Genomic DNA, 57,671 nt, shown 5'->3' on the forward strand with positions numbered 1-57,671 from the left:
GGGAAGTGGATTTGAACCACTGACCTTCGGGTTATGAGCCCGACGAGCTACCAGGCTGCTCTATCCCGCGTCGCTTTGTCTCTCTCTAGTGGTTTCCAAAAACAAAACCCTGAAACCTTAACGATTACAGGGTTCGTTTAAATTTGGTGGCGGGAAGTGGATTTGAACCACTGACCTTCGGGTTATGAGCCCGACGAGCTACCAGGCTGCTCTATCCCGCGTCGCTTTTTGTCTCTTTACTAATATAAACATATCTTTCTGAAAATTGCAACCCCTAAATCAAAAAAAATTTTAGATCGTGGGAGGGGTTGCTGAAATCGTCTCAGAGTATTAATCGCCCTAAAGCATCGAAACTTCGCCGACTACCTCCAAGCGCTTGAACTCACTAAGAGTGAGGTAAGTTTCCGAAAGAGTTTCGGCGATCGTCGGAGTAATCCACCCCAACTGCTTGAGCAAGTGAATCGCCACAGCAAATTGAGCGCGCTTTCCTCCATCCGTCACCTTAATTGCCAAGCCCATGCCTTCGCCAACCCGGCCAATGCACTGCACCCCTTCGGCCCCCGACTTGCTCACCAATTCCCCTTGAGTCAAGCGCATCAGTTCTGTGTCAAATTTGCCCTCACCGGCAACCATCATCGGGTGATGAGTCATAGCGCGGACAATCCGCTCCATCTCCACATTGTCGCCGGAAGCCAACTTAGCGTACAAAGACGCCATTTGCCCCAACTGCAACAGATAGGTAGGAGCGCCGCAGTCGTCACGAGCGCTGATAAACTCTTCGGCAGGCATTGCCAGCAAGTCAGCCACTTTGCCCAAAATAAGCTGCTGGACAGGATGTTTGCGGCGTAAATAAGTGTCCAGTGGCCAGTGCAGTTGCTGGCAGACAGCCAGCATTCCGGCGTGTTTGCCGGAACAGTTGTATTGCAGGGCGCTCTTTTTGCCTTCGGGAATGGGGCATTGAAGTTTAGAGGGGTCAATGTCGCAGCGCCACAGGACGTTAAATACCTGGCGCGATTGCTCGATCGTACCTTGATGGGAACTGCAAATAATCGCTAAATCTCGATCGGTCAATTCGTAGCGTTCTAAAGTGCCGCTTGCCGTCACAGCCAAAGCTTGAAAAGGTTTGAGAGAAGAACGGACAAATGTGGCCGTTTCCGAGTTACCGGCAACAGACAGAACGCGCCCGCGCTTGTCGCAGACAGCCGCCTGGGCGCGGTGCTTCGATTCCACAATACCTTCGCGCAGTAGTGTGACTTCCAATTCGGCAGCTTGGGTTCGTTTTCCCCTTGTCATATCAATTTTAGATTTTAGATTTTAGATTTTAGATTGGGGTTCAGGAAGTTATGAGTTGCGAGCTGCCAGTTAAGAGTTATAAAGTTAATCTTTCTGCGATCGTTTCTGACTCATGCACTCCGTGTGCGTTGTGGGCTCTGGGCGGCAATCTCAAAACTCAAAACTCCCTTGCATTCCCGATTACAAACAACTCCAAGTTAGTCCCCCGGCAACCAGCAATACTGTCAAACCATAAAATGTTTGCCGCAGACGCCTGAGAATTGGTTCTAGTTGGTAGTTGACAATCAACTGATCTTGAAGCAAAACTTCGGGAGTTTTAGGCCAAGATTGACAATCGTACCAACCAGACTCTTCGTAGACGACCGTGGGATTTGAAAGGCGCGATCGCACGTAGAACCAACCCAAGTAGAGTCGCAGCAAAGCTAATCCTAGAATAAAACTGGCACCTGCGGCACCGCTGAGGACAAACTGAGCTGGATACTTGACAGGAGCAAAGCTAGAAGCAGCTATCGGGGCCGATACCAAGCAACTCCAAGCCCAAACCCAAGCTAGTTTTGCCAGGTATCCGGGCCAATTGAGTGTTACCCAGCTAAAAAACCAGGATTCTTTAAGTTCTTGGTATTCATTGATCGGTCGCTGTTCTTGCGGAACGGGACAAATAGAAGCAGAAACGTCTTTCACATTAGCCATCCTCACGGCGTGGTGGAAAAGTCAATGCGTTCGGCGTGTCCCCAGAACGCTTCTAAATTGTAGAACTCCCGCTCTTGAGGCTTCAAAATGTGAATGATCGCGTCGCCGTAGTCCATGACTACCCAACTAGCGTCTGATAGGCCTTGTGTACGCAGTGGCAAGCGTTGCCACTCTTCTTCCACTTGGTCTGCTATCGCTTGGGATATGGCTCGTACCTGCACGTTGGAAAATCCGGTGATGATCGCAAAGTAGTCTGCCAAATAGCATACTTCTGCCACCCGGAGCAATACAATATCTACTGCTTTGCGGTCATCGGCTGCTTGGGCAACGGTCATGATCATGCCACGGGCTTCGTCTGAGGAGGTGCCGGCCGTTGCTGTAGACTGGGCCCTGGAATATTCGAGTTGAGTTAGATCTGACATTCAGTGTTTAATTTCCTAATTGATAGGGTAAGGGGAAAAGGGTGCGCTATTCGCTTTCGATTGTTGGCAGTTTGAGACGGGAAATAGGAGTTAGTTGAAGCCAAAAGTAAGGACAGGAGTGCTGATAAATTTTACTTTTAACTTGTGATTTGTTCGATCGACTTCTGGGTCGAATTTCCTGTTTCCGGCGATTCGCGGGCCATTTGCAGCGCCCAATTCCGCGTAAGTACGGTGCGGGGGTGGATGTAGCAGCGAGTTTCTAGCAAATATTTAAGAGAATAATCGCTAGTTTGCCACACGGCTGCATAAAGATTTTGCAAGCTTGCCTCGCGCAGTGCTTCTAGTTGGGCTGTGTTGCCGCGGCTCGGCTCTATGGTATCTGCTACAAATACGGTACAACTGAGCTGACTCATGTTTGGTCTGCCGAGGGTGTGATTGGCGATTGCTTCCAAAATTTCTCGATCGACCACTCCGAATTCGTCTCTAGCGACGATCGCGCTCGCGTCTGCGTGCAGCAAATGCGGGTGCGCTTCCAACACTGAGTCTAACTCTAAACCTTCCTTCTGGGCCATTTGTAGCAGCAGTTGAGGTTTGAAGTATTTTGCCAAATCGTGCAACAAACCGGCCGATCGGGCTTTTGCTTCGTCGAGGCCGTAATGGCGAGCCAAGTCACCTGCTACTTGTTCGACTCCGAGGATGTGTTTGATACGGGCAGCAGGAACGCGCTCACAGAGCCAAGCTAGGACGTTTTCGCGCGCGGGTGCAAGTGTCAAATATTAACTCCAAAATTGTATGAGCTACTATTTTAGCGTTTTCTTTTAATGGACTGCTGTGTGGCGTAACGGCGGTTTCGTGACATCTGCGGTGCTTCCGGGCGATCGGCTGTTTGGGAGTCCCTACTCGAACAATTAGTCTAATGTAGTTGGTATTTTTGGTAATTATCTCATTTTTTATATTTTTAGTCAGGGCCATCAAAGGTTATTTTATAGTTGCTAGACTTCAGGCTTGTATGGTAATTTTGATTGCCATTTTGTTAATAAGGGGATGTTCGCTAAAAATATTAATCGAAATAGCTGTTATTAGCAGTCAAAAATCTTTATGAAGTTATTGCTATTTAACTTTTAATTTGTGCATTAATGTCGGTCTGGATGGATTGATAAAAGTTCCGGTTCTGGTATCTTGAGGAATTAAATGAATCGATCCTCAGTATTTCTTTTTTTTGTTTATCTTAACGAGCGTTATTTCTGTACTGCTTGGAACATTTTTTGGCACTGTCACCACGATCGGTTTCAATCGCTTATATTATTTCGGCAAAGGCTCCAATATTTTCTCACCATGACTCGCTGCCACCGCCGCAAATAAAGCTTCATAATGATTCAAAGCTTCCTCAAATCCGTAATTCTCCACGGCATAATTTCTGCCCTGCTCGCCCAACGCATCCACCTTAGCAGGGTGCAAGTACAAATCCTCAACCGCCTCAGCCAAAGCCTGCGGATCTTCCGGCGCTACCACCACCCCGCCACCGCTCTGCTGCACTGCTTTCTGGGCCGTACCAGTTTCAGGAACCGACGCCAAAATTGCCCTGCCGCTGGCGAGAATTACTTGAATTTTTGAAGGCATATTGAAGTTAGTAACGCGGCGCTTTTGTACTACTAAACTAACATCAGCAGCAGCTAACAATTCGGGCAATTTTTCTCGCGGTTCAAATGGCAGCAACATTACATTATTAGCTTTGTAAGTTTCGCAATCTTGTTGCAAGCGCGCCAGTGCTGTTGATTCCCCCACAATTACAAAAGCAATTTCGGTTATGTGTTTCAAACGAGCCGCTGCTTGGACAACTGTTTGCAAGCCTTGAGTTAGGGCAATATTGCCAGCATAGAGAACGACAAATTTGCCCTTGAGTTTGTGAGTTTCTCGAAATGAGTTACTTTCCTTGGGTAAGGGCCGAATGAAATTGACATCAACCCAATTGGGAACGCAAACTATTTTTTCCGGGGGTACTCCCTGAGAGTGCAATTTTTTGACAAAACCGCTATCGATGACGCTGACTTGGCTGGCTGTGCTGTAGGCCAATTTTTCCAAAGCGTCAGCAATGCGAACTAGCAGTCCGTTTTTTTTGACCAAGCCGACGCGCACGGCTGCTTCTGAGACGATATCCTGAACGTTGAGGACGATCGGGCAAGCGCGAGTCCAGCCGTAAAAGGCGACTGGGACGCAAATCGGTAAAGGGGGCATTGTCGAGAAAATCACGTCGGGACGCCAGCCTCTGAAGGCTTGGACGGCGCTGGAGACGACAAAACTGCCGTCTAGCACAAGTCGGTCTAGGAGGCTGGGGTGGGGGCCGTTGACGCGTAGATAGCTGCGCTGAATTGTGACGCCGTTGTGTTCTTCGGTGAGGTAAAATTTGCCCTCATATTGCGGATAAATCCGGCGCTGGGGGTAGTTGGGCATTCCTGTGACGACTCGGACTTGGTGCCCGCGCTTGACTAGACCTTGCGCTAGTTCTGTCATCAGGGGGGCAATGCCGATGGGTTCTGGATAGTAGTTATAGGAATAAATTAGAATACGCATAATATTTATTTTGAAGCAAATTGTCCTGCAGCCGCGTGCATCGAGCCTACACCCGCAGAATTGCAGAGGATTTGGTTGGGTTCCGGGTAGGACAATAGGGGGCGAGGGGATCTTCCACTCCTGGGGAAAGAAGCCGCCCTGACCGGGCGGGTATCGCGCCCTCAGCTAATGTTTTTTCGCATTACCAGGCAGTTGCGGCGATCGTCGGTACGGATATACCGAAGGTCGTCTGTGAGCTTGTACATGAACACCAGTCCCCTTTCTCCTTCTCGATCCAAAGGATCGCGCTGCTCTTGCATGATCGAGTGCAGCTTTGCTTCTAAGTTGAAGGGTTGACCCCTGTCCCAAATCCTAATTTCTAAGTAATCGGCAAACACTTTTACCTCAATGTCTATGGGCGTCGCGGGGGGCAAGTTCTGGTGAGCGTGGCGGACAGCGTTTGTAAAGCCTTCGTTGATTATCAGCCGGCACTGCCACCAGAAATCCGCTGGCAGCAGGGGCAAAACGATATTCTCCAACCATTCCAAAACGGATGTTAAAGCATTCAGGTCTGTTTCAACCTGAAGGTGCTGCTCAGCCTTTGGTTGCTTGTCTTTCATCTTTCTTCCCCCTGGTCGGCCCCCACCACCGCTGTACTCAGCGCCGGAGGGAGAGAAAAAGGAGGGCAAGGTCTTGGCAACATATTAGTTAAGTCAAGCTTGAGTTGAAGAAGCCCGTTTTGCCTCAAGGTGAGCATTCCTTTCGCACCATTTACTCGCACAGCAAATGAGAGACTTCCGATACTGTAACCCGCCTCGGTAGGGCGTTTAAATAGGGAAAATTCCCGAGTCAGCTTGCGAGGCAGTGATTTAAGCTTCGACCGTGTTAGCAGTCGGTACTTTTCTAAACACAGGTCAGTTCTTCTCGTCCTCGACAATCATGCTGGGATCGTTCGAGTATGACCTCGAACTCGCCAATTGCTAATTATTAATGCTCTGATTGCAGAGCTGGCAACTAGCTGTGCATTTTCTGGGCGTGTGAATTTTAACACTTAATGCTAACGTAGGTATCGCTAGCGATCGTCTGCTTGACTAAGTATCGAGTTCGAGTTCCTGTCCCCCGTCGGCAACAGCACCTCAAAGTTTAGCGGTGGGTAATTGACCGCTCCTACATAGCCCCGCTATTTTTGTTAAACAGAACTGTTACGGTTTTAACAATTAGTTTCAAGTCATACATCAGGCTCCAGTTTTGTTGGTATTTTAAATCTAAACGGATGACATCTTCAAAATCGCGGACTTGAGAGCGACCGTTGACTTGCCATTCTCCGGTCATCCCGGGTTTGACATCCAAACGCTGCCACTGAGGCACTTCGTAGCGCTCAACTTCGTCTGGGGTAGGCGGTCTAGTGCCGACTAGACTCATTTCGCCTTTGAGCACGTTCCAAAACTGCGGCAGTTCGTCGAGGCTGGTTTTGCGTAAGATGCGCCCGACTTTGGTAATCCGCGGGTCGTTGTCATTTTTGAAAAATGCGCCAGAAGCCTGGTTTTTGATTTGGTCTTTCATGGCTTCGGCGTTGGTACACATCGATCGAAATTTCCAAATCCGAAATTGTCTGCCCATCCAGCCACAGCGGGTTTGACCGAAAAATATCGGGCCTGGATCGTTGATAGTGATAGCTGCTGCTATAGGTACGAGCAAAATTCCTGTAATCATCAAACCGACTATTGCCCCAACGATGTCTATCAGTCGCTTCACCCACGATTGCACTGAGGGGTGGGTCATCGGTAGCTGATTGTCCGAGGGGTTTGTCTCTCTGGGAGTTGAGGTTGCAGAGGGCTGCTCGATCGTCAGCACTTGATCTAGGCTGGTGAGAGCAAATACTGCCATCACCTGCGGCTTGAGGCTTCGGAGCACCAAGTCACTCTCTCGCTGTTTGGCAAATTTCAGATTGCTGACTAAAGCACCGATCCCGCTACTGTCGATGAATGTCGTCTGACTGAAGTCTAGGACAATCTTGCTGGGAACGGTGCTGCCCGAAAAAAGTTGCTGGCAGGTTGTCTTGAAGTTTACGGCTTCAAGTACGCTCAAGCGCACGGGTATGTGAACTGAGGGAATCTCGTCCGAGTACGTAACCCGAAAATCTGCCTCTGGGGTTTGACTGACCATGAAGTCCTGGTTTCAAATTTCAAGCTGATGTCTTTAGCCTATTCTGTCCTAGCAGCTCCACCTTTACCAAATATTATGGTTAACAAAAGGCTAGCTTTATACAAACTTTACAAAAACGCCTGCAAACTCGCCCGCCGAGAATGATATCAAAGGCAAAAATAGACTTAAGTCTACCAGTGCCAGTTTTGGCCGAAAGATTTTTGAACGCAGTCGCTGCCCAACTTTGACATCGGAATCAAGATTTTTGTGGATTCAGGCCGATTAATCTTGTCGTTAATCATTTTGGTGCCTGTCTTGCACGGGATAGCCATCGCAGTTAACAGTTAACAGCTAACACAGAAGTCAACAGTTAACGGTTAACTGGAAAACCCCCGTAACAAGCGTCGGGGGATGAGCTTAAGAATTGTAGACGTTTTCTGACTGGGAGGTTTCGCGGGTGATGGGTTTGACTTTGGCTTTGGCTTTGGCTGCGTTGCGTTTGAGGGCCTGGAGACGAGCTTCGTATTTAGCCCGCTGCTGTTTTTTGGAGGTTTGCTCGATTAAAGTTTTTAAGGCGCTGCCGAGGCTTTTGTAGGCGTTTGGGAGAGTGTAACCGAAGCGGGTGGCCAGGGCGAGGGCTTTTTCGTCGGCGTCTACTGCTTCTTTTAAACTTTTCTCTCCGTTGTTTTTTTGGAAAAGTCTCCAGCCGGAGACGCCACACAGGGATAGGGCCAGTAGCAGCAGCAAGCCGTCTTGCACCCAAAGTTCGCCGACGGCGCCGCCTAAACCAATGGCGAGGGCTGCCATTTCCCAACCGTCTCTGGGGATGGTGTCGTTTTGGATTCTGGCGACTTCGTGCCAAAATAGGAGGTTGCGCTGATCCATTGCTAGCTGTTCCCAGCGGATCAGGTCTATTTGGATTTCTACCTGGTCTTTGCCTATTTCTTCGCTGCGGATCAGGGTAGGATTAACTTCTATTGTTTTTTCTACTGTTACCCAACTTTGGAGTTCTGGGGGCAGTATGTTTTTCAAGCGCCGGATCTCACTCATCTCGGCTCTTGCTGTAGAGGTTGCATAGGATGTCATAGCTCCGGCCTATTGATTTTGCAAAGGTTAATATATGTCTATTTCTGGAGTATAGCAAACCTTGAATCCAAATATAGTCTAGCAACGGGGGTCGATCGACCAATACTTGCAATTTTACTTAATTTTACTCTCTGGGGGCGATCGCAACTGCCGACTCGATCATTTCCTTTGGACTATTTGAGCGAGGGACTGACACTCATCTAAGGGATACAGTACCAGTTATCCTACTGCTATTTCTGGCTTCTTCTTTGATCATCTTTCTCGGCCAAAATAGCGTTTTTGGTGAATAAGTTATCGCTGTTTTCTCGATTTTTATACCTTGGCTGTCTGCCAGGTTAATTAACCGCTTTCAATATTCGATAGTAACTTGACCATGATTTAAATATTACATCATAATTTCACCTAGAAATATCTTTCTAGTTCTGATATATTTTGGTTTGCGGGTTGAGACAGGAAGTCGAGGCGTTGCGGAGATCTGTTTAGCCGTGATATTTTAACTTTAATTCCGCGATTCCCGGCTAAGTATTTTCTGTGAGTTTATGCCAGAAAAGTTGTTGAAACTTCTAATCATTTTTCTATTTCTCGATAACTAAATCCTTTTAATCTGAGTTAAACAGCTTGCCCTTTATTCCATTTTATGAGATTTTATATGCGATCAAATCTTGCAACTCTTCTAGTTGTTCCTTTATCTTATATTTTTTTTACTGCGCTGATTAACGGTATGAACCAACTTTTTTCGGAAGTTACAAAACTCACCATACTTGGCTTATGGCAGTTACGAACTATTCAATTCATACCTGTCTTAAGCAACGCTAAATGATTAAAGTGACTTGAGAATACCGCTTTCCAACTGATAAATTGCTGCCATGATTCCACTTTCAGGATTTGTGAGCAGCGACTTTTTGACATCTTTCAAGTATTCTACAATGTGTTCCCGCAAAATCGGTCTTTCTACTTTGACTGTGTGATTATAATCCCACAAATCCCAAATGATAATCCCGATGCCGACAATTGGATCGATTAAACTTACTCCCAACTGACTAGCAACTGTACCGCCTGTTTTTGTGGCTACCTTGGCGGCGGCTTTGCTGGCAACTTTTGCCGTAACTTTACTACCAACTTTAGCTGCGACTCCCAAAATTAAGGGTTTAGCAACTAAGTAGCCGCTGCCGCCCACTAATACTTTTAATGATAAATTCGAGACATTTCCTTTATCGCTAATTGTGGTAGCAATATCGTTCAGATATTTGTCCCACTGTACTTGCGGTATATTATAATTGTTTTGAACAATTTTCACATTCTTGCTAACTTCTGATATATACAAGTTAGCAGTATCTTGAGTGATTAATTGAAAGCGCAGTTGAGCGTTTTTGGGAACCAGCACGCGGTTAGCAAATTCTCTTTGAAAGTCTTCGGTTAACTTTTCGGAAACAGCTTGAGAAGCTGCTGTCATATCAAATCTGTTGAGTACGGCAGATTTCACGAAATTAAAAGGTACGGTAAACTCCATCTTTTTTTGATTGAAGTAATCGAAGTACCAATCGAGGAAACTGTTGTCAACTCGTGCGATCACTTCAGTTTCCCATTTGTCCAATTCTTTGGAGGCGAAAGTTTCGGCTGTTATATGGGATTGTTGGATGGCGTTTTTAATTTCTTGGTTGACTTTGCTAAAATCGTGCGGTGGCGAGACTAAAACTGCTGTGGTTCCGGTATTTGTTAGTGACTGGGAAATTAGAAAGTTACCTAATAGGGGAATGATGACTACTAAAATTACGATCGTCCAAATCATCGGTGTCACTGTTTTGATAAACTGACCGATAACTCTGAGACGTTCTGTTTTCTCTGAATAGCTAATTTTTTCCTTGTCTTGGCTCATGGCGGTCGATCAATTGATGAGGGGCTAGTTCCGATTATAGGCGGCGCTTCCTGAATTGTGTTACGGGCGTGTGGCCTGGGATTCTGGAAAAGTTGGGGAAAAGTCCGCGCGAAGGTATCCCAAAGGGAATCGCCAGTTTTTAATTCTTGACTGCATAGAAATTAAAGTGGTACTATTTTTGAATATATCTCAAGCTGTTAATATGACCTTAGATCCTTTGCTACGCAAGCTAGCAGCCATAAATCAAGCTTTATCTGCCATTTCAGCAGAAACCTGCACGGCGGCCGGATGCAATCAAGCAGTTTCAAAACCCGGTCACAAATTATGCTACGAACATTGGAAAGCTAACAACGCTCAACCCGTGTCAGCGCCCAAACCTAAACCCCAACAATCCTCTTCCCCCTCACTTCTGTCCGCTACCAGCATCAGCGAGAAACTAGAAATATCAAAGCACAAAGTCAACCCAATTTTAGCAGAGTTAGGATTGGTAAACAAAGAGCGCAACGGCTGGGTAGCCACTAAGCGGGGAATTGGTTTTGGGGCGGTGCAAAAAACCTACCCTCAAGATAACACTCCTTATGTGCTTTGGCCAGAATCTATACTGACAAATCAAGTTTTTCTGGCGACTATTGAGAGTCTTAAAGGTGACAATGCAGAACAGAGCAAAACAGAAGTAAACACAAAGCTAGGGTTCCGCGAGAAGTTTCGGGCGAGTGCACAGCATCGAACAACCGACGGTCATTTTGTGCGGTCTAAAGCTGAAGTTTTGATTGATAATTGGCTCTATATGGCGGAGCTAGTTCACGCCTATGAACGCCGATTACCCATAGAGGAAGAAGCTTACTGTGACTTTTATATTCCTGGGGGTAAAGTGTATATTGAATACTGGGGATATGAGAACAACCCGGAGTATGTGGCGCGTAAGGAAGTGAAGCAAGAACTATATCAGAAGTACGAACTCAACCTGATTGAGTTAACAGATGAACACATCAAGAATTTGGATGATTATTTGCCGAGAATGTTATTAAAATTTGGCGTCATTGTAAATTGATTGAAAAGTACGATCGCACTCTTCATCCGCGTTAATCTGCGTTAATCTGCCTGTATCAGCGGTTCATAAAAAAATAAAAGAGCGATCGCCCTTGAAGCGTGCCTCAAACTCGATCGTCCTTATCTGATTATCTTTTAGCCTGCTTTACTTAACACAACCAGAATGTACTGGTCAAGACTAACTCCTTCCCTTTCCGCTTTTTCTGCTAAACTCAAATGTAGAGATTTAGGAATCTGTAAAGATAGACTTCCACTATACTCAACCTCGGTTGCAGGTAAAGGAATCTCATGTCCGCACTCATAAGCAGTCTCTATCCACAATTCCCTAGCTTCCTCAATGTTCTCCATTGCTTCTGACAAAGTTTCTCCTACAGACATACAACCTGGAAGGTCTTTGATGAGGACTGTATAGCCTCCTTCTGGATCTGGGTAAAAACTTATAGCATATCTCAGGCTCAAGTAATATTCTAAAGATTTATTCTTCACTTCTATCTTCTGATTCATTGCTCCATTCCTCCAGTTTCAATAGCGCAACAATTTGCTTTACATATATTCCTTTTACCTTTTGACCGCCTTTTTTAGGAACTGTAATATTTAATCCATCAGCATTGACAAAAGTATGGTGACTTCCTTTCGATCGCTTTTCTTCAAATCCAAAAGCTGTTAGAATATAGCCCACATCGTCAAAGCGCACTTCTGGTGGATTTGCTAAAAATTGTTCTACCAGTTTTCCTAACTTTCCCATGAAGTTTTACAGATGCTTGTACTATTCTAATAAAAAAGGGCGGGCCTTGCCCACCCTCGCTAGGAGTCAGGTGAAATTCACAAATTAAACCTTCGCTTCATTCTTCACCAAATTACCCCAACCCAAATCCTTCAGCGAATTATTCCGGCGCAGCGGACGAGTCACCAACTCCAAAATATCCCGCGCATTACCAAACCCGTGAATCTGAGCAAAAGTAAACTCAACAGACCACTTAGTATTAATCCCCCGCGCTTCCAAAGGATTAGCGTGAGCCATACCAGTAATCACCAAATCAATATTCTGCTCGTAAATCCGCTGAAGCTGATTGTAATTGTCCGGTTTCTCCACAATCCGAGGAGTAGGAACTCCCATCTCGTGACAAGTCTTTTCTAACAACGCCAACTCGGCAGCCTGATAGCGCTTGTCCATGTAAGGAATCCCAATTTCCGGGCAAGTCATGCCGCAGCGAATCAAGAAACGTGCTAAAGAAATCTCTAGCAAATTGTCTCCCATAAAAAAGACAGATTTACCGCGAATTATTTGCAGGTAATCTTCCAAACCAGCCCAGATTTGCGCTTCTCTTTCATCCAAACCTTTGGGTTCAATGCCCAAAACAGAGCAAATCTTCTCAATCCAAGCGCGAGTTCCGTCAGGGCCGATCGGGAATGGCGCACCAATTAGCTTACACTTGCGGCGGCGCATCAACGTAGAAGCAGTGCGCGACAAGAACGGATTCATACCCGATACATAATAACCTTCTTCCAAGACTGGCAATTCAGTGTAGCGCTTGGAAGGAAGCCAACCGGAAACTTTGATTCCTTGCTTCTTCAATTCTAGAGTTAGCTGAGTAACAACCGGATCGGGCAAAGAACCAAAAAGTACCAGCGGTGTGTGCTTGACATATTCGGATTCATCTGCTGCAACTTCCTCTTTTTTCTTACCGAAATTCAGCAGTTGAGAGATAGCATTTCTTTCTTGCTTCTGAGCTTCTACAACAGGAGCTTTGTCAGGGCATTTAGCAGCCATCGCTGCTAAAACGGTATCTTCCCCTTGAGTAAAAGCGTAATCCAAGCCGTTAGCGCGGGCTGTGACGATGGGAATGCCAATTTCTGCTTCGAGTTTCGGTGCTAACCCTTCCAAATCCATTTTGATGATTTCGGTGGTGCAAGTGCCGATCCAAACAATTACACTGGGGTTACGATCGCGCTTAATTTGCAAGCACAGCCGCTTCAACTCATCATAATCGTTTAACTGAGCGGAAATATCGCCTTCTTCCAACTCAGCCATTGCATAGCGAGGCTCAGCAAAAATCATCACGCCCATGGCGTTTTGCAAGAAATAGCCGCAAGTCTTGGTACCGATGACCAAGAAAAAGCTATCTTCAATTTTTTGATAAAGCCAAGCTACGCAGCTAATCGGACAAAAAGTGTGATAATTGCCTGTTTCGCATTCAAAGTTTAAAGCTTCCGGTTCATTAGTAGTAATAGCAGTCATATTTCAAATGTTCTCCCTTTAAATTGTTTTTCGTCTCGAACAGGACTTGCGGCGGAGCGAGGAAATACCTGGATTTTGCGATCGTCTCGGTGCGATCGCCCAGGAGAGGAATAGGTTGTTTTTCCTTTCGATCACGAACAGGCGCAGTGGCGAGAAAACACCTGCGAAAGCGCGATCGCGACGCACAGCGAACAATAAATAGAAATACCTATTTTTGGGCTAATTCCTGTGAAAAATAGATGCAGCCCACTCACTATTTCCGCAGCAGCCGCAGCATCCAAAATTCTGGCTAAAAAATTCTGCGCGAGGGCATACAATCCCTCACAGCAGGGATTTAGTTTACTTCAAATCGCTAAGGAAAAAAGCCTTTTGGCAGTTGTGAGTTTGAGCTAATTAAAAATTAACAACTCGCAACTCACAACTCACAAATAGAGCGGGAAACTTCAAGACTAGAAGAGACGCGGGCGATCGCAACAACCTCACTTAAAATCAGATAAAAAGCCGGAAATTTCTTCATCCTCATCGTCGGAATCCAAATCGCCGAGACCTAGAGCATCTAAATCATCTTCGTCAGGATCTCCGGTAGTTGCTTCCCCCAGATCGTCGAGTCCGAGATCATCGAGGTCATCGTCATCAGATACAGAGAAATCGTCGATACCGTCATCGTCCAAGTCACCCAGATCCATGTCTAGGTCATCTGAGGTCGCTGTCCCAAAAGGATCGGGTATTTCTTCGGCGACAAACTCTTCATCTTCTTCCCCAAACGGATCGGAAATCCCCGATTCGAGATCTCCAGAGGTCAAAGTCCCAAATTGTGAGGCTTCTTCTTCCTCGTCATCGCCGAGGTCGAGACCGCCCAAAGCCAAGGCTTCTTCTTCCTCGTCATCGCCGAGGCCGAGACCGCCCAAAGCCGAGGCTTCTTCTTCCTCGTCATCGCCGAGGTCGAGACCGCCCAAAGCCAAGGCTTCTTCTTCCTCGTCATCACCCATATCAAAGTCAGATATGGCGTCTTCCTCATCGTCGCCCATATCGAAGTCAGATACGGCGTCTTCCTCATCGTCGCCCATATCGAAGTCAGATACGGCGTCTTCCTCATCGTCCTCGATACCTAGACCGTCCAAAGCCGAGGCTTCTTCTTCCTCATCGTCCATGTCGAAGTCGGAGACCGCTTCTTCCTCATCGTCCATGTCGAAGTCGGAGACCGCTTCTTCCTCAAACTCATCGAAGGATTCCTCCTCTGAGCTCAGTGCTGACGCCGCAGCAGCCAGGCCAGCGACTCCGGCGGCTCCGGCGACTACTCCGGCTGCTGCTAAGGCAGCACCGCCCAATTTATTAGATTTGGCTGCGGGTGCAGCAGTTGCAGTTTGAGCGGCTGCGGGTGCAGCAGTGGCAGTTTGAGCGGCTGCGGGTGCAGCAGTGGCAGTTTGAGTGACTGCGGGTGCAGTAGTTGCAGTTTGAGTGACTGCGGGTGCAGTAGTTGCAGTTTGAGCGGCTGCGGGTGCAGTAGTTGCAGTTTGAGCGGCTGCGGGTGTTGGAGATTTACCGGCCGTCTGCGGCGCGATATTTGAGGGCATACCCAGCGCGATGTCTGGGTCAAAATTTAGCCCCAACACTTCGATCAGGCTGTCTGCATCCGGCTTGAGTTTTGAGAAGGGCAGCATTAATTGCTGGAGTTCCGGCTCCAGGGCAGCCGCAATTCCCAGGATGAGGTAAGAAACAGGCCTTTTCCCGCCGTCGGGTGTGGCGACCGTGTTGTCAGCCGTCATGTGCAGGAGCAGCCAAGCCCGATTTACCTGGTAGTAGTCCAACCACTTCTGTTTGAGAGCAACTGAAAAAGTATCAAAAAAAGCCATAACCTCTTTATCCTCATCCTGATCGCTAGACCTATTAAACCATCATCAGGTCTAGCTCATCTTCCTCCTTCTTGACCACCGGTTGCACTGGATTTAGATAAAAATCTGAAAGTAAGGCGAATAATTCGCGATCGGGTGTGTCGTTGGGCACTACTCCTTCGGGCATTGCCAAAATCTGGTCAGCGATGTTGAGGTAGTAATCGCAGACGTAGTTGAGGGAAGGATCGCTTTCGGCCATCTCAAACAATGTTTTGCCTTTGACGCGAGAAACGCGAATATCTTCAATCAGGGGCAGCACTTCCAGCACCGGCATCGGTACAGAGTCAATGTACTTGTCGATCAAGTCGCGCTTTGAGGTGCGGTTGCCAATTAAACCGGCGAGCCGCAACGGGTGAGTGCGGGCTTTTTCGCGGACTGAGGCAGCGATGCGGTTGGCTGCAAATAAAGCGTCGAACCCGTTGTCGGTAACAATCATGCAGTAATCGGCGTAGTTCAAGGGGGCTGCAAAACCGCCGCACACTACGTCACCGAGCACGTCGAACAGGATGATGTCGTATTCGTCAAAGGCATTGAGTTCTTTGAGCAGTTTGACGGTTTCACCGACTACATAGCCGCCGCAGCCAGCTCCTGCGGGAGGGCCACCTGCTTCTACGCAGTCAACGCCGCCGTAGCCTTTGTAGATGACATCTTCGGGCCAAACGTCTTCGTAGTGATAGTCCTTTTGCTGAAGGGTGTCAATAATTGTGGGGATCAAGAAGCCAGTGAGGGTAAATGTGCTGTCGTGCTTTGGATCGCAACCGATTTGCAAAACTTTCTTGCCGCGCTTGGCTAGGGCAACGGAGATGTTGCAGCTTGTTGTCGATTTGCCAATTCCACCTTTGCCGTAAACTGCGAGTTTCACTCTTTGTTCTCCTATAGGTTTCTATCAAAACGATGAGGGCTGGGTTTTCATGCTTTTTTTCGATCGCCCAATTGCAATAGCCCAATTGCAATTCCCTTACTGTCAGTCGATTTTAGATTTCAGATTTGAGATTTAAGAATTGACTCCACAGATGAATCTGGGGCTTCTCTCTAACTTAAATTTTCTCTCTCGACGACTTTTGTTTGGGGCTTGTATCCGTCTTTGGGTTAGGCCAATTTTGGACTCTGCCCTTAGTCACCTCGTTGAAAGCATTATTAGCTAACTTGCGATGAAAAGAAAGGGGGCGTCTAAATGAAAATGCTAGTAAATTTGTTTATTTTGCATCTTTGGGAATCTTAACTGGTTTTTAGGCATAAAAATCTAGTTTTATAATTATTTTATATTTTTAATCGATTTTAGAATACTTTCTTAATATAAAGAGGTACAAAAATAAAAAAAAAATTAACTTCTCAAACAATCTGGGCTTTTGGCTTTGGGGCTAGGATGCAGGCAGTTGATCGCTTGTGCGGGTAACTCGAACGGTCATAAAGGCGCTAGTGGATGAGGCACACTCGAAGTGAGTTCGGATCAGTTGGGTCAGGGGAGGGCAAAGTCATGGGATTTTAGATTTTAGATTTTAGATTTTAGATTGGGAAAGATTGACTTTGCTGGGGTTTCTGGTGTTTTGTAAAAAATTGTGAATTTTTAGGAAATGGTGGCGAGTCGGAGAGTGAGGGAGGGGGAGAGGAGGAGGGGGCGAGAGTGGGAGAGTTGGAGATTGGGAGAATATTATTTTTTCCCAATGACTACTGATACCAGTTGAAAAAAGAATGCAACTGTAGACCCGTGCTCCAAACCACGAGCTTCCTCAGTCATTTCCAATTCTTCAATCGAAAATCGAAAATCGAAAATCGAAAATCGTATGGCTGCTGACTAATGACAACTGACGATCGGAATCTCGATCGCAAATTCAGTGCCCCGTCCAGCTTCCGAAACGCAGTCGAGCCGCCCCCCGTGCTGTTCGACAACTAAATGGTAAGAAATCGACAGTCCCAACCCAGTGCCCTTGCCGACTGGTTTGGTAGTAAAAAACGGGTCAAATAATTGGCGGCGAATCTCCTCCGGTATGCCCCGCCCGTTGTCGGAAATGCGGATCGCGACAAAATCGCCGCCAACAACTTCAGTACGAATTTTAATTGTGGGAACAGTCAATGGAGAATTAGGATTTGACGGAGGTGAATTTTTCGCATTTCTCGCCGCCCATTCCCCTTTCTGGATTTCTTCATCCAAAGCATCAATAGCATTGCCGATAATATTCATGAACACCTGATTGATCTGACCGGCACAGCACTCGATGTTGGGCAATTTGCCGTATTCTTTAATAATGTGAATAGTTGGATGTGCGCCGTAGGCTTTGAGCCGGTGCTGCAAAATCAACAAAGTGGTTTCAAGTCCCTCGTGAATGTCAACGAGCTTGATGTTAGATTGATCCGATCGCGAAAAATTACGCATCGACACAACTATTTGGCGGATGCGCTCGGTTCCTACTTGCATAGAAGACAGGATCTTAGATAAGTCTTCTACCAAAAAATCGACTTCCATATCTGCTGCTGCTTTCCGAATTTCCGAGACGGGTTCGGGATAGTGCTGCTGGTAAAGTTGCAACAGTTGGAGCAATTCTTTGATGTAGTGGCTGGCGTGGGAAAGGTTGCCGTAGATAAAATTAACAGGGTTGTTAATTTCGTGAGCGATACCGGCAATCATTTGTCCCAAAGAAGACATTTTTTCGGTTTGCACCAATTGAGTTTGAGTTTGCTGCAACTTTCGCACAGTTTCCTCTAATTGCTGCGCTTGATTTTTCAAACAAGTTTGCTTTCGCCGCAGGACTTCTTCGACTCGCTGGCGCTTGATAATATCCCGTCTCAACAATTCATTTGATTCTAAAAGTTGAGCGGTGCGTTCTTCAACTTGTTGTTTTAAGTCGTCGTGAGCTTGGCGCAGCGCTTCTTGGGCCCGCTGCCGCTCTAAAATTTCTTGCTGCAAAAGTTCGTTGGCTTTCTGCAATTGGGTGGCTCGATCGTCCACTGCTTGTTGCAACAGCTCGATCGTCCCGTACATTTCTGATTGGTTAAAAACTTGCGGCAAATTTGTCACAGAGACAACGCCCAAAAGTTCTCCGTGACTGCCAACTACTACCAAACGGCGGACACAGTGCCGCTGCATCGACTGATGGGCACTCCAGAGGGAATCGGCGGGAGATATGCAAAATAAAGGCGCACTCATGGCCCTTGCTGCTGGGATTTCCGAGAGGTTTAATTCGAGGGCGTGAAACTGCACGATGTCGCGCTCGGTGACAATGCCGATCGGAATTTGATAATTTTGTATTGGTGCGATCGCCTGATCGGGATGCTGAGTTTGCTCTTGGACAATGACGACGGAACTAACTCGATGCTTGACCATGAGCTGGGCTAAATCGAGGGCTGAGGCACTTGTTGGGGCAGAAATGACTTCTTTCGTCATGACATCTGCTGCACAGCGCAAATTGGTTAGCAAGTTAATCGGTTGCAGGGCTTCGTGAATGGCTTCGCGGGTGATGATGCCGAGAAGTTGCGAGTCGTCGTCCACTACGGGCAAATGCCGGATGGAGTGCTGGCGCAACGTGAACATAGCTGTGAAAATATCTTGAGACTCGGATTGTTTGAGGGTAATGGGCGATCGAGTCATTACATCAGCAATTGTCAGTCCTACTGCACAAGCTGCGACGGTAGTTAGCTTGACGATATCTCGTTCTGTAAAAATGCCGATCGGCCGATTATCTTCGACGACTAACACGCAACTGCGCTTGGCTGCGCTAGCAACAGCGTTTTGTTTTTCGCCACAAAGGTGACAGGAGACGCGCATCGGGTTCATGAGAGCCAACACCTGGGCGATCGGGGTTTCTGGAGCCACGGTGAGGGGGTGGCGGTCGATCGCCCGATCTAAAGGCGAGGAGTAGATTGGCCGGCTGTTGGGCCGTCCAGCGGGTTCTGATGATTTAATTAGGGGCAACTGCGGGGCTGAATCTCGGAAATGTTGTAATTTTTCTTCTTGTAGCATGATTATTAATTTTACTTAATGAGTTGTTACAATTTTGGAGACTTGGGTTGGCAGACTTAGCATTAATTAAGCGAGTGACAGATGCTCGATCGCCTAAAATCTGATTGCTAGAACACTCTTATTTAATTTTTATTTTTTAAATCCTATGTCGTGGACGCCATTAAGTCATCGAATTCATCACTTGCCGCTGATCCTTGCGGGCCCGATTTTGCGCCGGACTGAAAGTCGGGCCGTGACAGTTTGGCTGGCTCTGAAAGCACCCCGCCAAGTCGAACTCAAGGTTTATTCGACAGAGGGCGGAACCGGCGAAATTGTCGATCGGCCCTTGCTCCAAGGTGCGAACTCTACTGTGCAGCTCGGCAAATACCTGCACGTAGTGGCGGTGACTGCTAAACCAATTAACAGCAATGTCTTGACATCCGGGCAAATTTATGCTTATGACATCGAGTTTGCTGGGAGTAGCGAGTCGGCGTCGGGGGCTGCAGTCCCAGAAAATGAGACAGAAAATCTCATTTCTTGCCTGTGGCCTGCCGCCCCTGATTTGTCGGCTTTGGGGCCGGAGACGATTAGTTATTTCGCTCACCAGTTGCCCACTTTTGCCCTGCCACCGAACGATTTAAACTATTTGCGTATCGTTCACGGTTCTTGTCGCAAGCCCCACGGAGACGGCAGAGATGCGCTGCCAATCTTGGATAATTCGATCGAACAGTTTGCAGGAACGGCAAATAGCAGGCCCCACCAACTGTTTTTAACGGGCGACCAAATTTACGGCGACGACGTTGCCGATGCCATGCTGTGGGCCTTGACTGACGCTGGCGATACACTGTTGGGCTGGGAAGAAAGTCTACCCCTGATGGATGATGCCCAAATAAAAAAGAATTTGTGTATCAGTATACCTAAAAATTCGGAAAACGAAACTGCACTTGGCCAAGAGAGGGAAATTTTTAGAGAGTCGCCAATTCAGAAACCGTCGGATGCTGAGTATCAGTCCAAAAAACCAATTGAGTTACAGCCGGGGACTCGCAGCGATATTGCCAGAGATTTTGGCGGCTTTACGGCGATGTTGGTGAATAAACCCAACAATGCTAAAAGTCACTTGTTTAGCTTGGGCGAATATTATGCGATGTATTTGTTAGTTTGGTCGCCGGTACTCTGGTGCACGAGTTTTCCGAAGGGTAAGGATATTTGTCCAAATTCTAAGCAGGCAAAAGTCTGGGATAGAGAAGTTGTTGAACTTAACGGTTTTGCTCGCAATTTGTGGAGGGTGAGGAGGGCGCTAGCGAATATTCCTACTTATATGATTTGCGACGACCATGATGTTAGCGACGATTTTTATTTGAATCGAGAGTGGTGTTACCGGGTGCTGGGAAAGCCGCTGGGCCGGCGGGTGGTGCAGAATGCTTTGTTGGCTTACGCTGTGTTTCAGGCTTGGGGAAATACGCCTGCACAGTTCGATCGCGAAAAACCGGGAGATAAATTATTAACAACTGCTGAAAAATGGTCGAATTCGGCGGGGACTGATGTTTCTGCTTGGGAGGAGGCGGCTTCGTATTTGGGAATTCCAAGACTCGATCCGAAAACTCATTTGCCTAAGTTGAAATTAGATGAAGATGTTTTTATTTTGGATCGGGATGGCGAGGGTGTGGGTGAGGTTTTGAATTGGCATTTTACTGTGAGAAGTTTTAAGCACGAGGTGATTGTGCTGGATACGCGGAATTGGCGGGGGTATCCGGTGAAAAGCGCGATCGATCCACCGATGCTTTTGACTCACAACGGTTTTGAGGAGCAAATTCAGAAACCTTTGAAGGAGACTGATTTGCTGAATAAAACTGGGGAGTTTGAGATTGAGGCGACGCTGGTAGTTGTACCAACAAATTTGGTGGGTTTGTGGATTATTGATGCGGTGCAAAAACGGGAGGTGGAACAGGGGAAAGTTTTTAATAGTGATGCGGGGGATGCTTGGAATTTTCATGAGTTAGCTTTTGTAAAGCTGTTGTCGGAGTTTTTTAAGCAGCGCGATCGGGTGATTGTGTTGAGCGGGGATATTCACTATGCTGCTGCTGTGCGGCTGAGTTATTGGTCTGATTGTCATTTTGGCGATTCTCGGCCGAATATTGAGCCTTTGACGAGGGATAATTATCGGTCAAATTGTCAATATTCTGTGCTGGCGCAGTTGACGGCTAGTGCTTTTATCAATGAGGAGTGGAAAACGCATTTAATTCATACTAAGATTAAGTCGCTGCTTCCTGAGCGATCGCACGAATGTTTGGGATGGAATGAGCCGCTGGAATTAATGAAAATTCCCAGGAGTAGCAGAAAGAAAGCTCTGGCTGCTGTCAGGAATAGACAATCTCTGCCTGATTGGGGCTATCGGATTGACTGGATTAAACGGCAAAGAGCTCGGGTGTTTTTGCTGCTAGAAAAGGGAACTGCGTCAGATAGATCGCATAAAAATAAACAATTGTCATTCCTGCGTAGGTTGTGGAATTTTATATCGCTGTTGTGGCGCAATCGCTGGCTGCAAGAGGGTGATGAGATTGTGGGATATAGCAATATTGCGATCGTCAGTTTTCAGTGGCCTGCTGAGGATGATGGGGAGAAAGCGGTGATCCAAAATGTTTATTGGCGGCCTCTTTGGGAGCCGGATAGTGTGGTTTACAGTCAATATTTTGTGCCACTGGGATTGGATGAGGATGATTAGATTCACGATTTCTTGAAGAAGTCGGGGATTTCGATAGGAGTACAATATTGTGATGAGTTTGTGGCAGTGTCCGCCGGAGGGGAAACCCCAGTCTCATAGCTAAAGTCGGTTGGAACTGAGATGTTACACCATTCTCAAGAACAGGCAAGATGCCTGTTCCACAAAGAATAAGTTTTCTTGTGGGGAGTCGCAGAATTTCCAGAGCCGGCCGACCTGCTCAATCAGTTCAAAGCCAGACGCAAAAAGTCGAGGGCGGACTTGGCAGATATGGAAGTCGTTTTGGACATATTAGAAAACCATCAGCACGAAAGTTGAGCGGAAAAATAACCTTCTTGCTGTGCGATGAACGTGAAACCCTTGAGGGATATCGCAGAGAATAGAAAGCCCGTGACGAGATTTGAACTCGTGACTTCCTCCTTACCAAGGAGGTACTCTACCACTGAGTTACACGGGCATAAAAAATTAAGAATCTCCAATTAAAAAAATAATTTTTAATTCTTAAATTTTAACTTTTTATTAAATTGAGGTGGGCCGAGCTAGATTTGAACTAGCGTAGGCGTAGCCAGCGGATTTACAGTCCGCCCCCATTAACCGCTCGGGCATCGACCCATTTCCATCACAGTTATACATCCTAGCACCAGAATCTTTATTTGCAACATTATATTTAAAACTCTAATCATTAAGTTGAGAACACATAAGTTATTTAGGGGTATACGGGAAAATTGAACACTGTTTAAGGTGTGCATTGCTACGTCTAGGCGGGGTGCTCGCCCGGAGCACCCTAAGTCTAGACTAAGAGGAAATCCCTAATTCACTAATTCCCCGGTTTCTTGCAGGGAGTGGAGGCGGCGGTAAATACCTTGTTGGCTTAAGAGTTCTTCGTGGCTGCCAACTTCGACGATTCTACCGCCGTCGAGTACGACGATCGCATCGGCTTCGCGAATGGTACTCAGTCTGTGGGCAATAATGATGGTGGTGCGCGTACCGAGGATATTTCGCATGGCTATCTGGATCGATCGCTCCGACTCATAGTCCAAACTAGAAGTAGCCTCATCAAAAATTAACACATCCGGCTCCACCAACAGCGCCCTGGCAATCCCCAACCGCTGCCGCTGACCGCCGGACAACCGCATTCCTCTCTCCCCGACCACGGTATAGTAACCTTGGGGCAACAGCCGCACAAAATCGTCTACTTTGGCAATGCGACAAGCATCCTCAACTTGCTCGAAAGTTGCATTTCTGTTTCCGTAAGTCAAATTTTCCAGCAAAGTACCGTTAAAAACGTCTACTTCTTGGTGGACAATCGCTAAACGCTGGCGGTAGCGAGTCACGTCTAAGCTGCGAATGTCTTCGCCGTCGATCAGAATGCGGCCGGAGTTGGGTTCAAAGTAGCGAAACAGAAGTTTAACTAAAGTCGATTTCCCGGAACCCGATCGCCCGACTAATGCTACAGTCTGACGGGGATGAACCAATAAATTCACATCTTGCAAAACGGGTTTTTGACTGTCGTACCCGAAGGTCAAAGCGCTGAGCTCAACTTTGCCGGTAAATTTATAAGGCGACGCCGATCGAGCATTTTCTGCTAAATTAACCGCATCAACACCGTCTGGCGTTTGCATAAACTCGTGGAACCGGATCATTGAAGAATAGCGCCGCGCCAATAATTCGGCGATAATGCTAATCGGACGCAGTTGGGAATATGCCATGCTTGCCAGGGTGTAGACGGTAACAAAATATCCGAGGGAAATTTTGCCTGCAACCGTGGCTGCTAGGCTAAAACCAAGAACTGAAAACAAACACAACTGGACGATCGTCTGCTGGTATGTCCCCAGGGTGACGTATCCTTTGTGAATGCGGTTGATCACGACTTTTAATTCGCGATCGAGTCTGGTGGTTTGCCTTTTGAGTTCATCGCTTTCTGTTGCAAAAGCTTTGACTGTTTTGATGTTGGTGATAATTTCCGAGTTGCGACTTTCGGTATCTTCGATGTATTCATCGAGAATTTCTTCCCGCGCAGTCACTCCTTGCAGGCCTTTGAGGGTGAAACTGAGGATAAATAGGAATGAAACCAAAATTAATAAGCCAATCCGCCACTCAATTAAGCAGATAACGGCAAAAATGCCGATTAAGCGGACGACTTCGGGGATGAATTCGCCGGCAATTTCTGGGTAAGTCCAAGTATGGTTGGCGATGCCTTTGGCGATGCGGCTGGCAATCCGTCCGGCGTTGTTTTCGTCGTAAAATTCTAGGGGTAAGGTGAGGATTTTGCCGATCGCACTTCTCATTCGATCGCGCCTTGCCCTCAACGGTATCACCCAGTGAAACCAATTTGTCACCCAAGGCTGTACCGGTGCTTTGGCGACTGTCACCAGAAAAATTATGCCCAGCAAGACGGATAGCGATAATATTTTGTTGGGTGAGTGCGGGGTAACAGAGGCGATCGCTGTTATGAGTTTTTGCGTTACTGTATCTGTAGGTTGACCCGACAATACGTTTAATATTTGACCGATCGCGTAAGGAACAAGCAAATCGGCTAGTGCCAAAACGCTGGATGCGCCTATGCTGTAAACTGAGATTTTCCAGTAGCGACTGTAGTATTGGAAAATGTCCCGAAAGCTTGCCATAAATTTGTGTTGAGATACAACCCTTGTAAACACTTGCATCTAAAATTGCGCTCTCGGCGCGCTTTGTTTACAAGTGTACTACAAAAGTAGTTGATCGGGGAGTAATCTCGACTCATGCTAGCGAGTCGCCCGATCGGGTGATTTATGGCAATCATTCGATCGTCAGCGATCGATCGGCATTCCTGGGCAATAAACTCAAGACTAAGGGCAAAAAAATGCAAAAGACAGAATTTTTCTTAAATTCTGCCTTCTGAGCAAGACCTTATAAGTTTTAGGTTTGAGTAGTCTGTTAGCTGAAGGTGTAGGCTGATTGCAGCGCCCACCAGATCAAGAAGCCGATTCCGCCGGCAATGACAATCGCCGAAATGGCGATCGCTATAGGACTGTCAGCTCCCTTGAACTTCATGATTCCGCGATTTAAATCTGACATGACAGTGTTCTCCCACAATTCCAGCTTGATTGTAGCTTTGCCGTCGGCCGATGGTGGTCAATTTTCACGGCAATTACTGATTTGGTTAATGATCAGGCTGCTGAAATTGCAGGTGGGGAGTGGGTTTGGGGGGGGTTTACTGGGTTTCTGAAAAAAACTTACTAAAAAGACTTGACAAATTTCGAGAATTGAGACAATATTGTTAATACCGCAGGAAATGCGGGTGTAGCTCAGTGGTAGAGCGTCACCTTGCCAAGGTGAATGTCGCGCGTTCGAATCGCGTCACCCGCTTTAGAAGATAAAAAAAATCACGGAAACCGGAAAGTAGATCCAGAAAGTTTTCGGTATACTCCTAATGATGGTTGAAAATACCTAAGTTAGTGGTAAGATTGAATGCAGAACTTGCAAGTCAAAATTGCCGATCGGGCGAGATCTCGGAACAGGCAGTTGAAAGCCTCGCTTTGGCGGAATTGATAAGTTTGATTAAGTGGATATGTTAACGATTATTTTTGCAAAAACGCTTTTTTTATCCGATCGCTAGTGCCCTCTCAAAAAGCTCCAAAGATTGACTTAAACGATGAGTACCCCTGTCCTTGCCGACGCCGGGGTCGTCTAGTTCCCATAACGTTGACAGAAGCCTTTGGCTGCAACCGCTGTCAACAAATATTTGTATTGGACGAAAGTGGATACGTGATCGAGCAACTATCAACGAACTATCCTTACAAGCAGGCTTGGCGGTGGACGGGCAACCAGTGGAACAGAGCGCATCCGGGTTTGAAGGCCCATTACTTGCCACTGGCTTTGGGTATGATATTGGTGCCGCTAGTGATTTGGTTGCCCTTGGCGCTACACTCGCCGGGCCCAAATATTATTCTGTGGGCAATGGTCGCGGTGCTGCTAGCAATGCTGCCGGCGCTGATGGTATGGCTCGCTTACAGGCGTTAGCTAGATGATAATAGAGGATTTTACCCATTCATCAGATGCCGCAAATGTCGCGCGTCGCGCTTATCAAGCTTCTTTGGAGTTGGCTGCGACAAAGAGTGCCGATCGCGCTGCTGCCTTGCAGGCGATGGCGGGCTCGCTGAAACGCCGGCAAAATGACATTTTAGAAGCAAATACTCTGGATCTAGAAGCAAGTCGGGACATGGCGATTCCCGAGTTGATTGTGGAGTGGCTGAAGCTGACGCCGGAACGGATCAAGACAACTGTGCAAATTCTGGAACGGTTGGGGGAAATGCCAGATCCGATCGGCAGGGTGATCAATGCTTCTTATCAGGTCGATCGCTGTCAGGTGTACTGTCAGTCGCTGCCACTGGGGGCGATCGCTCTAATTTATGAGGCATTTCCAGAGTTGGGGGCGATCGCCGCCGGTTTGTCTCTCAAAAGTGCTAACAGTTTGATTCTTAAAGGCGGCAGCGAAAGCTGGCAAACTAATACAGTAATTGGAGAAGCTTTGGTTTCGGCGATCGATGAGGTCGGTTTGCCATCGGGATGTTTGCAGGTACTGCCGCCGGATCGGGGCGCTTCGATCAGAGAATTGGTCACTCAAGACCAATATCTCAATTTAATTATTCCCTACGGCAGGCCAAGTTTGGTGCAGCAGGTAGTTAGGCTGTGTACAGCACCAGTTTTGAGGTCGGCAATGGGAAATTGCTACCTTTATTGGTCGCCGACTGGTAGTTTGGAGATGGCAAGGTGGATGATTTTGGACAGCCATCAAAGCGTGCCAGATCCTGTTAATGCGATCGAGAAAGTGCTCATCGATCGCAACCAAAAGCCTTCTTCCTTAGTCAGGCTGTGGAACAGTTTAAAAGAAAAAGGTTTTCAAATTAGCGCTGATGCGGATCTCGTCGCAGATTTCCCAGAGTTGAAGCTGGCGGAACCATACGAGTGGACTCAACCTTATTTAAACAAAACCATCGCGTTTAAAGTTGTCGATAGTTTAGAGATTGCGATCGGCTGGATCAACCGCTACAGCAGCGGTCACGCTGACTGCATTGCCACTGAATCTTACTTAGAAAGTCGCCAATTTGCTCTGGATGTTAACAGCGCCTCAACTTTTATTAATGCCTCACCTCGGTTTTGGCGTTATCAAAATCGGGGAGATGCGATATTTTTGGGAATGTCCAACCAAAAAGGTTATCGTCGGGGATTGATCGGGTTAGATACGCTGACGACAATTAAAGAAATTGTTCAGGGAAACGGACTTTTTTAATCTTATAGGTTATTTAGGATTGGTTATTGGGATTAAACCAAACTGAAAAGTGGGAGACTATTATCGATGCGTAAGCCTTTAATAGTTGTTTCTAAAATTTTATTTATGGGATATAATATCTTCGTAGAACAATCAGGCAGCCTTGATCTAAAGCAATTTGATCGCCAGTTCTCGGATAGCCGCAGTGGAGACAGATAAAATCTCCGCATCCTAACAATAAGCCGCCGGATTTATGTGTGGGTTCAATCTAAAATCGGGTACGGGATCTAATTAAATTTAGAAACTTATTAACTCACATGAAAATACTCTTAGCGATCACATGAAATCAGAAAAATCACTCAATACTCTAGACAAGACGGCAACGCCGACTTTAGGCGAAGAAACGCTAATTCACCACTCGGTATATGTTAAAAAATTGCGTCCGCTGCTGCCATCAGATGCCTTTGAACCAGATCCTAGCAAGTTAGCAATACTATTCATCAACGCTGCTATTTTATTGCTGGGATGGGGAATTGCTGCTAATCTCGATCGCTGGCCTGTCTATCTTTTAGGGCTTTACTTACCTTTAGCCGTCATCATGGGCAATAGTATCATAGTTTTGCTATTTAGCTCCCACGATTTGATGCACGGTAGCGTTGAGAAAAAGTCGCGCCTCACTTATCCGATCGCCTTTTTGGGACTAAGTATGCTGTTTATGCCGCCTACTCAGTGGAAAAATCTGCACAACCTCGTACATCACAATAACACGAATTCTTTGGCAGACCCCGATCGCAACTATCTGTACCAGCAACCAGATACTTGGGGAAAATGGATTCAAAATCTGTTTGTACCGTCGGTGGAAGTCAATCCGCTGTGGTTAATTGTAGGGATGGCCGGTTCGTGGTTAGTGCATAATTTCCGCAATCTCACCTCGGTACTGTTATTTAACGATAAATCTGTCGATTACGTACCGGCTGCCTTTACAGTTAGTCCTAAAGATAGATTGACAATCGCATTTGAATGTCTGGGAATTTTAGGGATTCATGCGAGTATTTTGTTCTACCTGGGATTTCATCCGCTCAAAATCGCTCTCGCCTACTTTTTGCCGATCGCAATTGGTCATGCAGGCGCAATGTTTTACATCTATACCAACCACATGGGTTGCCGGATGACCGCCATTAATGACCCGCTAATCAACAGTGCTTCTGTGCGGGTTCCTAAAATATTTGACCTGCTGCACTTGAATTTTTCTTACCACACAGAACATCATATTTTCCCCAGCATCAACTCAGACTATTATCCGATGGTGCAAGAGTTGTTGCAAATTCACTATCCCGGACGCATGAATTTAATCGATGCTGGAGAAGCTTGGCGGTTGCTGATGCAAACACCGCGGCATTACAAAGATGAAGTCACATTCACTGATTCCTCTGGTACAACGTCCGTGAATTGCTCGATTGTGGAAGACTATAAAAGCTGAGAATTCGCATTGGATCTCATATCAAATCCGGTAGCATCGGAATTAATATTACCCACAGTTAGGACACGGCATTTCCGTGTCCCTACCCCGATTAATTGTAGGGACACGGCAGTGCCGTGTCCTCTATATCATTCCGATGGTATCGGAAACGATATCACATCTTGCACCATGCTTAAGAACAGGCTTTCCGGCCTGTTCCACAAAGAATGAATTTTATTGGGGGGTGTCTCGCCTGCCCAAAAAATACACTCCTACATACTGATGCTATTGAGTACCAAGGAAGGCTTGAGACCAAAATAAGGAATTACTCGTTTTTGATTGTTGGCATCAATCCTTTGTTCAGCCATATTCAAATTTTGCTGGAACTGTCTGGCCAAAAGTTGGATCGGGGTTCCCGCAAAAACTTCGTCGAAACTCATCCGGTAGAGTTCTCGGAAAGATTTATCGTAATAACCCAAACGGTCATATCGATAAGCTGACAAAGTAAACAGAATTTTCAGTTGGTCAGCCGCTCGCTTGTACGGAGGAAGCAACCGTAAAATGTCCTTTTCAGTAATCACTTCGAGAGTGCCCGAAGCAGTAATTTTGGGAATATCTCGGTAGGCTGCCAAGGGCATATTGGCGGCAAAACTCATGTATTCATACTGGGGAAAATTGACTGCTGAATGCTGCGGGCCGCAGGTGAAAATTATAGTTGTGACAATTTTAATTAATTGTTCAACTGTGTTGATGCGCGGAGGCATTCCTTTGACTTTACCGCCATTATCAGACGCTAATTCTTGGGCCCAGGTTTGCAGTTCCACATCTTGTACGATCGCGATCTCCGTCGGGTAAAAGAATTTCAGATAGCCGGATACAAAGGTTTCAATTGCATCCCAAAGCAGCAATCCATCATCTCGGTAAGGGTAGTGAGGCAGTTGATTTGTGTCATCCATTCCCCGATTTTTCAGTTCAGCGGGCAACGCAAATTCATCGAGACTCCAGGTACTGCAAGCCTCTCTAGCTATTTCCATTGTCTCTGGCAAAGTACCGCCTAGCAATTCATCGACGGGCCCGCCGGGAGCAATCAAATAAGAACGCGCCAGCTCGTTGTTGGTCAACATAAAGCGAAAGTGCGGTTTCAGCAACAGGCTCAGCGGGTGATTTTGGGCTAACTGTCGGGCGGTGACGATCGCAATTGGTTCCATCACCAGATGAGTTCGACCTAAATGCGAGCTCATTTCGTGGTGATTGGCATCTGCTACTTGCACGCAGAGTTTCGCAAACAGCCAATCGACAGGAGGATCGAACGGGGTGTAAAGATGGCTATTTGGCGTGGGATCTAGTTGAATGGCAATTGGTGTCATTTCACCGCGATCGCGAATTCCCGTCCACCGCCAAGCGAAAAAAGCTCGCGGTTTCGGCAAGAATTTTCTGCCTTTTTCATAGCTTCCGCCTCCTATTTTTGAAGGCGCGCGATAGTGTTGGTCGCTACCCGTATAATCGGCAATGTAAATGTTTTTTTGTTGCAACTCTTGGCCCAGATCGAATAACGGGTGAAAACCGGAAATTTGTGCCAGTGTTTGTGCCCGAGGATCGCTGGCATCTAACAGGCGAAGCACCATCGGATTTGCTCCAGACAGGCGCTGTTCTGCAAAAGAGCGATCGGTTTGGTAGATTTTGGCAACAGCAGGTAGCGGCAGCAGAGTAAAGAAATCTTCATAGTCTTGGAGTTCGTCGAGAGGATCGAGAAAAGTTCTCGAATCGGCCGCCAGCATATTGCCTGGAAGTTCCGATGTTGCTAGTATCCGCTCTCCAATATACTTGCTCGAAAAGTTCTCGACTGGTGGCACACTTTTCAATAATGCCAAAGGTGATAAACTCTCATAGTCAAACTGATAAGCTTGTTGCTGACGATTCAAGGAATCTTTGCGCTGTTCTTGGTTGGGATCGTCTTGAGGAAGAGAAGGTTTCATTTTGTCTACCATTGTATAAATCAACTCTCTTTTTGTAGTAAAATATCGGACATCATCACTACTGATCGAGGATGGAATTTAAAAAGTATTGTGCAGGCTCACGCTTGATATATTCATTCTTCGCCGAGCAATAATCTTATTCCGGATTTTTTTAAACTCAGAAAAATTCCTCAAAAGGAGGCAACACTTCTCCATCGCCCTAAATCGAGGTAGAACGGTTTCATTCTCCGGATAAGTAGCTCGCACTTGAGAACCCCGACTTCTTTGAGAAGTCGGGGCTCGTCGGGGTGTTCGGTTTTTTGAGCTTGGTCTACTGCTTAGCGATTAGGCATGAGTCATTAAATATTGACCGTTGCCGTTATATTCGCCATCGCAACTCGCGAAATTAGACACAAACCAAATTAAGTAAAACCGCCAGATGCGACGAAATTTGGCATAGTCGATGCCGTAGTCTAAATCTTTGACTATTGCCTGAGAATCGTCAAAGTTTTTCAGCCAGTTAGCAAAGGTTGTGGAGTAATTGTATCCGTTGAGATACCATCTTTGAATTGTTTTGAGGTCTTTATTGTGGCTGGGAACTGCATCGTATTTCCAGTAACGGCCGTGGGGAAAAATGTATTTGTGGGTGAAAACGCTGGATATATTGTTGGGGGTGCGAACTGTGATGATATGAATGAAAACTTTGCCGTTATCCTTCAGGAAAGATGCCAGTTTTTGGAAAGCCTTCGTTAAATTACCTACATGACAAAAAACTCCGATGGAGAGAATTTTGTCAAATTTTGTCTCGAAGTTGGCGTCGTTCAAATCGCCTTCATATAGGGTAAATCGACCGGAACTAAGGTAGCTTTCGGGGTCTTGCATCTTCTGACGCATATATTCGCATTGGTGGTGGCTGAGGTTAATGCCAGTAAAGGTGACATTGGGGAATTTGGAAAGAATGTAATTGGGAACGCAACCCCAGCCGCAACCAAAGTCTAAAATATTGTCGCCATCTTGAATCTCTAGCTTTTCAATCACATCATCAATCATTTGGATTTGCGATTGTTCAAGGTTGGCGGCTCCTTTTTCCCACAATCCCATGCTGTATTTAGGATATATGAGTTTCCCGTCGCCTAACATGGGATTCAGCATAGCTTGAGGTAAGTCGTACTGAATCTTCATTAAATCCCGTGGCCCTTCGGCTGTATGGTCTGTTTCTGTTAGTACCCATTCGTAGGGTGCAAGCAGGGACGGGAAATGCTTAAAAAAGACCGGCATACAGGTATCAAAAAGCGATCGTAATACTGAATCTGGGACTTCTAATCCGTTGATGTAAGACTCTGCTACTGCCATTTGCACCGTGTTAACTGCACTGACTGCGAGGCGGGTTGCTGCGTAGGCGATCGGACTTTTGCTATGTACATCTCCCACGATGGGAATGTGTTTTTCGATGCTTTGTAGGGCTGTTGATGAAGTCATGGCTATACTGGTTTTAAAGATGCTGCTATTCTATCTCACGAAAATTGGGTGGTTGTTAGAGATCAAAAAAGCTGAAACTATTGCCAAGTCAGGTTTCCACAACGAAACTTCCCAAAATCCTAAAAACCTATGGCGGTTGAGGGGAATTTGATAACGGATTTATCGGGCTTTGGGCGATCTAAATTTTATTAAGAATTATGTCAGTCCATTTGAGATTTGAGGTTTGAGATTTGAGATTAACTCCACAGCTTGAATTGGGGTATTTTCACGGTGAGATGAAATTTCTAGTGTTCATTTATACAATTTTAGATTTGAGAATTGAAAATGAATGATCAGCTAAGAGTTGGACTATTGCCTAGAGTTGCATTCTTTTTTTAAACTGGTGTCGGTTGGGCGGTTGAGGTGACGAAACGAGAAGCAAAGGCCGATCGCGACTTATAATTAAGGAATCAGGGGATACAGAAAAAATGCTGAGAAACCGGGTTTGCATACAGGTTCGCTGCAATAACAGATGTCCGCGAGATTCCTCGCTAATTAGGTAGACGCGCCACATATGCCACAGATTCACTATCTGCCGGACGATCGCACGATCGAGATAGACGACGACGATATAATTCTCGAAGCTTCCCTGCGTGCCGACATTCCCCACACCCACATCTGCGGCGGTAGCGCCCGATGTTCGACTTGCCGGGTATTGATTGTCGAAGGTTTGGAATTTTGCTCTCCGCGCACTTCGCCGGAAGAGGAACTTGCCAAAAAATTGCGTTTAGAACCGGAAATTAGGCTGGCTTGTCAGACACAGGTTGCGGGCGGCAAGGTGATTTTGCGGCGATTGGCGATCGATTCTGAAGACTTGGAATCATTTAACGACGAAATGGCGGGAAAGTCAATTTCTGATCCTGTCGGGCAAGAGAAGAAAATTGCAATTTTGTTTGCCGATATTCGAGGGTTTACTGCGTTTGCAGAATCGCTGTTGCCCTACGATGTAATTTATGTTTTAAACCGCTATTTCCAAAAAATGGGTTATGTGATAAACCGCAATGGCGGGATGATTAATAATTACATGGGAGATGGTTTTATGGCGCTGTTTGGGTTGGAAAATCCCGACAAGGCGGCGGAACAAGCAGTGAGGGCTGGGGTGGAGATGCTGGAGGAACTAGAGAAACTCAATCCCTATTTTGAGACTTTATACCGTCACCGGTTGCGGATTGGGATTGGCATTCACTGTGGGTGGGTGGTTGTGGGGAATTTGGGGGCGTCGAAGAGTCAGACAGTTACGGCGATCGGGGATGCGGTGAATTTGGCCAGCCGGATCGAGGCTGCTAACAAGCAAGTAGGAACGAGTTTACTGATTTCCGAGGAGACTTATCAGGAAGTGAAAGAATTGGCGATCGTCGATCGGTGCATATTAGTTGAAATTCCGGGAAAAAGCGGCGAATATCCGCTCTATGAAGTAGTCGGGATGCCGCCGCTGCCCGTGGAAATCGAGGAGATTTCCGAAGTCAAAGAAAAATCTATTTGGCAAAGTTTTGTCAATAAATTGTTGGCTTTGTATGCTGCGGTGTACAATTGGATTAGGAAAATTTGGATTCAAATTAGAAAACTCTAGCTTAACTTTTTTGACTTTTGTTATTCCCTCGACAAGATGAATATTCCTCAATCAATAGTTCGCATTTTTCTCATGCTCCCCAACGGTCAGATTGGGGCACAACTGCGAGATAATATTCCCGGTATTGCCAGTCAAGGAATGCTTTCTACTTTTGGTGGTGGCGTTGACATTGGAGAAAGTCCACAGCAGGCAGCAGTACGAGAATTGGAGGAAGAAACTAGCCTAAAAAGCGATTGCAAAGTTGAATTTATCACAACTTTTCTTTACATAAAAAACAACAATCCCGAATTTATCCAAAAAAATCACCTATTTTTGGCAAAAGTTAGCAATATTGAAAAAATAGAAATCAAAGAAGGTGTGGGTTTTGTAGTTTTGAGAAAAGATGTCGATTTTGAGAAAGTCAACGCAGGGGAAGGTACTCAAATGGCTTGGAAATTGTTGCAGGAATATTTAAAATAAAAACTCCCACACTACGTTTTCCCCGCGATGGGACTGAAACTTTAAGAGAGAACTTCTTTACTATGTCAAATACGAATTCAGAGTACGAATTATTACTACAACGAGCGATCGCCATCGCAGCCAAAGCTCATGAGGGGCAGGTTGATAAAGCAGGCAATCCCTATCTCGATCATCCGCTATTTGTGATGGAAAATGTAAATTCTCTAGAGCAAAAAATCGTAGCGGTTTTACACGATGCGGTAGAAGATTCTGAACTTACACTTGAGCAACTTAGAAGCGAAGGTTTTCCTGAAGTTCTAGTCTCGGCGATCGAGGCGATTACCAAAATAGAAGGAGAAGCTTATGCAGCTTATTTAGAACGTGTGATTGCCAACCCGATCGCATTGCGAGTCAAAATCGCTGATGTTACTCATAACCTCGATATTCGTCGCATCGCCAATCCGACAGAGGCAGATTTTCAACGCATGGCAAAATACAAAAAAGTCCTCAGTCATTTGTGTGCCGCCTTAAAGTAATTATTAACCGCAAATATCCGCTTTCATCGTGGCACAGGCATCTTGCCTGTGCGATATCTGCGGTTAAACAATCAAATCCTAAGCCATCACCATCCCCCCATCCACATTAAAAACCTGCCCCGTAATATAAGCCGCCGCCGCATCCGCCGCCAAAAACTTCACCATCCCCGCAACTTCTTCAACTTCCCCGTATCTCCCCAGCGGAATATACTTCAAAATCTCATCAGACTTGACATCCTTAGTCATATCTGTAGTGATAAAACCCGGTGCAACTGCATTCACAGTAATCCCGCGACTGGCTAACTCTTTCGCCACAGTTTTAGTAAATCCAATTACCCCAGCTTTTGCCGCACTGTAATTAGCTTGTCCGGGATTGCCCATTTGCCCAGCAACCGAAGCAATATTAATAATTCGGCCGCTTCGCTGTTTCAGCATGATTTTACTGGCAGCTTTCGCACACAAAAACACGCCAGTTAAATTCAAATCAATTACCGCTTGCCAATCTTCCAACTTCATCCGCAGCAGCAAAGTATCGCGAGTAATGCCAGCATTGTTCACCAAAATGTCAATCCGTCCCCATTTTTCCATGACATTACTGGTGAGTAAATCTACTTGATCGGTTTTCGAGACATCTGCTGCAAGTGCCACAGCTTCTCCTCCTGCAGCGACTATTTCTGCTACCACCTCATCAGCAGCAGCACTCGAACTCGCATAGTTGACGGCGACTTTAGCGCCCTCTGCGGCTAATGTTAAAGCAACGGCGCGGCCGATTCCCCGCGACGCACCGGTCACGACAGCAACTTGACCCCGCAATCTCTGAAAAGTCTCTGGTAATAATTCCATAATTGTATCCTCGCAATCTACCAGAGAATTTTGCACTAAAATCGAGCCAGAACCCAAAAAATTATTTTGTCTTATGGCAGTTCAAAAACAGTTCAGCAGTTTTGAGGAGTTACTATCGGGCTCTGACTTGCCGGTGTTGGTAGATTTTTACGCTACTTGGTGCGGGCCTTGTCAGATGATGGCACCGATTTTGGAACAAGTGAGTGGTCAGATGAAAGACAAGCTGATGGTTGTCAAAATTGACACGGATAAGTACGAACAGTTGGCGTCGCAGTATCACATTTATGCTTTGCCGACTTTGGTGTTGTTCAAAAATGGCGCTGAGGTCGATCGCATTGAGGGAGTGGTGCAAGCGGCGCAGTTGATCGATCGAGTGCAACCTTACTTGTAGCACGAGCCAATTATCTCACACGTAGGGTGCGTGAGCCAATAGACATTTCCCAAAAAGATATTCAAGAACAGGCAGGATGCCTGTTCCACAACAACAATTATGGGAGATGTCTAATATCTGATCAATTATGAATAAGATAATCCTAGTTGACGCACCCTACTGATGAACACTCCCAGCCACGCGATTATCAATCTGGCAATTCTCGGCAAACCGCAATTGCCGCAAGCTAATCTCATTATTGCGATCGGCGGAATTTTGCCGGATATTCCGATATTTTTATTTTACTTTTGGGCGAAATACATTGCTCGCTTGCCCGAAGCTACAATTTGGTCAAAAGCATATTATGAGCCTTTTGTGCAAAATTTTGTGGCTCTGTTTCATTCAATTCCCCTTGCGGTTATTGGTTTGCTAATTGCTTATTACTTTGGCTGGCAAAGCGTGCAAATTTTGTTGCTCAGTATGATACTACACTCTCTGGGAGATTTACCTGTCCACAATGACGACGCTCACAGACACTTTTTTCCGTTCAGCAATTACCGTTTTATCAGTCCGATTTCTTATTGGGATAGGAAGCACTACGGGTCAATTGTTTCTCTAGTGGAAATGTTGTTAGTGCTGATCTCAACTTACCGCGTTTTTGGTTTTGTTAATTCTTATACTGGAAAAACGTTGTTAATTTTGGTGAATGGTTTTTACTGGGCTGGCGCGGTTTATTTTCAGGTGCGAGATTTATTTAAATTCACTTCCCAAAGATGAAACATGAACTCAAAATTACCAAGTAGCAAGTAGGAATTAGCAATTACCATATTGTTAACTGCGCCGAATATTAAAACAACACCAATCTTGGCGCTTCCACAGAGTAGCGACAATCCAGCCGTGCTGTTCGAGAGTGTCGGCAATTGGCTTAGCTTGTTCGAGCAAAATGCCGCTGAGCACGGCCCAAGTAGTCGGTTTGCTAATTGCGGTGAACTGCGGGATTAAATCAATGATTACTTCTGCTAAAATATTGCAGATCAAACCGTCGATCGGCTCATCGACCATTTCTTTCAAGCGATCGATACTTCCGAGCTCTGCAACCAACTGCTGAGAATTAACGCGGTTGAGTAGTCTGTTGCTAATGGTCGATCGCACTGCCAAAGGATCGGTATCCAAAGCATAAACTTTTGTAGCGCCCAACAACACCGCGCCGATCGACAAAATACCCGATCCGCAGCCAATATCCGCAACTATGGACTCTTTGTCATCAAAACCGAGACGCATTTCCAGCGACTCCAGACACAGTTGAGTAGTGGCGTGAGCACCAGTACCGAAGGCCACACCGGGATCTAAACGCAAAATAATGCGATCGGTATCAGTTGGTGGGGGCAGCCAGGCCGGATTAATTAAAAAGCGATCGCCCACTTCTTGAGGCTGCCAGTGCTCCTTCCAAGTGCTGCCCCAGTCTTCATCTTCAATCAAATCCCACTGCATCGCAGGTAGGGGCAAACCTGCACACAGAGCATCTTGGCGCAGCCACAGAGACAGAGCGGCCAAATCCAGCAATCCTGCCTGTTCTTCGGGCAAATAAGCCGACATCAGGCAGGAATTGCTTTTGATCTCAGTAGCAGTTCCCTGACAGTTAAATCGTTCCAGACGCCAAAAGATGATATCTTCCAGCGCCGGATCGCAAAGAATTCTAATTTCCCACCAGCTATGTGCCATACAATTTTAGATTTTAGATTTTAGATTTTAGATTGGCCCAGGGGAACTGGAGACTGGGAACTGGGGAGTGAGGAAGGAGGATTGGCTAATAGAAAAATTCCCGCTTTCAGGCCAATTACCAATGATCAATTACCCATTACCAATTATCAGCCCTGGCATCCAAAATCTAAACTCCTAAATCCGTCAAAGATTTACCGTGTAAGCATCCCGAATTCCCGGAACTTTTAGGATCTCGGCCAGTATCCCCTCTGGTAGAGGGTCATCGAGGCTCAAAACCATCACCGCATCGCCTCGCACGATTTTACGGCCTACTTGCATACTGGCAATATTGACATTAAAACTGCCCAATTGGGAACCAATTTTGCCAATAATCCCCGGCATATCGCGGTGCAGGGTAAACAGCATATGGTGAGTGGGGGAAACGTTGACCGGGAAATCGTCAACGCTGGTAATCCGAATTTCGCTTTCGCCGAGGACTGCACCGGTCACGGTGTGTTCGCCGAGAGTTCCCTTGGCCGAGAGGTGCAGGGAGCCGGTGTAATCGCGAATTGAGGCGTCTCTGGTTTCGACGACGCGAATTCCGCGTTCTTTGGCTTCAATGCTGGCGTTGACGTAGTTAACGCGCTCTCGCAGGGCTTGGGAGAGCAGGCCTTTGAGGGCGGCGACGACTACGGGCTGGCTTTGGTTGCTGGCCAATTCGCCTTGCAGTTGAACGTTGAGGTAATCGACTCGGCCTCCGGCTAGCTGGCTGACGAGGTTGCCGAGGGTTTCGGCGAGTTGCAGGTAGGGTCTGAGTTTTTCGATCGAGTCTGGGTAAATTCCCGGTATGTTAACAGCCGATCGCGCGGGCAGCCCCAACAGTACATCGCGAATTTGTTCAGCCACGTCGATCGCCACATTCACCTGAGCTTCCGCTGTGGATGCTCCCAAGTGGGGCGTCAGCACGATGTTCTGGCCGACAGTCCGCAGCGGGGAATCAGCTTCCAGCGGTTCGTGTTCGTAAACGTCCAAAGCTGCGCCGGCGATCTTGCCTTCTTTGATGGCTTCTGCGAGGGCTGCTTCGTCGATGATGCCGCCTCTGGCGCAGTTTATGATGCGGGCCGTAGGCTTCATTTTCGACAGCACTTCAGCGTTAATTAAGTGCAGGGTTTCCGGCGTTTTGGGGATGTGCAGGGTGATGTAGTCGGATTCGCGCATCAGCAGTTCGAGTTCTACCAAGCGGCAGCCCAACTGGTCGGCTCTTTCGGTCGAAATGAAGGGATCGTAGGCCAGCAGTTTCATGCCCATTGCTTTGGCTGCGGCGGCGAGGTGGGAGCCGATTTTGCCCAAACCGACGATGCCGAGGGTTTTTTTGTAAACTTCTACGCCGAGAAAGCGGTTGCGTTCCCATTTACCACCTTTGACGGATTCGTTAGCTTCCGGGATGTGGCGAGACATCGAGAGCATCATGGCGAGCGCGTGTTCGGCGGCGGCGATCGTGTTGCCTTCGGGGGAATTGACGACTACAATTCCTTTGCGGGTAGCGGCGGGTACATCGACATTATCTACGCCGACGCCGGCTCTGCCGATGATTTTGAGTGAATTCCCGGCTTCAATGATTTCTTTGGTAACTTGGGTGCCAGAACGGATCATTAAAGCGTCGTAATCTGGAATAATTTTTACCAGTTGTTCGGCTGAGAGTCCTGTGTTTACGTCAACTTGCGCGACTTGGGAGAGGATGTCAATTCCGGCTTGGTCGATCGGATCGGATACTAGAACTTTAGGCATAGCAAGCAATTGAGTGCAATAGTAAAAATAGACCGAGCGTTGGCGAGCTCAAAGTTGAGACTTACACTTAGAGCAGTATCTAACAGCTCAGCTCAAGCTTGCCTTTGTGCAGTTTGAATTGTATCTGTATTCGGTCAAGGTCGGCCGTTTTTTGCATGAAATATTTTAGCTTTGCGGGCGATCGGACTCTCTGACCGTCTGAAAATCTCCCAAGTGCTTAGCTAGTATGTGTTTTCGGTCTATAATCAATTCTAGGTGTCCAAGCCTAACTATCAGGAATTATTGTCAATGAATTATCTTATCGCCGTACTGCCCGATCGAATTCAAGCCGAAGCTGCCTACTGTGCTCTCGAAAAAGAAGGCTTGCCCATGAAGCAAGTGAGTATTTTGGGCCGCGGCTACAAAACTGCTGATGAATTTGGCTTGATCGACCCCAACCAGCAAGCGAAGAAACAAGCTAAACTCATGGCTATTTGGCTGATTCCCTTTGGCTTTATTGCTGGCGTTACTTTCAGTCTGATGACTGAGTTGAAGACTTTCGCCTGGGCGGGGGAAATTGGCGATCACGCGATCGGTGGTGTACTCGGTGCGATCGCCGCTGCGATGGGCAGTGTTTTTGTAGGAGGCGCGGGCGGTATGGCTTTTGGTAGCGGCGATGCTTTGCCCTACCGCAACCGTTTGAATGCGGGTAAATTTTTGATTGCGGTTAAGGGTACTGATGATTTGACTGGGAAAGCTGCGAAGATTTTGCAGCAGTTTAAACCGGAAAATATCCAAGGTTATACAGAGACTTAGTTATTTGTTTGTTAACAGTTGACTGTTGACTGTTGACTGTTGACTGTTGACTCGTGTAATATTTGAAGGGAGTTATGGAATCACAAACTATCTCCCTACATTCTCCCATAGAATTAACGCTCGAATTAACAGACGAGCAGTTTTTTCAGTTGTGTCAAGACAACCGGGATTTGAGATGTGATCGCACTGCTAGTGGAGGATTAATTATTATCCCACCTACAGGTAGCGAGACTGGTAGTTTCAACATTGACTTATCGTATCAACTTCAATCTTGGAGCAGACAAAATAAGCAGTTGGGAATTGCTTTTGAGTCTTCCACTGGATTTAAACTGCCCGACGGTACAGATATTTCTCCCGATGCTGCTTGGATTCGACGCGACAGGTGGGATGCTTTAACTGCTGAAGAAAAAAAGAAATTTGCGCCGATTTGTCCCGATTTTGTGGTGGAATTGCGTGAAGCGAAGCTATCCCGAAGGGAATCGACCACTGACTCGCTAGAAAAATTGCGGGCTAAAATGAAAGTATATGTGAAAAATGGATCGAAATTGGGATGGTTGCTCGATCGCAAAAATAGAAAAGTAGAAATCTCCCGTCAAGGTTCAGATGTGGAAATTTTAGACTCGCCTGCAACTCTGTCAGGTGAAGATGTATTACCCGGTTTTGTGTTGGATTTAACAGATATTTTCTAAATTTGTAAGAAGACTCGGCAGAAAACTCGGCGGTTGAAACCGCGTCTACACAAGCAAAACCCGCCGACGCGGGTTAAAGATAGCGCGGTAAAATTACGTTATTCTCTTTAGTCGGCATCCAGCAGACATGGTTTGTATAAACCTGCTTTCAACCGCCTTCTTATCTTTTCCCACTCATTCATGATATGATAGGCTGCCAAAGGTTGCGTTTGGTATGACCTATGAAAATCCTCCACGGGACTTGGATTCCTCAAACAGAAGAGAGTTTTGTTCAAGGTGGAACTTTTTGTCTGTGGGTTGAAACCACTCAAAAGAAAAAACAGCCTGCTAAGGTTCATCCCCGACAATTGGAGACGGCACAGTTAAGAGAGTTTCTAACGAAAGAAGCGGGGATTCAACTGTCAGCAGTCAGCAATACAAGTGCGATGGGGCGAGAATACGCGATCGTCCCTCGGTATTTTTTACTCCCCACTGCCGACAACCAGCCGTTACCATCTTTAGAGTTAGCGCGATATTTAGAGACAGAATTACCGGAAACATTTGAGTTGGAGTATTGGGAAGTTGACTGTGTGTGCATCGCCACCCACACTTTGACTAAAGTATTGAACGATCTGCATTTTTTTGCCCTCTACGATTTAGCAGAAGTTCAGTTTGGTTCAGACTTGCTATTTTGGTATCACTACACCCAAAATTTTAAGCAAATTGTTCTGAAAGATCATTATATTCCGGCGTTGCGCTATCGAGAAACTGCTCCGATCGCGATCGCACCCATCGAAACATCCGAACCCGCTGAGAAAGCCACGCGCGGGCGTAAGAAAGCGGGCGAGACAAAAACCAAAACAACTGCAAAAACTCCAAAAACACCTGCCAAAATTGAACCCAGCTTTGAGATTTATCCGGGATGGGAAATTGTTTCAACACAGTACGAAACTGATTTACAACGCTATGTTGAATGGATGCCTTTAGTTTGTGTGTCAGGTTTTCGGAAGATCCAGCTACAAGATACACCAAAGTTCTACGATCGTGAACGGTTGCTGCGGCATTTTTCCGAGTGTGCGATCGCGGAAATTGTCACTCAAACCCCCATCCCAGCATCGTTTGAAAATAAGATTGCGGATTCTTTACTTCAAATCTGCCTCAACCAAACACGAAAAATCGCGCCAGTAAACCTTGAACAATACCGGCAATGGCAAACCTGGCGCGATCGCATTACGCGCAATCAATCTGCTGACTCATTCTCCCTCTGCTTTCAGCTACAATCCCCCGAAAACCCAGAACAGCCTTGGGTTTTAGAGTTTCAGGTGGCTGCGAAAAAAGACCCATCCCTGCGGATGCCGTTGCAGGATTATTGGCGATCGCGATCGACTCAACAAAAACAGTTGCAAACACAATTCGGAGACAACTTTGAGCAACATTTGCTGACAAATCTCGGCTACGCTGCTCGCATTTATCCCCAACTTTGGCAAGGGCTAGAAACCGACCAACCTGCTAACATTACCCTCAGCTTAGATGATGCTTTCACCTTTCTCAGCGAGTCCGCTTGGGTATTAGAAGATGCCGGATATAAAGTGATTGTCCCCGCTTGGTGGACGCCGAAGGGACGACAACGGGCGAAGATTCGCCTGCAAGTCAAAGGGAAGGGCAGCAAGAGCGCTGCAATCAAGGGCAAGGGATTATTTTCGGCGGATTCATTGGTGGAATATCAGTATGAATTGGCGATCGGGGGTGAACGGGTTAGCGAACAAGAATGGCAGGCGTTAGTAAATAGCAAAACACCGCTGGTGCAGTTCCGAGGACAATGGATGGAACTGGACAAAGACAAGATGCAGGAGATGCTGAATTTTTGGCAAAAACATCGCGAAGAGAATCCCGATGTCAGCTTGATTGACTTTATGAAGTTGACGGCAGAAGGAGAAGCTAGTGAAGAGTTAGAGGTGGAGCGCGATCGGGCTTTATCGGATATGTTGGAGAAGCTGCACGATAAGAGTCGGCTAGAGTTAATTGCAGATCCAGCAAAGTTTCAGGGCAAGTTACGAGATTATCAAAAGCGCGGTGTTTCTTGGCTGAGTTATTTGGAAAGTTTGGGATTAAATGGCTGTCTTGCCGATGATATGGGTTTGGGTAAATCGGCGCAGGTAATTGCTCGATTATTGCAAGAGCGGGAAGTTTTATCTACTACAAAAGAGACAGAAAGAAAGACAGAAAAAGCGATCGCACCTTCGGTTCTACCCACGCTGCTAATTGCGCCCACATCCGTAGTTGGTAACTGGCAAAAGGAAATGGAAAAGTTTGCTCCCGAATTGCGATCGCTGATTCACCACGGCCCTCAACGTTTGCAAGATGCCAAAGCATTTAAAGCCGCCGTCCAAGATTGTGATATGTTGATCACTTCCTTTACCTTGGTGCGAAAAGACGAGAAACTGTTGAGCAGCGTAGCGTGGCATCGCGTGGTAATTGATGAAGCCCAGAATATTAAAAATCCGAAAGCGGCGCAAACAAAGGCGATTTTAAAGTTACCCGCTACCCATCGACTAGCATTGACTGGAACACCCGTGGAAAATAGATTGCTGGATTTATGGTCAATTTTTAATTTCCTCAATCCCGGCTATCTGGGTAAAGAGGCGCAGTTTCGGAAGTTGTTTGAGATCCCGATTCAAAAAAATGGGAGTCGCACGCAATCGGCAGCGCTCAAAAAATTAGTAGAACCCTTTATTCTCCGGCGTCTGAAAACCGATAAGTCGATTATTCAGGATCTCCCCGACAAAGTTGAGCAAAAACTCTACTGCAATCTCACCCGCGAGCAAGCTTCGCTTTATGAAGCGATTGTGAAAGAGGTAGAACAAGAAATTGACGCGACGGAAGGGATGAAGCGCAAGGGGATGATTTTGGCGACACTGCTGAAGCTGAAGCAAATTTGTAACCATCCGCGCCAGTTTTTGCAAGATGAAAGTGAGTTTACACCAGAGCGATCGCACAAACTGGAACGGCTGATCGAGATGATTGAGGAAGTCAAAGCAGAAGGCGAAAGTTTATTGGTATTTACGCAGTTTACAGAACTGGGAAGCGCCTTGGAAAAATATATTAAACAAACGCTACATTACAACACTTACTACATCCACGGGGGAACCAGTCGCGAAAAACGGGAACGGATGATTTCAGAGTTTCAAGATCCAGAGTCTGAACCTTCGGTATTTATTCTGTCACTGAAGGCGGGCGGCGTGGGAATTACGCTGACAAAAGCCAATCACGTGTTCCATTTCGATCGCTGGTGGAATCCGGCGGTGGAAGATCAGGCGACGGATCGGGCGTTTCGGATCGGACAGGAAAAAAATGTGTTTGTGCATAAGTTTGTGGCAATTGGCACGTTGGAGGAAAAGATTGACCAAATGATTGAGGACAAAAAGAAATTGGCAGGGTCAATTATTGGTGCGGATGAATCGTGGCTGACTGAGTTGGATAATGAGGCATTTAAAAAGTTAATTAGGCTCAATAAAAATGCAGTTTTAGATTAGGAGAACATCAAAAATATGTCACAATTTACTCGGACTTGGTGGGGCAATAAATTTATCGATGCGTTAGAAAGATTTACAGATTCTGGGCGACTCGGACGGGGACGTTCCTATGCACGGAATGACAAGGTAAAAAGCTTTAAGATTAATGATGGCTTAGTGATGGCAGAAGTAAGGGGGTCGGTAAATCCTTATTTTGGGGTTTATAAGGAGCCACTCTACAAAACTAAAATTGAGTTTGAGCCAATTAGTCAGGCAAAGTGGAAAGTGGCGATCGCCCAAATGGCATCAAAAGCCAGCTTCATTTCCCGGCTGCTACTCAACGAAATGCCCGACAATATTGAAAAGGCTTTTGCACCCCTCGGATTGCACCTTTTACCCAGCAGCCGCGAGGACTTTAAGACTACTTGCTCTTGCCCAGACTATAGCAATCCCTGCAAACATATTGCCGGAGTTTATTATTTGGTGGCGGCAGAATTGGACAAAGATCCATTTTTACTGTTTGAATTACGGGGGCTTTCTAAGGAAGTGCTGCACCGCGAATTAGCAAAAACGCCTTTGGGAATGGCGCTTTCTGCCGAGTTAACGGCGGATGCAGCGGCCCCTGTGGCGGTGGATTCCTATTACACGCGGGCGATCGCCAGTGAGGCGCAAACGGTCAGCCTGAAAGAGTTTTGGCATGGTGCGAAGCGATTGCCGCAGACGATTGAGGTGGCAGCGCAAAGTGGGGTAAGTGCGATCGTGGTGAAGAAACAGGGAGATTTTCCACAGTTTTGGCACAAGGATGGTTCGTTTATTGAGGCGATGGAAGAACTGTATTTGCGGGTGAAGAAGAATAAGTAGTTGGGTGGACAATTTTGCTGCCATACTCGATCGATCTCTTGCAAAAACTTTAACTCGAAGACTTCATAGATTTGGTACAATAATCGTGCTCATCATATCAACTTTACCAGCCACTAAAATCATAAGATCGTTATTTGATGATTTTAGACTATAATTAAATTAGTGCGACTGTTAAAAAAGTAGACTTTTTAGTGACAGCAAGGTTGGGCAATTTCAAATTAGAATCTAAAATTGACTGATGTTACAAAGAGAAGAACTGTTAAAAGGCATCGAAAACCGCGAATGTGTGGCGCGGGCGATCGACCAAGCGGAACAAGCAATTAAAACTTGGGAAGTTACTCTGACTGATTTTCTATCGCCTCCAGAATTGGCGGACACTCTGACGGTATTTAAGCGCTTAACAGACGTGGAATTAGTGGCTTGGGGCGGCTACCCGCAAGCTGAAAGACAAAGAATTGCGATCGCGCGATCGGATATCCCGATCGACTCTGCTAGCGTTAACGTTGCGGCAGTAGAAATCGCTGGCAATTTCTTGTTCGATACAGCTTCTCACCGCGACTTTTTGGGGGCGATGTTGGGTACGGGAATTGTCCGGGAGAAAACTGGCGATGTGATTGTTTTGGGAGAACGCGGCGCGCAAGCCATTGTCATGCCCGAGATGGTAGAGTATTTGGAGATGAGTTTGCAGCAAGTGCGATCGGTTCCTGTACAAACGCGGCGCATTGAGTTGAGCGAACTCAAAATTAGAGAACCCAAAAAGAAAGAAATGACCACCGTTGAAGCATCGATGAGATTGGATGCTGTCGCCTCGGCTGGATTCGCAATGTCTCGCAGCAAAATGGCCGATTTAATTGGCAGTGGCGACGTGCGAGTTAACTGGAAAGACGTTACTCAAGCTAGTTATAATGTCAAGTCGGGAGATTTAATTGCTGTTACCGGCAAGGGAAGATTGGAAATTGGGGAAGTTGCTGTTACTAAGAAGGAACGCTATCGAGTCCAGTTAACTCGATATTTGTAATTCTCGGAATTAGTAATTGGGAATTGGGAATTGGGAATGCTTTTCCCTGTTCCTTTTTCCCGATATCGGCTAAATGGGTTAAATCTCGTACACAATCTGTTGCCGAACTTTCCTAGAACCCACCTCGGTGAAATCCGTTAAATCCCGTAGACTACTTCCTTGCCCTTCGTAATTACGCTTTCGCCCGAAACACCTTTTCTACCGACTTCACCAAAAGTTCTCGCGGCATCAATCGAGGCATATTTGCGATGATTTGATTGGGAATTCCCCCTGTGACAACATTAGACTCATTTTTGTCTAAAGCTTTCAAAGCATCTCGCACTACTTCATCAGCGGGAACGAGTTTTTGTCCGCTGTTAGAGGCTAGTGATTTCGGAAATTCAGCTACTGCGAAAAAGTCCGATTCTGTCGGCCCGGGACAAAGGCACAAAATGCGAATTCCTAAATCTTTGTTTTCCGCCCAAAGTGCCTCGCTGAAACTCAAAACAAAGGCTTTAGTAGCTGCATACATTGACAAGTACGGCATCGGTTGAAAAGCTGCGATGGAGGCAACATTGATGATACTTCCCGATTTTCGCTGCCGCATTCCCTGCAAAAATAAGTGCGAAAGTTCAACTAATGCTACAATATTTAGTTGCACCATTGTTAGTTGTTTCGCAAGCGGGCGATCGGCAAAAGCACCGTAATCGCCAAAACCCGCATTGTTCACCAACAAATCAACCGTCCAACCTTTTTTAACAACCGCGTCAAATACAGCATTTGTGGCTCCTGGTGCGGTCAAATCTTGAACGATAATTTCGACCAAAATATTGAATTCCTGTTGCAGTTGAGCAGCTAGCTGTTGCAATTTGTCTGCGGAACGAGCTACCAAGATTAGATTGTGCTGGCGTTTGGCTAATTCGGAGGCAAAGGCTGCACCAATTCCGCCAGAAGCACCGGTGATTAAAGCAGTCGGCATGAAATTAATTCGGATATTTGATGTGGGCTTTATATATTTTAACAATTATTTAGACGGGAACCTGTAAAATAATTAAAAGGGAATAGGTGAGTTTTATGGCGCGTCTTACCGATCGAGCTTTTGAAATTTTGCGGGCCGAAGTTGACAAGTGCGCGGCGGCTGATAGTCTAGCCGGTGATGTCTACCGACGAATGGTAATCAAGCGGTTGGAGAAGTTACGATCGCAAAACGGCACTTTCGCCTCAAGAGAAGAAATCCGCGATACCTTCAAAGACGAATTTCCCAACTTCAGCGAACAAGCTCTCAAAGCTGCCGTCAAAGCCAACCGCCCGCCCGGATTGTTCGGTAAAATCATCTTTGCTGGGAGTTTGCTGGGAAGTGCTGCGGGGATAATTTGGCTGATTAACCTACCTTTTCCCATGATTCGCTGGCCCGTGGCGAAAACAATGCCGATATTGTTGCTGCCGAGTTTTATCAGTATGGATCACAATTACCGGCAGGCGATCGCCCTTGTGGAACAATCCGATCAACTGGTGAATAAAGCCACGGCTGTCGCTGATTTTGACTTGGGCGAAATTAAAGCAAAACAAGCGCAAAAACATCTCGACGCCTTGCCGGTGTGGTTCCTCGGCTATTACCCAAAGAGGTACTGCTCTTTTTTCCGCTGCAGTTGGCGGTTTACACTCGATGAATTTGAAGCCGCCCGCAAAAATGTCGGGCGGATGGAGGCTCAAATTTTCCAGCAAAAAAATGCTTTTACTCAGTTAAATCAAGTCGAACAAACTCTCAAGGCGGCGAAACAGCAGTATCAGGAAGCAAAAACTGCTGCAGACAGACAAAAAGCGACGGTAAACTGGCAAAGTGCGATCGACCAACTCAATCAAATTCCCGCCGAAACCCTCGCGGGAGAAACGGCTAAGAAAACACTCAAAGCAGCAGAAAGAGACTTTCAAGCAATGGGTGGTATCGCCACAGGTTCTGTACGGGCAGACAACTTAATTGAAGCTGCCAAAGAATTTGCTCTCTCCGCCGCCGTCGCCTCCCAAAAACCGCCACATCCCGCCGCACAGTGGGAGCAAATAGCAGAATTGTGGCAAGAAGCTATTAACAGACTGAAATTGATTCCAGTCGATAACCCCGGCTATCTCGACGCTCAAACCAAACTCGCTCAATATCAAAATAATTTAGGAATTACCCAGATTAGACTGGAAGCAGAAAAAGATTCTGCCAAAGCTTTGCAAGAAGCTAAAAGCTTGTTTGCCAACTTGCAAAATGAGGTGAATTCTCCGAGGCAAAATCCCGGTTACTCCCTCAGCCAGTTGCAAAAAATTATCAATCAATTAGAATCAGTCAAACCCGGAACAACTATTTATCCCGAATCCCAAAAATGGCTGCAATCTGCTCGCAAAAAACAGCAAGAATGGCAAAAAAATTAGTCAGTTGTCAGTTGTCAGTTGTCAGTCAACAGTTAACAGTCAACTGCCAACCGTCAACTAACAAATTACCAAGTCGGGTCAACATACAGATTAATTGTCACTTGCTTTTTCCCGGAAGGGACGCCGGAAATACAAGCACAAATCGTATCACCGTCATCAATTTCTACTTCGCAAGCGTGACAAGAACCCATGAGACAGCCAGTAGGAATAGAAACCCCTGCACGTTTAGCTACATCTAGCAAAAGCTCTCCTGGTTCAGCTTCAACTGTCACATTGTCTGGTAAAAAACAAACTTTTGTCATTGACTTTTAACCTCAACTCTAACAAACAATAGTTAACAGTTAACAGTCAACAGTCAACAGTCAACTGTTAACTAATTAACCTAAAATATGCTTTATATCTAAATGCTTTTCCACTGTATCTGCTAGAGAGTCTAACAGAGTTTCTCGGTGTTCTCGGTAATTAGGAATACCTGTAGGCAATGCGCGTAGTCCCCGCTGCTGCCGCAAGTGATTTAACCAAGCTCGCCGCCAAGCCCCGTTGTCAAAGATGCCGTGCAAGTATGTACCCCAAATTGATTGAGAAGTATTGACAATGCCTAAACTAGCATCGTCAAATAGCGGTTGAGTCAAATCTGACTCTAGGATTTGCGTTTTTCCTTGATGAATTTCGTAACCGGAAACTGGCAAACCCGGTTGAGGATAGTTAGATGTTACGATTCGTTGGCGCGCAATTTTGTTCGGTGCCATCGCAGTTTTTAAAGGCAGCAATCCTAATCCTGGAAATTCTCCCTTTTCTCCCTCAATGCCTTCTTTATCGGTGATACTTTCTCCCAGCATCTGAAAGCCGCCGCAAACTCCCATGACTGTACCGCCAGCTACTAAATAATTTTGAATAGCTTTTGCCATACCTGTTTGGCGCAGCACGTGCAAATCAGAAATTGTAGTTTTAGACCCTGGTAAAATTACGGCGTCTGGATGGCCTAAAGGGTCTTTTGGGCTGACATATTTGACTGTGACGCTAGTTTCCGACTCTAAGGGGTCAAAGTCGGTAAAATTGGAAATTCGGGGCAGGCGGATGACCGAAATATTTATGTCGGTTTGAGAATTGGGAGAACGCCGATCGAGCAAATCGAGAGAATCTTCTGAGGGAAACACTTCGTCTATCCAAGGAATCACCCCAACTACCGGGATTCCAGTCCTTTCTTCTAGCCAAGTCAGACCCGGATCTAAGATCGATTTTTGCCCTCGGAACTTATTAATAATGAATCCTTTAATTAAAGCCCGTTCGTCGGGATCGAGCAATTCCAAAGTACCGATAATGTGAGCAAAAGCACCACCGCGATCGATATCAACTACTAGCAAAGTCCGAGCTTTTAAATATTTAGCTACCCGCATATTTGTTAAATCGCGGTGTTTGAGATTAATTTCAGCAGGGCTACCGGCTCCCTCACACACAATCATGTCAAATTCTTGCTTGAGAAATTCTAAAGATTCCCGAATAGCTTGCCAGCCGAGATCGAAATACTGCTCGTAATATTGAGATGCTCGCACATTGGCGATCGCCCGGCCCTTGACAATCAATTGAGAAGTCATGTCTCCTTGTGGCTTGAGCAAAATCGGATTCATTTCTACCCAAGGTGCTACGCCCGCAGCCCAAGCTTGCACTGCTTGAGCGTAACCAATCTCTCCACCGGCGGCTGTGACATAGGAATTCAGGGCCATATTCTGACCTTTAAACGGAGTTACCCGCCAGCCTCGCCGAGAAAAGATTCGACATAAAGCTGCCACGAGTAAAGATTTCCCTGCGTGAGATGTGGTTCCCACGACCATAATTGCTTTCATAATATTAAGGGAGAAGGAAGAGGGGAGAAGGAAGAAGGAAGAAGGAAGAAGGAAGAAGGAAGAAGGAAGAGGGAAGAAGGAAGAAGGAAGAAGGAAGAAGGAAGAAGGAAGAAGGAAGAGGGAAGAGGGAAGAGGGAAGAAGGAAGAGCGAAAAGGGAAGAGGGAAGAAGTAAGAAGAAAAAAGTAAGAAGTAAGAAGTAAGAAGAAAAAAGTAAGAAGTAAGAAGGCAGAAGGCAGAATCAAAAAAAAATCTGGTTTCTACCTTTTGCTTTCTGCCTCAAGATGACGGCTTATCTTCGCCGGATACATTCTCAGACTTGGATTCAGTGGCCGGTTTAGCAGTTTCGACTAAATTCGGATCGGGGTGATTCGGGGGACTCAATTCAGTTTGTTCTGCGTCAGAAGAAAGTTCTTCACCTGTAGATTCGATCGAGATCACTGATACTGAAACCGTTTCCACCTGCACGCTCAACCCAGGTTCTCCCGGTATTTCTATCTCTACAGGCGCTGCCATTTCCACCACAGTCATTTCCAGAGATACAGCAGGGGCTTCTGCTTCCGGTACGCCGACTGCTGCTGCTTCCGGTTCACCAACTGCTGCCAGCGGTGTCTGGGTTTCCAGAGATACAGCAGGGGCTTCTGCTTCTGGTAAGCCTGGTGCTGCTTCTGGTTCACCAACGGCAGCCAGAGGTGTCTGGGTGTCAGCGGACGATCGCTCTTCGATCGTCCCGTCCCCTATTTTGTCAGAACTCGCGATGTCTGCCGCCATCAACTCGGCCATTGCTTCAACATCGGTGGGAAACGGCACTCCAAGGCTTGTTTCCACAACAGTGTTGCTGCTTTCGGCTACCACTTCCGCAGCCGCCTGGGCTAATTCGGATTCGAGAATTTGGTCGATACCCGGTGCAGGAGTTGCCGTTATTTTAGATTCAGGTGCGATCGATTCTGGAGTCACTGAAGGTTTTGGCGTCTGCGGAGTTGCATCAGATTTGTTTTTACCCGCACCCCGTCCCAACATACCGCCGAGACTATTTTTGATATTGTCAAACAGACTACCGAAACCGCCGGATTTTTTAGCTGGTTGAGGAGGAGTAGGAGGAGTTGGGGCCGCCGCTGCCGCTGCCGCCTGCGACTCTTTAACGGCTGTCCTCCATTCTGTTTCCTCGTCAAAATCATCGGCTTCTGGCTGCTGTGGAGGCTCTGGCTGAGCCTCTACTGGATCCACACTTGGTGTAACGGCTATTTCTGAAATTTCTAGAGGTAGAGGTAGAGGAGTGAAGCTGCTGGCTAATTCTGCTGGGGTTGGTGAAGTCTCAGCAGCAGGAGTTTCGACTGAAAACACTGGTATTTCTGCAATTGCAGGTGGTTTCGAGTCGGGAATTTTCAAGTCTGGGGCGATCGCACTTTCAGTCGTCGGCTCGTCGATCAAACTTTCAGCAATACTTTCAGCTATGGGGGGAATCGCCGGCTGTTCCTCTAGCTTTACCTCGCTCTTATCCACAGTGGGTGCTGGAACCACATCAGTTTTCGGTTTGGGCGATCGAACAAACTTAGGTTTTTTCGCTGCGGGTTCTTTTTTCTTGGCAAACAAGCCAGCAAACGGCACGCCTGCTGCAGCCAAATTCGCCGACTGAGGAATCGGCGTTTGCTCAGCAACGGGCGTCACCTGCCGGCGCAAAGTCAGAGTTTCCCAGGCAAACCAGCCCAACATCGCCACGCCCGCCATTTGACCAAGCAGGAGAGCACCAGTAATTCGTCCCGCACAAGCCCATAAAATTAACGCATAAAAAAGCCCTACCCCGCTCCAGGTAAAATCACTTTTGCGGTGCACTTCTGGAAAAAAGAAGGCCGCCATGTAAATACTGAAGCTGCCTAGACCGACCGCCAACGCCAGAATGTATGCAAGCATATTGTCGGTACCTCCGCTGTGTCAAATAACTTCTACGCGCTAATTCTACCTTTCAGAGAGACTCAACGGCTTCTTTCTATCGGACAATTCTCGATTAGTAGGGAAGTTTGGCAACGCGCCGTGTATAGGATTTAACACATTCAACGGATGTTGACGCCAGAAGTGCGAGTCAAGATTTCCCACTCTCCCCGACTTTCCTACTCCCCATCACCCCCTATCCCCACACCCCCTATCCCCATCACCCCCTCCTCCGTCGTGATATGTGTCACTTAACTATGCCCGTGCGATCGCACCAAGCGACTGAGGATGTTTATATGTTGTAGGTGTAAGAGGAATTATGCCCTAGGGCGTATGTATGGGAGACAATGCCATGTTAGAAAAACTATTATTAGCGGCCGGCTTAACCTTATCGCTTCAAATATTTCCCGGACTAAGCACTTCCGCGAAATTACCGAAAAATTTGGTATTGCGATCGAGCGCTCATCCGGCTCAAACCGTGAAACTTCCCCTCGTTGCAGTACCAGCAGGCATCGCGCCGAATGTCCAATCCTAATGATACGTGCCAGACCATACGTGCAAGTGCGATCGGACTTAGGCAGAGCCTTTCTAATATTTTTTTCGAGTTCTTCTCTTTACGTGAGTGTTCACAACTCATCAGTTTGTACTCAGGGCTTTAGTCCTCATTAATATCACCTAATAAGGACTAAAGCCCTTACTACAAACCGTAGGCCAATAATTAGTAGTATATAGAACATTAATCCCCATAAAATACTAAACAAATCTCAACATCAGGCTGTCTTATAGAGACATTCAAACCTTAAAAAACTTGGGAAACCTTGAGTAAAGGCTCAAAATAGATATATGATGTCAAATTAAGCTTAAAGCTAATAAGCACATTGACTATTAAATCAAGGAAAGTGAAAATGGGACTTAGCGATATTCTCTTGAATGAAAACCACAGAGAAACTTTTGTTGATGACTGTGTAAAGTTGATAGACCAACAAGTTGCAGCAGCGCCGGGATTGGGTGGTTTGGCTCTTAAAGCTGCCTACTCTACTGTCAAGGGCATACGGGCTGACTATTGCGCCCAAGTCCTCGATCAACTTCTGCCAGAAATCTCGATCGCACTCGATCCGATGTGGACTGAAGCCGTAAACAATGGCAACCCAGTAGAATATCTAGCCCAAAGAAAAGGTGAAGTAGCAGACGAATTGCTCCAGATAAGTGACAAAAGGGTCGAGAAAAGCACAAGATCGATGGTTAAAGGCGCCTATGCCAAACTCCGCCCTTCAGCCAAGAATTACGTGGAAAACGGAGTACCGGATTTAGCCGAAATTATTAATAAACATAGTGCGGCCTGATAAGTGAGCAACGGCTAAAAAACAGAATACCCAGATACCCGGCTTCTTCAAGAAATCGGGTATCTAAAATCCGACTTATTGGTAAGTTTGTAGTTAGGAGGGAGAGTCCTAATTTTATGCTTATCCATTGCCAATTACCCATTGATTGGCAGCCAATATTTTCAACATCGCCTGTCCGGTAATTCCCAACCCCAAAAACATTACAAACATCGCACTAATCGCCGGCAGAAATTTGACTGCTGTTATCTGTTTGGGCAGTTTATCAAAATTTCGTTTGGCATAAACTAAGATTAATCCGATCGCACTCAGCACTAAAGCCAATCCCAAACTAAACGCTACCACTAACGTCATTCCCAAACCAACATTGCCCAAAGCCGACGCACTCAACAGCATCACCAAAGCGGAAGGACAAGGCAACAAACCGCCGGAAATTCCCAACGCCAATAAGCTTTTCCAAGTAATAGCAGAACCGTCAGCACCGGGAGGCAAATGCGAATGAATCCGGCCGTCTCCGTGATGGTGGTAGTGGTGAGATATATCGGGTTTTACAGGCTTAAATTCTCGCTCCCAACTTCCTCTACTCAAAAGATTTACTGGTTCTTCACATTCTGCCGTAAAGACTTTATTCCTGAGAAACCAGTTTTTATTATTAAAAATTTTACTTTTGATTTTTTTGATAACTTCCGTCCTCACTACCAACCTAGTTTTGAGTTTTTCTAAGAGTAAGTTAAGGCCGATGAAGGCTACTAATAAACCTGAGATTAAACTCAGCCAAGGATCTAATTTTTCGGGGTCGATCAAGTTAGAAGCAAACAAAGTAATTCCGCCGACAGCAAACACGCCCGCAGTGTGAGTAATTGTAGTGGTCGCTGCTAGAAATAAAGCGTGTATCGGAGTAGCCCGCGAACCCACTAAATAAGCGCCGACTATGGTTTTTCCGTGTCCGGGCGACATCGCGTGCACGCATCCCCAAGCAAATGCTCCCGCTATTGCTAGCAGTAAACTCCAACCTGAATCCCAGATAGATTCCTTTCCCGCTAACAAAAAGTCGCGGTTTTGCGGCGTAAACACAAAGCTTTTTACAGCACCCGCTTGTACAATCGTAGCTTGGCAGCTAGCTGTCGGAACTTCTGGCAAAAACAGATTGTAATTAATTCGCAATTTCTCTGGTTTGGAGATGGAAATTGAGTCAGGTAAAGCGGGGGTTTTATCTTGAGAAGGTGCGGGCCAGGTGTAGTCTAAAATTAAGGTGCTGTGGGTATTCGGCTGCTGGATTAAGCTGGCGGTTTTAGCTGCTATTTCTAGCGGTTTTACTGCTACGGAGCCTTGAATGTTGCTACTGTTGGTGAGGCGGATTTGTTGGCTGAAAAACTTTTCTAGCTGTGTTTGGTGGCTGCGAACTTCAGCAGGTTGTAGCTGGCTGTCTCGATTGTCGTCGGCGAAGTTTGTTAAGCCAGTTGGGAAAGTTAATGTTATTTCGGTTTGTAAATCGTTGACTACTATTTCTGCTACGGACAAGTCTGCCCAGTGGGAGTAAACTGGTCGGGTTGAGGTTGTTAGTAAGAAGGAAAGTGTTAGGAAGAATAGGATGAAAAGTTTTGGCAGTCGGTTCATTTTGTACTGCATAAATACATTTTTTTCGGTAGTTTGTTTTGTTGTTTGTGATTTTTTAGGCGATCGCTCTTTTCGTGAGTCTCACAGTCCGCCGGGGATTGAAATCCCCGTCTCATAGCGAAAGTCGGTTGAAACCGACTAAAAGATTTTCTACTTTTTAGTGAAATCTTTTAGTCCTATGCAAGAGGAATTAAGCTTTCAACCCCTGGCGGATTGACGGAGTTGCAGCTATTAGTTAATCTCAAAATTCATAACTTCCTAAGCCCAATGCTTGGCGAGATCGATCGTCAAAATTCGGGTCAATTTCCTTGGACTTTTGAAAATAAGCGCGAGATTCGGTATCCTTACCTAAAGTCCGGGCGATCGCACCAGCCCGGTAAAACATACCCGCATCGCGAATGCCCGATCGCAATATTTCGGCCATCACTCGATCGGCTTTTTGCCATTCCCCAGCGGCGGAAAGCGCCCAAGCCAAAGTATCAAGCGTCACAGCATCCCGGCGAATTTTCACCTCCTCCTGCATTAACGCCAGCGCTTCGGTGACATCCTGCGATCGACCTTTTTCCAGCAGCAAACTTGCCAAATCGCGCCGGTGCCCGAAACCGCTAGATCCAGAAACCTGTTCCTGTCGCAGCCCAGCTTCTGCTTTGTCCCGAAGTCGCCGGGATTCGATCGCATCTCCCTGCAAATCCTTCACCCTCGCCATACCGCGATCGACAATGTGATCGAACACAGTCTCAGCCCCGCCAGAATACGCCGAAACCTTGCTGTAATAGCCTTCCGCCGCCCGATAATTGCCCTGCCGCGTCTCCAAATCCGCCAAATAAATCAGCGCCAGCGGGTATCGCGGCACCAACCGCAGCGCCTCCAAAAACAGCGCTTTCGCCTGCACAAACTGCCCACGACGCGCGTAAAATCGACCCAAGAGCGATCGGGCCCGCGCAGAACCAGCAACCTCTCCCGGTTCCTCCGCCGCCATTGCTTGGCGGTAATCCTGCAAAACCTCAGCATCTCGGCCCTGAGACTCTCTCACTAAAGCTCTCAAAGTGAGAGAACCCAAGTTGGGAATCCGGTTAACTAAGGCTTCTGCGGCTGCATTTGCCTCGCTCACTTTACCCATCGCTAAGTGAGATGTAACTAAAAGGGCGATCGCATCTTCATTGTCAGAACCCGCCTGTTTAGCAAAGCGCAAAGCAGTAGCAAAATCGTGTCTGGCTTCGGCAATTCGAGCTAAAACTAACAGCGCACCTTTGTTGTCAAAAGGCAAATCGGCGATCGACCTTTGAGCCGCCTGTTCTGCCAATAAAAACCAACCTCCCTCCCCAGTAGCGCGAGCCATTTTCAAATAAGATCCCGCCAGTGCCGCCCGGTTCAAACCGCTGCGGGAATCAACAGCCAATCGCTGCTGATAAAAAGCAATCTCTTGCTCAATTGCTTCCTTTTGATTGGGATTGTTTCTCAAACTTTCCGAGAAATGATAGCGGTAATTAGTATCTAGATTTTCGGGGCTTTTGTTAGAAAAATTATCTGAAATAAAACGCCAATTAGGAGGTAAATTCACTACTACCATCCCAACTAAAGGAACCACTATCAGCAGCCACCACCCGAAAACATCCGATTTTATTCCTTGTCCTATTTTTGTTTTCATATATCTGCGTTCATCGCCTTCATCTGCGGTAAAACATTCAAATTCTATAAAGTTGCGTGGTTATTGGTTATTAGTTATTAGCCAATAACAACTAACCAATAACCAATAACAACTAACCAATAACTAATTAGGCAAAGCCAAATAAGGAAAATTCGGTTCTAAGGGTTTGTGTCCCTGAGCCGGATTGCCCGGAGTTCCGTTATATGAAACGTTATCGCCAACCGGAGAACCCACCAAAGCTCCCAGAGTGATATCAATAACGTCGTCCATCAGCATACGACCTCCGATCAAGCTTCCTTGAGCATTTGTAGCGCTAGCATAGCCGCTGGTTTTTGTGGTATCGATCCGCATGACATCGGGTAAGAAAGCTCCGGCGATCGCATTTGGATCGACATTATCCCGACCGTCCAAAAGATCCACAGCATTCAGAGTAGCAACAGCTTCCTGCCGCACCGGAGCAGCAGCAGCGCTCAAATCCAATCTCGGAGGAATATTATTAAATGCTTCCAGATAAGCGGGAGTAACTATCAAACCTTCATTAATTGCAGGTCTCGCCAAACGCTCGAATTGTTTGAAACCACCAGCTCCATCCCGGATCGAAACTGTTGACCAAACATCAAAAGTATTGGCCCCAGTTCCTGCTTGCAAAAACGCTTTGGGAACGCGGACAGCAATTGTATTGACGTTGTAACCTTTAGTAAAGTCGATCGCTTGATTCG

The 57,671-nt window shown here is 46.5% G+C and carries 49 protein-coding genes and 4 tRNA genes (1 of these 53 running past the window's edge); 20 read left to right on the forward strand and 33 right to left on the reverse strand.

Going from position 1 to position 57,671, the window contains the following annotated elements; translation table 11 throughout:
• Positions 1-144 precede the first annotated feature (144 nt).
• The 11 genes from QUA43_RS15145 to QUA43_RS15195 form a co-directional block, all read right to left on the reverse strand.
• Positions 145-221 (reverse strand) — tRNA-Met (locus QUA43_RS15145).
• 118 nt (positions 222-339) lie between these two features.
• On the reverse strand, positions 340-1,293 hold the full coding sequence (locus QUA43_RS15150) for an asparaginase (protein WP_333374970.1): 954 nt from the start codon (positions 1,291-1,293) through the stop codon (positions 340-342).
• A gap of 180 nt (positions 1,294-1,473) precedes the next feature.
• A complete protein-coding gene (locus QUA43_RS15155; RefSeq protein WP_333374971.1) occupies positions 1,474-1,983 on the reverse strand; it encodes a CGLD27 family protein in 510 nt (169 codons plus the stop codon).
• 2 nt (positions 1,984-1,985) lie between these two features.
• Complete coding sequence (gene rsfS / locus QUA43_RS15160) at positions 1,986-2,405, reverse strand: ribosome silencing factor (RefSeq protein ID WP_333374973.1); 420 nt, start codon at positions 2,403-2,405, stop codon at positions 1,986-1,988.
• Between the two features lie 137 nt (positions 2,406-2,542).
• Entirely contained in the window at positions 2,543-3,178 is a 636-nt protein-coding gene (gene yqeK, locus QUA43_RS15165) for a bis(5'-nucleosyl)-tetraphosphatase (symmetrical) YqeK (protein WP_333374974.1), read from the reverse strand.
• A complete protein-coding gene (locus QUA43_RS15170) occupies positions 3,132-3,377 on the reverse strand; it encodes a hypothetical protein (protein WP_333374976.1) in 246 nt (81 codons plus the stop codon). Before QUA43_RS15170 ends, yqeK begins: the two co-directional genes overlap by 47 nt.
• Positions 3,378-3,707: 330 nt before the next feature.
• On the reverse strand, positions 3,708-4,976 hold the full coding sequence (locus tag QUA43_RS15175; RefSeq protein WP_333374977.1) for a WcaI family glycosyltransferase: 1,269 nt from the start codon (positions 4,974-4,976) through the stop codon (positions 3,708-3,710).
• Between the two features lie 161 nt (positions 4,977-5,137).
• Positions 5,138-5,575: an ATP-binding protein gene (locus QUA43_RS15180; protein WP_333065568.1), complete on the reverse strand. Its 438-nt coding sequence runs from the start codon at positions 5,573-5,575 to the stop codon at positions 5,138-5,140.
• A gap of 547 nt (positions 5,576-6,122) precedes the next feature.
• Positions 6,123-7,121: a sugar transferase gene (locus QUA43_RS15185; protein WP_333374979.1), complete on the reverse strand. Its 999-nt coding sequence runs from the start codon at positions 7,119-7,121 to the stop codon at positions 6,123-6,125.
• Between the two features lie 396 nt (positions 7,122-7,517).
• Positions 7,518-8,186, reverse strand: coding sequence for a DUF3318 domain-containing protein (locus QUA43_RS15190; RefSeq protein WP_333141663.1), 669 nt, complete (start codon positions 8,184-8,186; stop codon positions 7,518-7,520).
• An 820-nt stretch (positions 8,187-9,006) separates the two neighbouring features.
• On the reverse strand, positions 9,007-10,062 hold the full coding sequence (locus QUA43_RS15195) for a hypothetical protein (protein WP_333374980.1): 1,056 nt from the start codon (positions 10,060-10,062) through the stop codon (positions 9,007-9,009).
• Positions 10,063-10,264: 202 nt separating this feature from the next.
• Here QUA43_RS15195 and QUA43_RS15200 point away from each other — a divergent pair, with 202 nt between their 5' ends.
• The gene (locus tag QUA43_RS15200) at positions 10,265-11,113 is read left to right on the forward strand and encodes a hypothetical protein (protein ID WP_333374981.1); all 849 of its coding nucleotides are present in this window, start codon (positions 10,265-10,267) and stop codon (positions 11,111-11,113) included.
• 134 nt (positions 11,114-11,247) lie between these two features.
• Here the strand turns inward: QUA43_RS15200 and QUA43_RS15205 are convergent, their stop codons facing one another.
• The 6 genes from QUA43_RS15205 to QUA43_RS15230 all read right to left on the reverse strand — a co-directional run bounded on the left by QUA43_RS15205 (position 11,248) and on the right by QUA43_RS15230 (position 19,201).
• Entirely contained in the window at positions 11,248-11,616 is a 369-nt protein-coding gene (locus QUA43_RS15205) for a type II toxin-antitoxin system HicB family antitoxin (protein WP_333190875.1), read from the reverse strand.
• Positions 11,588-11,857, reverse strand: coding sequence for a type II toxin-antitoxin system HicA family toxin (locus QUA43_RS15210; RefSeq protein ID WP_333374982.1), 270 nt, complete (start codon positions 11,855-11,857; stop codon positions 11,588-11,590). The genes QUA43_RS15205 and QUA43_RS15210 overlap by 29 nt, the downstream gene beginning before the upstream one ends.
• Positions 11,858-11,941: 84 nt before the next feature.
• Complete coding sequence (locus tag QUA43_RS15215) at positions 11,942-13,351, reverse strand: ferredoxin:protochlorophyllide reductase (ATP-dependent) subunit N (protein ID WP_199301442.1); 1,410 nt, start codon at positions 13,349-13,351, stop codon at positions 11,942-11,944.
• Positions 13,352-13,830: 479 nt separating this feature from the next.
• Positions 13,831-15,204 (reverse strand): DUF5331 domain-containing protein, encoded by a 1,374-nt coding sequence (locus tag QUA43_RS15220; RefSeq protein WP_333374983.1) that lies wholly within the window; start codon positions 15,202-15,204, stop codon positions 13,831-13,833.
• 34 nt (positions 15,205-15,238) lie between these two features.
• Complete coding sequence (gene bchL / locus QUA43_RS15225; protein ID WP_006634709.1) at positions 15,239-16,105, reverse strand: ferredoxin:protochlorophyllide reductase (ATP-dependent) iron-sulfur ATP-binding protein; 867 nt, start codon at positions 16,103-16,105, stop codon at positions 15,239-15,241.
• A gap of 933 nt (positions 16,106-17,038) precedes the next feature.
• Positions 17,039-19,201 carry a CBS domain-containing protein gene (locus QUA43_RS15230; RefSeq protein WP_333374984.1) on the reverse strand — a complete coding sequence of 721 codons (2,163 nt, stop codon included), beginning with the start codon at positions 19,199-19,201 and terminating at the stop codon, positions 17,039-17,041.
• 181 nt (positions 19,202-19,382) lie between these two features.
• Here QUA43_RS15230 and QUA43_RS15235 point away from each other — a divergent pair, with 181 nt between their 5' ends.
• Positions 19,383-21,902: a PhoD-like phosphatase gene (locus QUA43_RS15235; RefSeq protein WP_333374985.1), complete on the forward strand. Its 2,520-nt coding sequence runs from the start codon at positions 19,383-19,385 to the stop codon at positions 21,900-21,902.
• 382 nt (positions 21,903-22,284) lie between these two features.
• Here the strand turns inward: QUA43_RS15235 and QUA43_RS15240 are convergent.
• The 4 genes from QUA43_RS15240 to QUA43_RS15255 form a co-directional block, all read right to left on the reverse strand.
• Positions 22,285-22,356: transfer RNA gene (locus QUA43_RS15240), tRNA-Thr, on the reverse strand.
• A gap of 73 nt (positions 22,357-22,429) precedes the next feature.
• A tRNA-Tyr gene (locus QUA43_RS15245) sits at positions 22,430-22,511 on the reverse strand.
• Between the two features lie 197 nt (positions 22,512-22,708).
• Positions 22,709-24,526, reverse strand: coding sequence for an ABC transporter ATP-binding protein (locus QUA43_RS15250; RefSeq protein ID WP_333374986.1), 1,818 nt, complete (start codon positions 24,524-24,526; stop codon positions 22,709-22,711).
• A 289-nt stretch (positions 24,527-24,815) separates the two neighbouring features.
• Positions 24,816-24,956, reverse strand: coding sequence for a hypothetical protein (locus QUA43_RS15255; protein ID WP_172188980.1), 141 nt, complete (start codon positions 24,954-24,956; stop codon positions 24,816-24,818).
• 219 nt (positions 24,957-25,175) lie between these two features.
• Here QUA43_RS15255 and QUA43_RS15260 point away from each other — a divergent pair.
• From QUA43_RS15260 to QUA43_RS15275, 4 genes are all read left to right on the forward strand, one after another.
• Positions 25,176-25,247: transfer RNA gene (locus QUA43_RS15260), tRNA-Gly, on the forward strand.
• 249 nt (positions 25,248-25,496) lie between these two features.
• On the forward strand, positions 25,497-25,901 hold the full coding sequence (locus QUA43_RS15265; RefSeq protein WP_039888086.1) for a hypothetical protein: 405 nt from the start codon (positions 25,497-25,499) through the stop codon (positions 25,899-25,901).
• 4 nt (positions 25,902-25,905) lie between these two features.
• Positions 25,906-27,171, forward strand: a complete 1,266-nt coding sequence (locus QUA43_RS15270) for a glutamate-5-semialdehyde dehydrogenase (RefSeq protein WP_333374987.1) — start codon at positions 25,906-25,908, stop codon at positions 27,169-27,171.
• Between the two features lie 319 nt (positions 27,172-27,490).
• A complete protein-coding gene (locus tag QUA43_RS15275; protein ID WP_333374988.1) occupies positions 27,491-28,630 on the forward strand; it encodes a fatty acid desaturase in 1,140 nt (379 codons plus the stop codon).
• 251 nt (positions 28,631-28,881) lie between these two features.
• Here the strand turns inward: QUA43_RS15275 and QUA43_RS15280 are convergent, their stop codons facing one another.
• Both QUA43_RS15280 and QUA43_RS15285 read right to left on the reverse strand, forming a co-directional pair.
• Positions 28,882-30,585 (reverse strand): lipoxygenase family protein, encoded by a 1,704-nt coding sequence (locus QUA43_RS15280; protein WP_333374989.1) that lies wholly within the window; start codon positions 30,583-30,585, stop codon positions 28,882-28,884.
• A gap of 324 nt (positions 30,586-30,909) precedes the next feature.
• Positions 30,910-32,043, reverse strand: coding sequence for a class I SAM-dependent methyltransferase (locus tag QUA43_RS15285; RefSeq protein ID WP_333374990.1), 1,134 nt, complete (start codon positions 32,041-32,043; stop codon positions 30,910-30,912).
• Between the two features lie 553 nt (positions 32,044-32,596).
• Between QUA43_RS15285 and QUA43_RS15290 the strand changes: the two genes are divergently transcribed.
• From QUA43_RS15290 to QUA43_RS15300, 3 genes are all read left to right on the forward strand, one after another.
• Positions 32,597-33,652, forward strand: coding sequence for an adenylate/guanylate cyclase domain-containing protein (locus tag QUA43_RS15290; RefSeq protein ID WP_333374991.1), 1,056 nt, complete (start codon positions 32,597-32,599; stop codon positions 33,650-33,652).
• A gap of 36 nt (positions 33,653-33,688) precedes the next feature.
• Entirely contained in the window at positions 33,689-34,111 is a 423-nt protein-coding gene (locus QUA43_RS15295) for an NUDIX domain-containing protein (RefSeq protein WP_333374992.1), read from the forward strand.
• Positions 34,112-34,173: 62 nt separating this feature from the next.
• A complete protein-coding gene (locus tag QUA43_RS15300) occupies positions 34,174-34,626 on the forward strand; it encodes an HD domain-containing protein (protein ID WP_333374993.1) in 453 nt (150 codons plus the stop codon).
• Positions 34,627-34,704: 78 nt separating this feature from the next.
• On the opposite strand, the gene fabG is transcribed toward QUA43_RS15300, so the two are convergent.
• Positions 34,705-35,469: a 3-oxoacyl-[acyl-carrier-protein] reductase gene (fabG, locus tag QUA43_RS15305; RefSeq protein WP_006634175.1), complete on the reverse strand. Its 765-nt coding sequence runs from the start codon at positions 35,467-35,469 to the stop codon at positions 34,705-34,707.
• 73 nt (positions 35,470-35,542) lie between these two features.
• Here fabG and trxA point away from each other — a divergent pair, with 73 nt between their 5' ends.
• The gene (gene trxA, locus QUA43_RS15310) at positions 35,543-35,860 is read left to right on the forward strand and encodes a thioredoxin (RefSeq protein WP_333374994.1); all 318 of its coding nucleotides are present in this window, start codon (positions 35,543-35,545) and stop codon (positions 35,858-35,860) included.
• A gap of 162 nt (positions 35,861-36,022) precedes the next feature.
• Positions 36,023-36,616: a hypothetical protein gene (locus QUA43_RS15315; RefSeq protein WP_333374996.1), complete on the forward strand. Its 594-nt coding sequence runs from the start codon at positions 36,023-36,025 to the stop codon at positions 36,614-36,616.
• A gap of 54 nt (positions 36,617-36,670) precedes the next feature.
• Here the strand turns inward: QUA43_RS15315 and prmA are convergent, their stop codons facing one another.
• Entirely contained in the window at positions 36,671-37,561 is an 891-nt protein-coding gene (gene prmA / locus QUA43_RS15320; RefSeq protein ID WP_333374997.1) for a 50S ribosomal protein L11 methyltransferase, read from the reverse strand.
• A 183-nt stretch (positions 37,562-37,744) separates the two neighbouring features.
• Entirely contained in the window at positions 37,745-39,328 is a 1,584-nt protein-coding gene (serA, locus tag QUA43_RS15325; RefSeq protein WP_333374999.1) for a phosphoglycerate dehydrogenase, read from the reverse strand.
• A gap of 288 nt (positions 39,329-39,616) precedes the next feature.
• Here serA and QUA43_RS15330 point away from each other — a divergent pair, with 288 nt between their 5' ends.
• The 5 genes from QUA43_RS15330 to QUA43_RS15350 all read left to right on the forward strand — a co-directional run bounded on the left by QUA43_RS15330 (position 39,617) and on the right by QUA43_RS15350 (position 46,182).
• Entirely contained in the window at positions 39,617-40,123 is a 507-nt protein-coding gene (locus tag QUA43_RS15330) for a hypothetical protein (protein ID WP_333375001.1), read from the forward strand.
• A gap of 74 nt (positions 40,124-40,197) precedes the next feature.
• Complete coding sequence (locus QUA43_RS15335; RefSeq protein ID WP_333375003.1) at positions 40,198-40,812, forward strand: Uma2 family endonuclease; 615 nt, start codon at positions 40,198-40,200, stop codon at positions 40,810-40,812.
• A gap of 221 nt (positions 40,813-41,033) precedes the next feature.
• Entirely contained in the window at positions 41,034-44,324 is a 3,291-nt protein-coding gene (locus tag QUA43_RS15340) for a DEAD/DEAH box helicase (RefSeq protein ID WP_333375005.1), read from the forward strand.
• A gap of 15 nt (positions 44,325-44,339) precedes the next feature.
• Positions 44,340-45,164 carry an SWIM zinc finger family protein gene (locus QUA43_RS15345; protein ID WP_333375007.1) on the forward strand — a complete coding sequence of 275 codons (825 nt, stop codon included), beginning with the start codon at positions 44,340-44,342 and terminating at the stop codon, positions 45,162-45,164.
• Positions 45,165-45,402: 238 nt separating this feature from the next.
• Positions 45,403-46,182 (forward strand): photosystem II S4 domain protein, encoded by a 780-nt coding sequence (locus QUA43_RS15350; protein ID WP_333057868.1) that lies wholly within the window; start codon positions 45,403-45,405, stop codon positions 46,180-46,182.
• Positions 46,183-46,354: 172 nt separating this feature from the next.
• Here the strand turns inward: QUA43_RS15350 and QUA43_RS15355 are convergent, their stop codons facing one another.
• The gene (locus QUA43_RS15355) at positions 46,355-47,140 is read right to left on the reverse strand and encodes an SDR family oxidoreductase (protein WP_333375009.1); all 786 of its coding nucleotides are present in this window, start codon (positions 47,138-47,140) and stop codon (positions 46,355-46,357) included.
• A 95-nt stretch (positions 47,141-47,235) separates the two neighbouring features.
• Here QUA43_RS15355 and QUA43_RS15360 point away from each other — a divergent pair, with 95 nt between their 5' ends.
• The gene (locus QUA43_RS15360; RefSeq protein WP_333375011.1) at positions 47,236-48,576 is read left to right on the forward strand and encodes a hypothetical protein; all 1,341 of its coding nucleotides are present in this window, start codon (positions 47,236-47,238) and stop codon (positions 48,574-48,576) included.
• A gap of 65 nt (positions 48,577-48,641) precedes the next feature.
• On the opposite strand, the gene QUA43_RS15365 is transcribed toward QUA43_RS15360, so the two are convergent.
• Together QUA43_RS15365 and cobQ are read right to left on the reverse strand one after the other, a co-directional pair.
• Positions 48,642-48,878, reverse strand: coding sequence for a 2Fe-2S iron-sulfur cluster binding domain-containing protein (locus QUA43_RS15365; protein WP_333375013.1), 237 nt, complete (start codon positions 48,876-48,878; stop codon positions 48,642-48,644).
• A 75-nt stretch (positions 48,879-48,953) separates the two neighbouring features.
• Positions 48,954-50,420, reverse strand: coding sequence for a cobyric acid synthase CobQ (cobQ, locus tag QUA43_RS15370; protein ID WP_333375014.1), 1,467 nt, complete (start codon positions 50,418-50,420; stop codon positions 48,954-48,956).
• Between cobQ and QUA43_RS15375 the strand changes: the two genes are divergently transcribed.
• Complete coding sequence (locus tag QUA43_RS15375; RefSeq protein WP_333375016.1) at positions 50,385-50,621, forward strand: hypothetical protein; 237 nt, start codon at positions 50,385-50,387, stop codon at positions 50,619-50,621. The two genes, cobQ and QUA43_RS15375, sit on opposite strands and share 36 nt — an antisense overlap.
• Before the next feature lie 76 nt (positions 50,622-50,697).
• On the opposite strand, the gene QUA43_RS15380 is transcribed toward QUA43_RS15375, so the two are convergent.
• The gene (locus QUA43_RS15380) at positions 50,698-52,329 is read right to left on the reverse strand and encodes a Ycf66 family protein (protein ID WP_333375017.1); all 1,632 of its coding nucleotides are present in this window, start codon (positions 52,327-52,329) and stop codon (positions 50,698-50,700) included.
• A 370-nt stretch (positions 52,330-52,699) separates the two neighbouring features.
• On the opposite strand from QUA43_RS15380, the gene QUA43_RS15385 reads away from it, so the two are divergent.
• Together QUA43_RS15385 and QUA43_RS15390 are read left to right on the forward strand one after the other, a co-directional pair.
• Positions 52,700-52,882, forward strand: a complete 183-nt coding sequence (locus QUA43_RS15385; protein ID WP_333375019.1) for a hypothetical protein — start codon at positions 52,700-52,702, stop codon at positions 52,880-52,882.
• Positions 52,883-53,252: 370 nt separating this feature from the next.
• Positions 53,253-53,690 carry a DUF6918 family protein gene (locus QUA43_RS15390; protein ID WP_333375021.1) on the forward strand — a complete coding sequence of 146 codons (438 nt, stop codon included), beginning with the start codon at positions 53,253-53,255 and terminating at the stop codon, positions 53,688-53,690.
• Positions 53,691-53,810: 120 nt separating this feature from the next.
• On the opposite strand, the gene QUA43_RS15395 is transcribed toward QUA43_RS15390, so the two are convergent.
• The 3 genes from QUA43_RS15395 to QUA43_RS15405 form a co-directional block, all read right to left on the reverse strand.
• Positions 53,811-55,304, reverse strand: coding sequence for a HoxN/HupN/NixA family nickel/cobalt transporter (locus QUA43_RS15395; RefSeq protein WP_333375022.1), 1,494 nt, complete (start codon positions 55,302-55,304; stop codon positions 53,811-53,813).
• Between the two features lie 241 nt (positions 55,305-55,545).
• Complete coding sequence (locus tag QUA43_RS15400) at positions 55,546-56,952, reverse strand: tetratricopeptide repeat protein (protein ID WP_333375024.1); 1,407 nt, start codon at positions 56,950-56,952, stop codon at positions 55,546-55,548.
• A 123-nt stretch (positions 56,953-57,075) separates the two neighbouring features.
• Positions 57,076-57,671 carry the end of a DUF4331 domain-containing protein gene (locus tag QUA43_RS15405; RefSeq protein ID WP_333375026.1) on the reverse strand. The gene runs 619 nt beyond the window's last position, so 596 of the gene's 1,215 nt are visible here — the last part of the coding sequence; its start codon lies beyond the right edge, outside the window — the gene reads right to left on this strand; the stop codon is at positions 57,076-57,078.

The sequence above is a fragment of the Microcoleus sp. N9_B4 genome (assembly GCF_036701635.1).
Taxonomy (GTDB): Bacteria; Cyanobacteriota; Cyanobacteriia; order Cyanobacteriales; family Microcoleaceae; genus Microcoleus.

Bases quoted from the DNA above. Each gene is read 5' to 3' on its own strand.
- cobQ (WP_333375014.1), bottom strand. From the start codon at position 50,420: ATGAAAGCAATTATGGTCGTGGGAACCACATCTCACGCAGGGAAATCT.
- QUA43_RS15360 (WP_333375011.1), top strand. From the start codon at position 47,236: ATGGCGCGTCTTACCGATCGAGCTTTTGAAATTTTGCGGGCCGAAGTT.
- QUA43_RS15315 (WP_333374996.1), top strand. From the start codon at position 36,023: ATGAACACTCCCAGCCACGCGATTATCAATCTGGCAATTCTCGGCAAA.
- QUA43_RS15185 (WP_333374979.1), bottom strand. From the start codon at position 7,121: ATGGTCAGTCAAACCCCAGAGGCAGATTTTCGGGTTACGTACTCGGAC.
- QUA43_RS15400 (WP_333375024.1), bottom strand. From the start codon at position 56,952: ATGAAAACAAAAATAGGACAAGGAATAAAATCGGATGTTTTCGGGTGG.
- QUA43_RS15170 (WP_333374976.1), bottom strand. From the start codon at position 3,377: ATGGCCCTGACTAAAAATATAAAAAATGAGATAATTACCAAAAATACC.
- QUA43_RS15345 (WP_333375007.1), top strand. From the start codon at position 44,340: ATGTCACAATTTACTCGGACTTGGTGGGGCAATAAATTTATCGATGCG.
- QUA43_RS15340 (WP_333375005.1), top strand. From the start codon at position 41,034: ATGAAAATCCTCCACGGGACTTGGATTCCTCAAACAGAAGAGAGTTTT.
- QUA43_RS15385 (WP_333375019.1), top strand. From the start codon at position 52,700: ATGTTAGAAAAACTATTATTAGCGGCCGGCTTAACCTTATCGCTTCAA.
- QUA43_RS15285 (WP_333374990.1), bottom strand. From the start codon at position 32,043: ATGACTTCATCAACAGCCCTACAAAGCATCGAAAAACACATTCCCATC.
- QUA43_RS15215 (WP_199301442.1), bottom strand. From the start codon at position 13,351: ATGACTGCTATTACTACTAATGAACCGGAAGCTTTAAACTTTGAATGC.
- QUA43_RS15335 (WP_333375003.1), top strand. From the start codon at position 40,198: ATGGAATCACAAACTATCTCCCTACATTCTCCCATAGAATTAACGCTC.
- QUA43_RS15330 (WP_333375001.1), top strand. From the start codon at position 39,617: ATGAATTATCTTATCGCCGTACTGCCCGATCGAATTCAAGCCGAAGCT.
- QUA43_RS15390 (WP_333375021.1), top strand. From the start codon at position 53,253: ATGGGACTTAGCGATATTCTCTTGAATGAAAACCACAGAGAAACTTTT.
- QUA43_RS15155 (WP_333374971.1), bottom strand. From the start codon at position 1,983: ATGGCTAATGTGAAAGACGTTTCTGCTTCTATTTGTCCCGTTCCGCAA.
- QUA43_RS15350 (WP_333057868.1), top strand. From the start codon at position 45,403: ATGTTACAAAGAGAAGAACTGTTAAAAGGCATCGAAAACCGCGAATGT.
- fabG (WP_006634175.1), bottom strand. From the start codon at position 35,469: ATGGAATTATTACCAGAGACTTTTCAGAGATTGCGGGGTCAAGTTGCT.
- prmA (WP_333374997.1), bottom strand. From the start codon at position 37,561: ATGGCACATAGCTGGTGGGAAATTAGAATTCTTTGCGATCCGGCGCTG.
- QUA43_RS15210 (WP_333374982.1), bottom strand. From the start codon at position 11,857: ATGGGAAAGTTAGGAAAACTGGTAGAACAATTTTTAGCAAATCCACCA.
- QUA43_RS15220 (WP_333374983.1), bottom strand. From the start codon at position 15,204: ATGGCTTTTTTTGATACTTTTTCAGTTGCTCTCAAACAGAAGTGGTTG.
- QUA43_RS15270 (WP_333374987.1), top strand. From the start codon at position 25,906: ATGATAATAGAGGATTTTACCCATTCATCAGATGCCGCAAATGTCGCG.
- serA (WP_333374999.1), bottom strand. From the start codon at position 39,328: ATGCCTAAAGTTCTAGTATCCGATCCGATCGACCAAGCCGGAATTGAC.
- QUA43_RS15180 (WP_333065568.1), bottom strand. From the start codon at position 5,575: ATGAAAGACAAGCAACCAAAGGCTGAGCAGCACCTTCAGGTTGAAACA.
- QUA43_RS15395 (WP_333375022.1), bottom strand. From the start codon at position 55,304: ATGAACCGACTGCCAAAACTTTTCATCCTATTCTTCCTAACACTTTCC.
- QUA43_RS15355 (WP_333375009.1), bottom strand. From the start codon at position 47,140: ATGCCGACTGCTTTAATCACCGGTGCTTCTGGCGGAATTGGTGCAGCC.
- QUA43_RS15290 (WP_333374991.1), top strand. From the start codon at position 32,597: ATGCCACAGATTCACTATCTGCCGGACGATCGCACGATCGAGATAGAC.
- QUA43_RS15150 (WP_333374970.1), bottom strand. From the start codon at position 1,293: ATGACAAGGGGAAAACGAACCCAAGCTGCCGAATTGGAAGTCACACTA.
- QUA43_RS15175 (WP_333374977.1), bottom strand. From the start codon at position 4,976: ATGCGTATTCTAATTTATTCCTATAACTACTATCCAGAACCCATCGGC.
- QUA43_RS15275 (WP_333374988.1), top strand. From the start codon at position 27,491: ATGAAATCAGAAAAATCACTCAATACTCTAGACAAGACGGCAACGCCG.
- QUA43_RS15205 (WP_333190875.1), bottom strand. From the start codon at position 11,616: ATGAATCAGAAGATAGAAGTGAAGAATAAATCTTTAGAATATTACTTG.
- QUA43_RS15280 (WP_333374989.1), bottom strand. From the start codon at position 30,585: ATGAAACCTTCTCTTCCTCAAGACGATCCCAACCAAGAACAGCGCAAA.
- QUA43_RS15230 (WP_333374984.1), bottom strand. From the start codon at position 19,201: ATGCTACAAGAAGAAAAATTACAACATTTCCGAGATTCAGCCCCGCAG.
- QUA43_RS15195 (WP_333374980.1), bottom strand. From the start codon at position 10,062: ATGAGCCAAGACAAGGAAAAAATTAGCTATTCAGAGAAAACAGAACGT.
- QUA43_RS15300 (WP_333374993.1), top strand. From the start codon at position 34,174: ATGTCAAATACGAATTCAGAGTACGAATTATTACTACAACGAGCGATC.
- QUA43_RS15295 (WP_333374992.1), top strand. From the start codon at position 33,689: ATGAATATTCCTCAATCAATAGTTCGCATTTTTCTCATGCTCCCCAAC.
- QUA43_RS15380 (WP_333375017.1), bottom strand. From the start codon at position 52,329: ATGCTTGCATACATTCTGGCGTTGGCGGTCGGTCTAGGCAGCTTCAGT.
- QUA43_RS15200 (WP_333374981.1), top strand. From the start codon at position 10,265: ATGACCTTAGATCCTTTGCTACGCAAGCTAGCAGCCATAAATCAAGCT.
- QUA43_RS15190 (WP_333141663.1), bottom strand. From the start codon at position 8,186: ATGACATCCTATGCAACCTCTACAGCAAGAGCCGAGATGAGTGAGATC.
- QUA43_RS15365 (WP_333375013.1), bottom strand. From the start codon at position 48,878: ATGACAAAAGTTTGTTTTTTACCAGACAATGTGACAGTTGAAGCTGAA.
- QUA43_RS15255 (WP_172188980.1), bottom strand. From the start codon at position 24,956: ATGTCAGATTTAAATCGCGGAATCATGAAGTTCAAGGGAGCTGACAGT.
- QUA43_RS15250 (WP_333374986.1), bottom strand. From the start codon at position 24,526: ATGGCAAGCTTTCGGGACATTTTCCAATACTACAGTCGCTACTGGAAA.
- rsfS (WP_333374973.1), bottom strand. From the start codon at position 2,405: ATGTCAGATCTAACTCAACTCGAATATTCCAGGGCCCAGTCTACAGCA.
- trxA (WP_333374994.1), top strand. From the start codon at position 35,543: ATGGCAGTTCAAAAACAGTTCAGCAGTTTTGAGGAGTTACTATCGGGC.